General features: G+C 69.0%; 54 protein-coding genes (2 of these 54 only partly in view). 31 read left to right on the forward strand and 23 right to left on the reverse strand.

Features of this window, described 5'->3' with window-relative positions; genetic code table 11:
- From uxuA to ACWPXE_RS29015, 3 genes are all read right to left on the reverse strand, one after another.
- A protein-coding gene (gene uxuA / locus ACWPXE_RS29005) for a mannonate dehydratase (RefSeq protein WP_454020600.1) crosses the window boundary here: on the reverse strand, window positions 1–1,140 show its 5' portion. Its footprint begins 57 nt before the window's first position; 1,140 of the gene's 1,197 nt are visible here — the first part of the coding sequence; the start codon lies at window positions 1,138–1,140; its stop codon lies off the left edge, out of view.
- Between the two features lie 71 nt (window positions 1,141–1,211).
- Window positions 1,212–2,696 (reverse strand): mannitol dehydrogenase family protein, encoded by a 1,485-nt coding sequence (locus tag ACWPXE_RS29010; RefSeq protein ID WP_454020601.1) that lies wholly within the window; start codon window positions 2,694–2,696, stop codon window positions 1,212–1,214.
- 21 nt (window positions 2,697–2,717) lie between these two features.
- Window positions 2,718–3,413 (reverse strand): GntR family transcriptional regulator, encoded by a 696-nt coding sequence (locus tag ACWPXE_RS29015; RefSeq protein ID WP_454020602.1) that lies wholly within the window; start codon window positions 3,411–3,413, stop codon window positions 2,718–2,720.
- A 624-nt stretch (window positions 3,414–4,037) separates the two neighbouring features.
- Here ACWPXE_RS29015 and ACWPXE_RS29020 point away from each other — a divergent pair.
- From ACWPXE_RS29020 to ACWPXE_RS29050, 7 genes are all read left to right on the forward strand, one after another.
- Window positions 4,038–5,108: a hypothetical protein gene (locus tag ACWPXE_RS29020; RefSeq protein ID WP_454020974.1), complete on the forward strand. Its 1,071-nt coding sequence runs from the start codon at window positions 4,038–4,040 to the stop codon at window positions 5,106–5,108.
- A 451-nt stretch (window positions 5,109–5,559) separates the two neighbouring features.
- Window positions 5,560–6,396, forward strand: coding sequence for a GntR family transcriptional regulator (locus tag ACWPXE_RS29025; RefSeq protein ID WP_454020603.1), 837 nt, complete (start codon window positions 5,560–5,562; stop codon window positions 6,394–6,396).
- Window positions 6,393–7,151, forward strand: coding sequence for a 2-dehydro-3-deoxy-D-gluconate 5-dehydrogenase KduD (gene kduD / locus ACWPXE_RS29030; protein WP_454020604.1), 759 nt, complete (start codon window positions 6,393–6,395; stop codon window positions 7,149–7,151). Before ACWPXE_RS29025 ends, kduD begins: the two co-directional genes overlap by 4 nt.
- Window positions 7,152–7,199: 48 nt before the next feature.
- Window positions 7,200–7,535, forward strand: coding sequence for a cupin domain-containing protein (locus ACWPXE_RS29035; RefSeq protein ID WP_454020605.1), 336 nt, complete (start codon window positions 7,200–7,202; stop codon window positions 7,533–7,535).
- A gap of 119 nt (window positions 7,536–7,654) precedes the next feature.
- Window positions 7,655–8,644: a TRAP transporter substrate-binding protein gene (locus ACWPXE_RS29040; RefSeq protein WP_454020606.1), complete on the forward strand. Its 990-nt coding sequence runs from the start codon at window positions 7,655–7,657 to the stop codon at window positions 8,642–8,644.
- Between the two features lie 73 nt (window positions 8,645–8,717).
- Window positions 8,718–9,257 (forward strand): TRAP transporter small permease, encoded by a 540-nt coding sequence (locus ACWPXE_RS29045; protein WP_454020607.1) that lies wholly within the window; start codon window positions 8,718–8,720, stop codon window positions 9,255–9,257.
- A complete protein-coding gene (locus ACWPXE_RS29050; RefSeq protein ID WP_454020608.1) occupies window positions 9,248–10,531 on the forward strand; it encodes a TRAP transporter large permease in 1,284 nt (427 codons plus the stop codon). The genes ACWPXE_RS29045 and ACWPXE_RS29050 overlap by 10 nt, the downstream gene beginning before the upstream one ends.
- Before the next feature lie 79 nt (window positions 10,532–10,610).
- Here ACWPXE_RS29050 and mgrA read toward each other — a convergent pair whose 3' ends face one another.
- Window positions 10,611–11,651: an L-glyceraldehyde 3-phosphate reductase gene (gene mgrA, locus ACWPXE_RS29055; RefSeq protein WP_454020609.1), complete on the reverse strand. Its 1,041-nt coding sequence runs from the start codon at window positions 11,649–11,651 to the stop codon at window positions 10,611–10,613.
- A 95-nt stretch (window positions 11,652–11,746) separates the two neighbouring features.
- Window positions 11,747–12,538 (reverse strand): GntR family transcriptional regulator, encoded by a 792-nt coding sequence (locus ACWPXE_RS29060; protein WP_119510253.1) that lies wholly within the window; start codon window positions 12,536–12,538, stop codon window positions 11,747–11,749.
- A 261-nt stretch (window positions 12,539–12,799) separates the two neighbouring features.
- Here ACWPXE_RS29060 and ACWPXE_RS29065 point away from each other — a divergent pair, with 261 nt between their 5' ends.
- The 3 genes from ACWPXE_RS29065 (at window position 12,800) to ACWPXE_RS29075 (ending at window position 16,524) form a co-directional block, all read left to right on the forward strand.
- Entirely contained in the window at window positions 12,800–13,234 is a 435-nt protein-coding gene (locus ACWPXE_RS29065; RefSeq protein ID WP_014199988.1) for a methylglyoxal synthase, read from the forward strand.
- A gap of 211 nt (window positions 13,235–13,445) precedes the next feature.
- On the forward strand, window positions 13,446–14,849 hold the full coding sequence (gene uxaC / locus ACWPXE_RS29070) for a glucuronate isomerase (RefSeq protein ID WP_454020610.1): 1,404 nt from the start codon (window positions 13,446–13,448) through the stop codon (window positions 14,847–14,849).
- A gap of 151 nt (window positions 14,850–15,000) precedes the next feature.
- Window positions 15,001–16,524 (forward strand): UxaA family hydrolase, encoded by a 1,524-nt coding sequence (locus tag ACWPXE_RS29075; protein WP_454020611.1) that lies wholly within the window; start codon window positions 15,001–15,003, stop codon window positions 16,522–16,524.
- A gap of 128 nt (window positions 16,525–16,652) precedes the next feature.
- On the opposite strand, the gene gcvA (ACWPXE_RS29080) is transcribed toward ACWPXE_RS29075, so the two are convergent.
- Entirely contained in the window at window positions 16,653–17,567 is a 915-nt protein-coding gene (gene gcvA, locus ACWPXE_RS29080; protein ID WP_454020612.1) for a transcriptional regulator GcvA, read from the reverse strand.
- A 126-nt stretch (window positions 17,568–17,693) separates the two neighbouring features.
- Between gcvA (ACWPXE_RS29080) and ACWPXE_RS29085 the strand changes: the two genes are divergently transcribed.
- The 9 genes from ACWPXE_RS29085 to ACWPXE_RS29125 all read left to right on the forward strand — a co-directional run bounded on the left by ACWPXE_RS29085 (window position 17,694) and on the right by ACWPXE_RS29125 (window position 27,997).
- Complete coding sequence (locus tag ACWPXE_RS29085) at window positions 17,694–18,446, forward strand: TSUP family transporter (protein ID WP_454017934.1); 753 nt, start codon at window positions 17,694–17,696, stop codon at window positions 18,444–18,446.
- A gap of 553 nt (window positions 18,447–18,999) precedes the next feature.
- Window positions 19,000–19,971, forward strand: coding sequence for a Bug family tripartite tricarboxylate transporter substrate binding protein (locus ACWPXE_RS29090; RefSeq protein ID WP_454020613.1), 972 nt, complete (start codon window positions 19,000–19,002; stop codon window positions 19,969–19,971).
- 76 nt (window positions 19,972–20,047) lie between these two features.
- The gene (locus ACWPXE_RS29095; protein WP_454020614.1) at window positions 20,048–21,025 is read left to right on the forward strand and encodes a Bug family tripartite tricarboxylate transporter substrate binding protein; all 978 of its coding nucleotides are present in this window, start codon (window positions 20,048–20,050) and stop codon (window positions 21,023–21,025) included.
- Between the two features lie 69 nt (window positions 21,026–21,094).
- Window positions 21,095–21,583, forward strand: coding sequence for a tripartite tricarboxylate transporter TctB family protein (locus ACWPXE_RS29100; protein WP_353861895.1), 489 nt, complete (start codon window positions 21,095–21,097; stop codon window positions 21,581–21,583).
- 53 nt (window positions 21,584–21,636) lie between these two features.
- Window positions 21,637–23,181: a tripartite tricarboxylate transporter permease gene (locus tag ACWPXE_RS29105; protein ID WP_454020615.1), complete on the forward strand. Its 1,545-nt coding sequence runs from the start codon at window positions 21,637–21,639 to the stop codon at window positions 23,179–23,181.
- Between the two features lie 27 nt (window positions 23,182–23,208).
- Window positions 23,209–23,880 (forward strand): TerC family protein, encoded by a 672-nt coding sequence (locus ACWPXE_RS29110; protein ID WP_454020616.1) that lies wholly within the window; start codon window positions 23,209–23,211, stop codon window positions 23,878–23,880.
- Window positions 23,881–23,893: 13 nt separating this feature from the next.
- Window positions 23,894–24,772, forward strand: coding sequence for a universal stress protein (locus tag ACWPXE_RS29115; protein WP_454020617.1), 879 nt, complete (start codon window positions 23,894–23,896; stop codon window positions 24,770–24,772).
- A 38-nt stretch (window positions 24,773–24,810) separates the two neighbouring features.
- Window positions 24,811–25,485, forward strand: coding sequence for a response regulator transcription factor (locus ACWPXE_RS29120; protein ID WP_454020618.1), 675 nt, complete (start codon window positions 24,811–24,813; stop codon window positions 25,483–25,485).
- Window positions 25,472–27,997: a sensor histidine kinase gene (locus tag ACWPXE_RS29125; RefSeq protein ID WP_454020619.1), complete on the forward strand. Its 2,526-nt coding sequence runs from the start codon at window positions 25,472–25,474 to the stop codon at window positions 27,995–27,997. Before ACWPXE_RS29120 ends, ACWPXE_RS29125 begins: the two co-directional genes overlap by 14 nt.
- A gap of 41 nt (window positions 27,998–28,038) precedes the next feature.
- Here the strand turns inward: ACWPXE_RS29125 and ACWPXE_RS29130 are convergent, their stop codons facing one another.
- The gene (locus ACWPXE_RS29130; RefSeq protein ID WP_454020620.1) at window positions 28,039–28,587 is read right to left on the reverse strand and encodes a hypothetical protein; all 549 of its coding nucleotides are present in this window, start codon (window positions 28,585–28,587) and stop codon (window positions 28,039–28,041) included.
- A 585-nt stretch (window positions 28,588–29,172) separates the two neighbouring features.
- Between ACWPXE_RS29130 and ACWPXE_RS29135 the strand changes: the two genes are divergently transcribed.
- The 5 genes from ACWPXE_RS29135 (at window position 29,173) to ACWPXE_RS29155 (ending at window position 34,312) form a co-directional block, all read left to right on the forward strand.
- Window positions 29,173–29,580 carry a glycine-rich domain-containing protein gene (locus ACWPXE_RS29135; RefSeq protein WP_454020621.1) on the forward strand — a complete coding sequence of 136 codons (408 nt, stop codon included), beginning with the start codon at window positions 29,173–29,175 and terminating at the stop codon, window positions 29,578–29,580.
- A 159-nt stretch (window positions 29,581–29,739) separates the two neighbouring features.
- Window positions 29,740–30,795: a helix-turn-helix transcriptional regulator gene (locus ACWPXE_RS29140; RefSeq protein ID WP_454020622.1), complete on the forward strand. Its 1,056-nt coding sequence runs from the start codon at window positions 29,740–29,742 to the stop codon at window positions 30,793–30,795.
- A 213-nt stretch (window positions 30,796–31,008) separates the two neighbouring features.
- Entirely contained in the window at window positions 31,009–32,526 is a 1,518-nt protein-coding gene (locus ACWPXE_RS29145; RefSeq protein ID WP_454020623.1) for an ABC transporter substrate-binding protein, read from the forward strand.
- Window positions 32,523–33,488: an ABC transporter permease gene (locus tag ACWPXE_RS29150; RefSeq protein WP_454020624.1), complete on the forward strand. Its 966-nt coding sequence runs from the start codon at window positions 32,523–32,525 to the stop codon at window positions 33,486–33,488. Before ACWPXE_RS29145 ends, ACWPXE_RS29150 begins: the two co-directional genes overlap by 4 nt.
- A complete protein-coding gene (locus ACWPXE_RS29155) occupies window positions 33,485–34,312 on the forward strand; it encodes an ABC transporter permease (protein ID WP_454020625.1) in 828 nt (275 codons plus the stop codon). Before ACWPXE_RS29150 ends, ACWPXE_RS29155 begins: the two co-directional genes overlap by 4 nt.
- A gap of 11 nt (window positions 34,313–34,323) precedes the next feature.
- Here ACWPXE_RS29155 and ACWPXE_RS29160 read toward each other — a convergent pair whose 3' ends face one another.
- The 10 genes from ACWPXE_RS29160 to ACWPXE_RS29205 form a co-directional block, all read right to left on the reverse strand.
- Window positions 34,324–35,103, reverse strand: a complete 780-nt coding sequence (locus tag ACWPXE_RS29160; protein WP_454020626.1) for a GntR family transcriptional regulator — start codon at window positions 35,101–35,103, stop codon at window positions 34,324–34,326.
- Between the two features lie 81 nt (window positions 35,104–35,184).
- On the reverse strand, window positions 35,185–36,456 hold the full coding sequence (locus ACWPXE_RS29165) for a TRAP transporter large permease (protein ID WP_454020627.1): 1,272 nt from the start codon (window positions 36,454–36,456) through the stop codon (window positions 35,185–35,187).
- Window positions 36,457–36,485: 29 nt separating this feature from the next.
- Window positions 36,486–37,088, reverse strand: coding sequence for a TRAP transporter small permease (locus ACWPXE_RS29170; RefSeq protein ID WP_454020628.1), 603 nt, complete (start codon window positions 37,086–37,088; stop codon window positions 36,486–36,488).
- A gap of 14 nt (window positions 37,089–37,102) precedes the next feature.
- Window positions 37,103–38,491, reverse strand: coding sequence for an amidase (locus ACWPXE_RS29175; RefSeq protein ID WP_454020629.1), 1,389 nt, complete (start codon window positions 38,489–38,491; stop codon window positions 37,103–37,105).
- Entirely contained in the window at window positions 38,488–38,697 is a 210-nt protein-coding gene (locus tag ACWPXE_RS29180) for a hypothetical protein (protein WP_454020630.1), read from the reverse strand. Before ACWPXE_RS29180 ends, ACWPXE_RS29175 begins: the two co-directional genes overlap by 4 nt.
- 76 nt (window positions 38,698–38,773) lie before the next feature.
- Entirely contained in the window at window positions 38,774–39,538 is a 765-nt protein-coding gene (locus ACWPXE_RS29185) for a GntR family transcriptional regulator (protein ID WP_014200018.1), read from the reverse strand.
- Window positions 39,535–40,725, reverse strand: a complete 1,191-nt coding sequence (locus tag ACWPXE_RS29190) for a CaiB/BaiF CoA transferase family protein (RefSeq protein ID WP_454020631.1) — start codon at window positions 40,723–40,725, stop codon at window positions 39,535–39,537. Before ACWPXE_RS29190 ends, ACWPXE_RS29185 begins: the two co-directional genes overlap by 4 nt.
- Before the next feature lie 153 nt (window positions 40,726–40,878).
- The gene (locus ACWPXE_RS29195; RefSeq protein ID WP_454020632.1) at window positions 40,879–42,057 is read right to left on the reverse strand and encodes an acyl-CoA dehydrogenase family protein; all 1,179 of its coding nucleotides are present in this window, start codon (window positions 42,055–42,057) and stop codon (window positions 40,879–40,881) included.
- Between the two features lie 23 nt (window positions 42,058–42,080).
- Window positions 42,081–43,487 (reverse strand): MmgE/PrpD family protein, encoded by a 1,407-nt coding sequence (locus ACWPXE_RS29200; RefSeq protein ID WP_454020633.1) that lies wholly within the window; start codon window positions 43,485–43,487, stop codon window positions 42,081–42,083.
- Between the two features lie 80 nt (window positions 43,488–43,567).
- Window positions 43,568–44,065: a MaoC family dehydratase gene (locus ACWPXE_RS29205; RefSeq protein WP_094306085.1), complete on the reverse strand. Its 498-nt coding sequence runs from the start codon at window positions 44,063–44,065 to the stop codon at window positions 43,568–43,570.
- 135 nt (window positions 44,066–44,200) lie between these two features.
- Here ACWPXE_RS29205 and ACWPXE_RS29210 point away from each other — a divergent pair, with 135 nt between their 5' ends.
- The 3 genes from ACWPXE_RS29210 to dctP all read left to right on the forward strand — a co-directional run bounded on the left by ACWPXE_RS29210 (window position 44,201) and on the right by dctP (window position 47,514).
- On the forward strand, window positions 44,201–45,097 hold the full coding sequence (locus tag ACWPXE_RS29210; protein ID WP_454020634.1) for an HpcH/HpaI aldolase/citrate lyase family protein: 897 nt from the start codon (window positions 44,201–44,203) through the stop codon (window positions 45,095–45,097).
- Between the two features lie 53 nt (window positions 45,098–45,150).
- On the forward strand, window positions 45,151–46,353 hold the full coding sequence (locus ACWPXE_RS29215) for an MFS transporter (protein ID WP_454020635.1): 1,203 nt from the start codon (window positions 45,151–45,153) through the stop codon (window positions 46,351–46,353).
- A 129-nt stretch (window positions 46,354–46,482) separates the two neighbouring features.
- Window positions 46,483–47,514 (forward strand): TRAP transporter substrate-binding protein DctP, encoded by a 1,032-nt coding sequence (gene dctP / locus ACWPXE_RS29220; protein ID WP_376995330.1) that lies wholly within the window; start codon window positions 46,483–46,485, stop codon window positions 47,512–47,514.
- 78 nt (window positions 47,515–47,592) lie between these two features.
- Here the strand turns inward: dctP and ACWPXE_RS29225 are convergent, their stop codons facing one another.
- From ACWPXE_RS29225 to ACWPXE_RS29240, 4 genes are all read right to left on the reverse strand, one after another.
- Window positions 47,593–48,294, reverse strand: a complete 702-nt coding sequence (locus tag ACWPXE_RS29225; protein WP_454020636.1) for an SDR family oxidoreductase — start codon at window positions 48,292–48,294, stop codon at window positions 47,593–47,595.
- A gap of 139 nt (window positions 48,295–48,433) precedes the next feature.
- Window positions 48,434–48,559, reverse strand: a complete 126-nt coding sequence (locus ACWPXE_RS29230; protein WP_280526488.1) for a hypothetical protein — start codon at window positions 48,557–48,559, stop codon at window positions 48,434–48,436.
- Window positions 48,560–48,766: 207 nt separating this feature from the next.
- Window positions 48,767–49,897, reverse strand: coding sequence for a glycosyltransferase family 9 protein (locus tag ACWPXE_RS29235; RefSeq protein ID WP_454020637.1), 1,131 nt, complete (start codon window positions 49,895–49,897; stop codon window positions 48,767–48,769).
- Window positions 49,894–52,533, reverse strand: a complete 2,640-nt coding sequence (locus tag ACWPXE_RS29240; RefSeq protein WP_454020638.1) for a tetratricopeptide repeat protein — start codon at window positions 52,531–52,533, stop codon at window positions 49,894–49,896. The genes ACWPXE_RS29235 and ACWPXE_RS29240 overlap by 4 nt, the downstream gene beginning before the upstream one ends.
- Before the next feature lie 108 nt (window positions 52,534–52,641).
- Here ACWPXE_RS29240 and ACWPXE_RS29245 point away from each other — a divergent pair, with 108 nt between their 5' ends.
- Genes ACWPXE_RS29245 through ACWPXE_RS29255 form a run of 3 tightly spaced genes read left to right on the forward strand, consistent with a single transcriptional unit; the run spans window position 52,642 to window position 54,259 of the window.
- Window positions 52,642–53,367, forward strand: a complete 726-nt coding sequence (locus tag ACWPXE_RS29245) for an RNA polymerase sigma factor (RefSeq protein ID WP_454020639.1) — start codon at window positions 52,642–52,644, stop codon at window positions 53,365–53,367.
- The gene (locus ACWPXE_RS29250) at window positions 53,364–53,795 is read left to right on the forward strand and encodes a hypothetical protein (RefSeq protein WP_454020640.1); all 432 of its coding nucleotides are present in this window, start codon (window positions 53,364–53,366) and stop codon (window positions 53,793–53,795) included. The genes ACWPXE_RS29245 and ACWPXE_RS29250 overlap by 4 nt, the downstream gene beginning before the upstream one ends.
- Window positions 53,792–54,259, forward strand: coding sequence for a periplasmic heavy metal sensor (locus ACWPXE_RS29255; RefSeq protein ID WP_454020641.1), 468 nt, complete (start codon window positions 53,792–53,794; stop codon window positions 54,257–54,259). The genes ACWPXE_RS29250 and ACWPXE_RS29255 overlap by 4 nt, the downstream gene beginning before the upstream one ends.
- Before the next feature lie 4 nt (window positions 54,260–54,263).
- Here ACWPXE_RS29255 and ACWPXE_RS29260 read toward each other — a convergent pair whose 3' ends face one another.
- On the reverse strand, window positions 54,264–54,794 hold the full coding sequence (locus tag ACWPXE_RS29260) for an ankyrin repeat domain-containing protein (protein WP_454020642.1): 531 nt from the start codon (window positions 54,792–54,794) through the stop codon (window positions 54,264–54,266).
- A gap of 28 nt (window positions 54,795–54,822) precedes the next feature.
- Entirely contained in the window at window positions 54,823–55,743 is a 921-nt protein-coding gene (gcvA, locus tag ACWPXE_RS29265; RefSeq protein ID WP_454020643.1) for a transcriptional regulator GcvA, read from the reverse strand.
- A 117-nt stretch (window positions 55,744–55,860) separates the two neighbouring features.
- On the opposite strand from gcvA (ACWPXE_RS29265), the gene ACWPXE_RS29270 reads away from it, so the two are divergent.
- On the forward strand, window positions 55,861–55,880 hold the beginning of the coding sequence (locus ACWPXE_RS29270; RefSeq protein ID WP_454020644.1) for a DUF1127 domain-containing protein. Its footprint extends 193 nt past the window's final position; 20 of the gene's 213 nt are visible here — the first part of the coding sequence; the start codon lies at window positions 55,861–55,863; the stop codon falls past the right edge of the window.

The raw sequence follows: 55,880 nt of genomic DNA on the forward strand, positions 1-55,880 counted from the left end.
CAGACCGCGCAGGCGGCCGATCGCCGGGTAGCCGGGGTGGGTCTTCTTGCCCACGTCGTCCAACAGCTCGTGCCCGTGGTCGGGACGGAAGGGTATGCGCCAGTTCGGGTTGCCGGCGTCCTTGCGGCGCTTCTGCTCCTCCAGGAGCGTGGTAACGACCGACACCATGTCGACGTCGCCGCCCAGATGCTCGGCTTCCTGGAAGGAGCCGTCGGGGTCCTTCTTCACGTTGCGCAGATGAGCGAAGGTGACCTTCGGGGCGAAACGCTTGATCATCGCCGGCACGTCGTTCTTCGCCCCGGCGCCGAGCGAGCCGGTGCAGAAGGTGATGCCGTTGGCCTCGGAATCGATGACGTTGACGATGAAGTCCAGGTCGTCCTCGTTGCTGACGATGCGCGGCAGGCCCATCAGCGGACGCGGCGGGTCGTCGGGGTGGATGCACATGCGGATGCCCACCTCTTCCGCGGTCGGGATCACCTCGCGCAGGAAGCGGGCCAGCGTCTCGCGCAGCGCGCCGTGGCTCATGTCCTTGTAGCGGTCGAGCATCTTGCGCAGGCCCGGGATGTCGTAGCGGTCGAAGGCGCCCGGTAGGCCGGCCATGATGTTGGCGAGAAGCTTCTTCTTGTCGTCCTCCGACGCCTTGTCGAACCAGGCGCGGGCGCGGGCCAGGACCTCCGGCGCATGATCGTCCTCGGCGCCCGGACGCTCCAGCATGAAGACGTCGAAGGCGGCGTGCTCATGGGCGTTGAAGCGCAGCGAGGTGCCGCCGCCCGGCACTGGCGCGGCGAGGTCGGTGCGGGTCCAGTCGAGGATCGGCATGAAGTTGTAGCAGACCGTCGTCACCCCGCAGGCCGCGAGGTTGCGCAGCGACTGGCGGTAGTTGTCGAACAGCGGGGTCAGGTCGCCCTCGCCGATCTTGATGGACTCATGGACCGGCAGGCTTTCCACCACGCTCCAGCGCAGGCCGAGCGAGGGGTCGGCGGCGATCATTGCCTTGCGCTCCTCGATCTCCTCGACCGACCAGACCACGCCGTAGGGGATCTGGTGCAGCGCGGTGACGATGCCGGTGGCGCCGGTCTGACGGATGTGGTTGAGCCGGATCACATCGTCCGGGCCGAACCAACGCCAAGTCTGTTCCATGGTCTGCTCCTTGAAAAAGAGTGCTGTGCCGAGTCCGGCATGTCTCGATGGGATTTGTGGGATGGGGCGCCTCAGCCCGCCGCCGCCTCCGCGACCGATTGCACGACGGCGTGGGCGCCCTCGGCGTAGAGCCGGCGCAGCGCGTCGGTCACGGCGGCGGTGAAGCGCGGGTCGCGCGGCAGGTCGTCGCCGAAGACGGCGCTCAGCCCGAACAGGGCGGTCGCCAGACGGTCGGCGTCCGGCCCCGCCTCCGCCGCCAGCTCGGCGAGCTTGGCGGCCATGGGGTCGCGCACGTCGATGGGGCGGCCGGCCTCGTCGGTGCCGGAGACGTAGCGCATCCAGGCCGCCACCCCCAGCGCCAGCCGGTCGATGGGCGCTCCGGCGGCCAGCCGGTCGCGGATGGTGCCAAGCAGCCGCTGCGGCAGCTTCTGCGTGCCGTCCATGGCGATCTGCCAAGTGCGGTGGCGCAGGGCGGGATTGCGGAAGCGCTCGATCAGCGCATCCTTGTAATGGTCGAGGTCGGCGCCCGGCGGCATGTGCAGCGTCGGACCGGATTCCTCGTCCATCAGGCCGCGGATCAGCCGGGCGAAGGCCGGATCGGCCATGGTATCCGACACCGTCTCGTAGCCGGCGAGATAGCCGAGATAGGCGAGCGTGGAGTGGCTGCCGTTCAGCAGGCGCAGCTTCATCGTCTCATAGGGATGGACGTCGGGGACCAGCTCCGCCCCTTCCAGCTCCCAGGCCGGGCGCCCGGTGGGGAAGCGGTCCTCGATCACCCACTGGCTGAACGGCTCGGTCACCACCGGCCAGGAGTCGCGCAGGCCCAGCCCGTCCGACACGCGGTCGCGGTCGGCGTCGGTGGTGGCCGGCACGATGCGGTCCACCATGCTGTTCGGGCAGGCGACGTTCCCGGCGAACCACGTCCCCAGCGCGGGGTCGCGCAGCTCGGCGTAGCGGCGCAGCAGGCCCGCGGCGGTGTCGCCGTTGCTCGGCAGGTTGTCGCAGCTCAGCACCGTGAAGGGTTCGACCCCGGCGGCGCGGCGGCGGATCAGCGCCTCCACCAGGAAGCCGGGTACGCTGCGCGGGCTGTCCGGGTTGGCGAGGTCGTGGACGATGTCCGGATGGGCCTCGTTCAGCGCGCCGGTCGCCGGGTCGTGGCAATAGCCCTTCTCGGTCACGGTCAGGGTGACGATGCGGACGGACGGACGGGTCAGGAGGTCCAGCACCGCGGCGGGGTCCTCCGGAGCGACCAGCAGCTGGGTGACCGAGCCGATCACCCGCAGCCGCTCGCCGGCGGCGTCGCGCACCGCGACGGTGTAGAGGCCGCCCTGCGGCTCCAGCGCGTCGCGCGTGTCGGGGCTGCGCAGGCTGACCCCGGCGATGCCCCAGGGACCGAAGGACCGGGCCAGGGCGTCGTCGGTGTAGACGGCCTGATGGGCGCGGTGGAAGGCGCCGATGCCCAGATGGACGATTCCGGTGGTCAGCGCGGCACGGTCATAGCCGGGACGCTGCGCGCCATGGCGCAACGAGGGCAGCGTGTCGGGGCTCAGGCGCATGGAACACTCCGCATAAGGGCTTTACGTCTCGAAGAAGTGGCTGTTGGTTCGGGCGATCTCGTCCACCGCGGCGAAGACAGTGCGCAGATGGGCGCGCATGGCCTCCTCCGCCCCGTCGGGGTCGCGGGCGGCGACGCGGTCCACGATGCTCTGGTGCTCGCCGACGATCTTGGCCGCCCAGCCTTCGCTATGCAGCGACAGGAAACGCACGCGGTCGAGCTGCGCCTTGACGGCGACCAGCAGGTCCCACACCGCCGGACGCCCGGCGATGCGGGCCAGCTCGGCGTGGGTGGCCTCGTCCAGGGCGAAGAACTCGGAATGGCGGTCGGGCGCCATCACCGCGCGGTGCGAGGCGAGAAGCCGGGTGAGCGAGGCGACGTCCGCCGCCTCCGCCCGCTCGGCGGCCAGACGCACGGTCCGGCATTCCAGGGTTTCGCGGATGAACTGGCTGTCGGACACCGCGCCGAGTTGGATCGGCGCCACGAAGGTGCCGACCTGCGGCACGATGCGCAGGAACCCCTCGTCGGCCAGCCGACGGAAGGCCTCGCGCACCGGGGTGCGGCTGACGCCGTAGCGGGCGGCCACGCGGGTTTCTGAAATCCCCTCGCCGGGGCGGATCTCCCCCGACAGCACGGCGGCGCGCAGGGCGTCGTAGACCCCGTGCAGGCGGGGGCCGCGGATGTCGGTGGGGGCGGATGAGGTCGGCGAGTCGGTCATGGCGTCCATCGCGGCAACTTGCATACTAGTATGCCATTGCGGACGGAGGCTGGCAAGGGGGTGGCGGAGGGGCGCCATGGTGTGCTTGGCACTGTAATGGAAGAGCGACGCAACGCTAAAACCACCTCACACAAATACACCAAGCGCCCACCCGACAATAGCGCCCCAAAACAAATGAACAAGCATGTCATCACATAGATAATAATAGAAATCACGAACGCGAAGCAAATAATTTACTATATTTTAACCAATTTACTTGGACGATCGACGCCAAAAATGTTTCGGTTAGCTTATATATATGCATGCAAATCATTTGCAATGAATTCAGCATAAGGATAAAAACTTCCATTACTCTTTATTCTATGTTAAACGTGCACCGCTTGTCATTGTGATTGCGCATGAAGAATTGAAGGAGAGAAGAAGTTGATCCCGATCTCCAAATCAAGAATTGATAGAGCGGGCCGCCTTCTTGCAAATGATACTGAATTAACCGAGGAAATGATCGAGCTAGAAGACGCCTTTGACCAGTATCGCGCTGCACATCTGAACCCCCTCTCTAACACAACGTTAGAACTCCAGACGTAGCTTCAAGATTATGGAGGGAAATACTATATTGCCCAAAGGCTGAAAAGAAAGCCTCAAATTCTCCGAAAGCTTCGTCGTCTAAGCGTGCGCCTAACGCAGCTTCAGGATATTGGTGGAAGCCGAATTATAGTAGATCGGAACACTGAAGTAAACCGTCTGATTGATTTTATAACAGGACAGATCAATAAAGGGGCTGCATTCTCTTTGAAGCGCATTGCAGACTACCGCGTACGCGGGCGCGATCAAACTGGATACAGGGGAACGCATCTAATTCTTGAGCGTGATGGCTGCACCCTTGAATTACAACTGAGAAGCCGAATCCAACACTATTGGGCAGAATCCATTGAACGAAGCTCGGTTATTTATGGATACCATTTAAAAGAACAAGAAGGCAATCCTGAGGTTATCAGCTATTTCAAAAATCTGTCAGACGTTTTTTATGAAATTGAAAGTGGACGCGATCCAGGAGCCAGGGAGAAGATTGAACTCGATCGCCAAAGAGAGGTGGCTCAGCAAATTATCTACGCCTCTGACCGCAACCGAGTTTTCGACAGTTATGTGAACGAAGACGTTGTCCGCACCCTTCAAACCGTCCAAGGGAGCGAAGACGCAATCAATAATTGGATCATCGTCTTCGATTGGAAAAGCGGTGTTTTCGTTACTTGGGAAGCTGTTGGGCGCGACGCGAGAGAGGCGAATCGCAAGTATATTAGCTACGAGCGCCAATTTCCAGCAAATCAAAACTATGAAGTAGTAATGATTGGATCATCAGACATTGCTACCGTTAGAAAAACTCATAGCCATTATTTCGGAATAGAAAAATTTGATAATATTCTTGAGGATTTAGACCAGTCTATTGCCGGACTTAAATCGCGAATGGATATTGACGTAGGTTCTCGCCAGATATTAGCCCTACTCAAAAGAAAGAGATACTGGGGAAGGCGTTCCATATCCGCAAATACCCTTCGAAACCATTTTGTTCGAGGGGTAATAACTTTTGATTCATCTATACAGACCTTACGAAATCTTGACTTGATTAATATGGAAGGCGCGTTTGGACCAATCTCCCTGAATCTTAAGCGCAAAGCAGAGATTGAAGCATATCTTTGATACTCTCATCGCCAGCTGACACCTCAACCAGACCGAACATTGCTCAAATAACGTATTCCACGACAGGCAGAAAAATGTCTTATTTAAATATTCGAAATCTTCCATAGAGTTTCAAAGAATTTATATGTTGCAAACTATACATTTATTCTGCCTTAACTAAAGATTTTATAGGAAACCCAATCAGAATTAAACAGCGCCCGGGCCAAATTTGTTTTCCAATGGCTACACCATTGCCCGCTACTCTTTCATTCAAAATACTACAAATTTCTCGCCGTGCTTAACGATCACAACCTCCCCCTGCGCTGGCAAAGCCCCACCACCCCAAAAAAATGTTCGCCCCTTCCTCAAAATCGGCTTGCGCAGCACGCTGATATATTAATATGCTCTCCCTCAAGGAACAGCACGGACCGGCCCCAGATGGGGCACGGGCCGGCGCATGGGGAGGACTGCAATGGCTTCGACCTCCAGGCGCGCCCTGGACGCTCAACCGCCCGGAACCGCTGCGGAGACTGGGCCCGGCAAGGCGCCCAAAACCGTCTTGGGAACCGCGAAGGAACCGCGCCTGTCCGCCCGCGCCACGGCCACCGCGGAGATCTACCGGTCGTTGCGCGGGGACATCGTCGCCATGCGGCGCAAGCCGGGGGAGCCCATTGTGGAGAAGCACGTCGCGGAGTCCTTCGGCGTCAGCCGCACCCCGGTGCGTGAGGCCCTGCTGCGGCTGGCCGACGACGGGCTGGTCGAGATCTTCCCGCAGTCCGGCACCTTCGTCGCCCGCATCCCGGTCAACGCCCTGCCCGAAGCGGTGGTGATCCGCACCTCGCTGGAATGCACCGCGGTCCGCTACGCCGCCGTCCGTGCCGCGCGCAGTCAGATCGCAGCGCTGCGGGCCAACATCCTGCTCCAGCAGGAGACGATGGCGGCGGGCGATCTCGACGGCTTCCACGAGGCCGACGAGGCGTTCCACAGCCTGATTTCCGAGATCGCCGGCTTCCCCGGCCTGTGGAACATGGCTCAGCAGGTGAAGATGCAGGTGGACCGCTACCGCCGCCTGACCCTGCCGGAGCCCGGCCGCATCCCGCATGTGCTGGCCGAGCACGGCGGCATCGTCGACGCCATCGCGGCGCGCGACCCGGCCGAGGCGGAACGGCTGATGACGATCCATCTCGGCGCCCTGCTGGAATCCGTTCCGAACACCCAGGGGGCCAACCCCTTCTTCTTCTCCGGCGTGCAGCCGGACGACTCGTCGAAGACCCCGTCCAAGACGAAGACAGAAAGCACCCCGTCATGACCAACCCCTTCGACCTCACCGGAAAGACCGCCCTGGTCACCGGGGGCAACGGCGGCATCGGGCAGGCCATCGCGGTCGCCCTGGCGCGGGCCGGCGCCGACATCGCCGTGGCCGGGCGCACCGCGCCGGACGAGACGCGTGCGCTGGTCGAGGGGCTGGGCCGCCGTTTCGCCGCGATCCCCGCCGACCTGTCGAGCATTGCCCCGATCCCCGCACTGATGGAGGAGACGGTCGGCACGCTCGGCGGGCTGGACATCCTGGTCAACAACGCCGGGCTGATCCGCCGCGACGACCCGCTGGACTTCACCGAGGCCGACTGGGACGCCGTTCTGGACGTGAACCTGAAGTCGGTCTTCTTCCTCTGCCAGGCTTTCGGGCGCTACGCGCTGGGCAACGGGCGGAAGGGCAAGATCATCAACATCGCCTCCATGCTGTCCTTCCAGGGCGGCGTCCGCGTGCCCTCCTACGCGGCGTCGAAGAGCGGCATCGCCGGGATCACCCGGCTGCTCGCCAACGAATGGGCGGGCAAGGGCATCAACGTGAACGCCATCGCGCCGGGCTACGTCGCGACCAGCGTCACCACCGCGCTGCGCGCCGACGAGCGCCGCAACGCCGAAATTCTGGCCCGCATCCCCGCCGGACGCTGGAGCGAGCCCGCCGACATGGGCGGACCCGCGGTGTTCCTGGCCTCCGATGCGTCCGATTACGTCCACGGCACGATCCTGCCGGTGGACGGCGGCTGGCTCGCCCGCTGACCGGATCAGCGATCAGGGGCCACCTGCGAAAGTAAGGGGAAGATGAGAATGAGCACGGACGTTTTCGTGATCGACGAGGCGGTGGACTGGCAGGATCTCGGCGCCGGGGTGCGCCGCAAGATCCTGGGCCACAACGACGCCATGATGATGGTGCGCGTGGAGTTCGATACCGGCGCCATCGGGCCGCAGCACCGCCACCCGCACGTCCAGTGCGCCGTGGTCGAGAAGGGTGCTTTCGACGTCACCATCGAGGGCGTCACCCGGCGGCTGGGCACCGGCGACGGCTACATGGTGCCGTCCAACGCCCTGCACGGCGTCGTGGCGCTGGAGCCGGGCGTCCTGCTCGACATCTTCACGCCCCCGCGCGAGGACTTCCTCGCCTGAAAGACATCACCCGCTGCCCGGCGCGCGGGAACACGCGCCGGGCGGCTCCCGGACCCAACCGTCCAAACCAAAGAACCAGCCTAAAAACCGCTGTCTAAGAATCGCCAGGAGGACACGCTATGCATCTTTCGACCCGCGGTATCCGCGCCGCCCTTCTCGCCGCCTGCGCGGCCTGCACCCTGCTCGCCACCCCGGTCATGGCTCGCGATTTCCGCTCCGCGGACATCCACCCGGCCGACTACCCGACCGTCGAGGCCGTGAAGTACGTCGACAAGCTCCTGAAGGAGCGGACCGGCGGCAAGCTCGGCGTGAAGGTCTACCCGAACGGCGCGCTCGGCACCGAGAAGGACACCATCGAGCAGCTGAAGATCGGCGGGCTCGACATGATGCGCATCAACGTGGCGCCGCTGAACAACGTCGTCCCGGAGACGATGGTCACCGCCCTGCCCTTCATCTTCCGCTCCACCGAGCACATGCGCGCCGTTCTGGACGGCCCGATCGGCGATGAGATCCTCGCCGCCATGGAGAGCCAGGGCATGATCGGCCTGGCCTTCTACGACAGCGGCTCGCGCAGCATGTATTCGGCCGCCAAGCCCTACAAGACGCTGGCCGACATGAAGGGCGCCAAGATTCGCGTCCAGCAGTCCGACCTGTTCGTCGCCATGATCCAGGCGCTGGGCGCCAACGCCACGCCGATGCCCTTCGGCGAGGTCTACACCGCGCTGAAGACCGGCATCGTCGACGCGGCGGAGAACAACTACCCGTCCTACGAGTCCTCGCGCCACTTCGAGGCCGCCAAGTACTTCACCTTGACCGAGCACGCGATGGCGCCGGAAGTGCTGGTCTTCTCCAAGGTCTCGTGGGACCGCCTGTCCAAGGACGACCAAGCCGCCATCCGCAAGGCCGCCAAGGACTCCGTCCCCTACATGCGCAAGCTGTGGGACGAGCGTGAGATGAAGTCCAAGGACGTGGTCGTGAAGGCCGGCGCCCAGATCGTCGAGGTCACGAACAAGCAGGAGTTCATCGACGCGATGGCTCCCGTCTACAAGCAGTTCGCGAGCACGCCGAAGCTGGACGGCCTCGTCAAGCGCATCCAGGACACGAAGTAAGCACAGTCGAACGCGGCGCTTCCCTTCGGCACACCGAAGGGCGGCGCCGCGTCCTTTGAGGGGAGCAGGCGGCATGGAAATCGAGCTGCAAGCAATGGACCATAGCCCTCCGCGCAGCGCGGGCCTGCTCACGCGGGTGAACGCGCGTCTGGCGCGGTCGGGGATGTGCGTGGCGATGGTCGGCCTGATGGCCATCGTCTGTGTGGTGTTCTATCAGGTCTTCGGCCGCTACGTGCTGAACGACTCGCCGACCTGGGCGGAGAGCCTGGCCATCGTGCTGGTCCTCTACGTCACCCTCATCGGCGCCGCCGTCGGCGTCCGCGACGCCGGCCACATCGGCCTGGAATCCTTCCTCGTCATGCTGCCCGACGTCATCCGCCGCAAGGTCGAGATCGTCATCTACGCCCTCGTCGGCGTCTTCGGCGCCTGCATGGCCTACAACGGCTGGGTCCTCGGCACCTCCGTCGCCGCCTACTACATCCCCAACCTGCACGTCTCCGAAGCCGTCCGCTACATCCCGCTCGTCCTCTCCGGCGTCCTGATCGTGCTCTTCGCCATCGAACACGTCGTCGCCATCATCCGCGGCGAGGAGGTCGCACCATCATGGAACTGACCATTCTCGCCGTCACCTTCTTCGGCTTCCTCGTCCTGGGCATCCCGGTCGCCTTCGCCATCGGCCTGTCGGCGCTCTGCACCATCCTCTACGAGGGCCTCCCCGTCGCCGTCATCTTCCAGCAGATGATGTCCGGCATGAACGTCTTCTCCTTCCTCGCCATCCCCTTCTTCGTCTTCTCCGGCGAGCTGATGCTCCACGGCGGCGTCGCCGACAAGATCGTCGCCACCGCCAAGAACATGGTCGGCCACATCCGCGGCGGCCTCGGCATGTCCAACGTCGTCGCCTGCACGCTGTTCGGCGGCGTCGCCGGCTCCCCCGTCGCCGACGTCTCGGCCATGGGTGCGGTGATGATCCCGATGATGAAGCGCGAGGGCTACCACGCCGACTACGCCGTCAACGTCACCACCCACGCCGCCCTGGTCGGCGCGCTGATGCCGACCAGCCACAACATGATCATCTACGCCCTGGCCGCCGGCGGCAAAGCCTCCATCGGCGCGCTGATCGCCGCCGGCATCGTCCCCGCCCTGCTGCTGATGGTCTGCAACCTGGGTGCGGCCTACTACGTCGCGGTCAAGCGCGGCTACCCTGCCGGCACCTTCCCTGGCTGGGCCATCCTGGGCCGCTCCTTCGCCGCCGCGGCCCCCGGCCTGCTCATCGTCGTGATCATCCTGGCCGGCATCACGTCCGGCGTCTTCACCGCCACCGAGTCCGCCTCCATCGCGGTGATCTACGCCCTGCTGCTCACCACCTTCGTCTACCGCACGCTGACCTGGGACCACTTCCTGGCGGCCGCCGCCAAGACGGTCAAGACGACCGGCGTGGTCCTGCTGCTGATCGGCGTCTCCACGATGTTCCAGTACATCATGGGCCTCTATCAGGTGGCCGAGATCACCGGCGAGCTGATGGCCGGCATCTCGACCAACCCGCTGGTCATCTTCCTGCTGATCAACATCATCCTGTTCCTGCTCGGCACCTTCATGGACATGGCCAGCACGATCCTGATCTGCACGCCGATCTTCCTGCCCATCGCCATGCAGTACGGCATGGACCCGGTGCAGTTCGGCATCGTCATGCTGATCAACTGCGCGCTCGGCCTCAACACCCCGCCGGTCGGCACCACCCAGTTCATCGGCTGCGCCATCGGCGAGGTCTCCGTCGGGCAGGTCATGCGCTCCATCACACCCTTCTACGGCGCCCTCTTCGTCACCCTCCTCCTCGTCACCTACGTTCCCACCTTCTCACTCTGGCTCCCTCACCTCCTCATGCGCTGAGGCGATCTCCGCAGGGTCATGAAAAAAGGGCCGCGCCGGCATACCCGGCGCGGCCCTTTTCATGTCGGCTTTCGGCGGATCAGCCGGCTTCGGCGTTCGACGAGTTCTGCCAAAGGTTCAGCCCGCCATCGACGGCGTGGCGGTCGATCTCGGCGAGTTCCTCCGGCGTGAAGGCGGTGTTCTTCAGCGCGTCGAGCGAGTTGTCGAGCTGCTCGACGTTGCGGGCGCCGACCAGGGCGGAGGTCACCCGCGGGTCGCGCAGCACCCAGGCGATGGCCATCTGGGCCAGCGTCTGGCCGCGCCGCGTGGCGATGGCGTCCAGGGCGCGCACGCGCTCCAGATTCTCCGGCGACAGGAAGTGCGCCTTCAGCGTGCCGCCCTTGGCAGCGCGGGCGTCGGTGGGCTGGCCGTTCAGATACTTGGTGGTCAGCATGCCCTGGGCCAGCGGCGAGAAGGCGATGCAGCCGATCCCGGTCTCCTCCAGCGCGTCGAGCAGACCGCCCTCGATCCAACGGTTCAGCATCGAGTAGGACGGCTGGTGGATCAGGCAGGGGGTGCCGAGGTCCTTGAGGATCGCCGCCGCCCGCCGCGTCATCTCCGGCGAGTAGGAGGAGATGCCGACATAGAGCGCCTTGCCCTGCCGCACGGCGTGGTCGAGCGCGCCCATCGTCTCCTCCAGCGGGGTGCGCGGGTCGACGCGGTGCGAGTAGAAGATGTCCACATAGTCGAGCCCCATCCGCTTGAGGCTCTGATCCAGGCTGGCCGTCAGGTACTTGCGCGAGCCCCAGCTTCCATAGGGGCCGGGCCACATGTCGTAGCCGGCCTTGGTGGAGACGATCAGCTCGTCGCGGTGTGCCTTGAAGTCGGTCGCCAGGACGCGCCCGAAATTCTCCTCCGCCGAGCCCGGCGGCGGGCCGTAATTGTTGGCGAGGTCGAAATGGGTGATGCCGCGGTCGAAGGCCCGGCGCAGCACGGCGCGCCCGGTCTCGAACACGTCGGTGCCGCCGAAATTCTGCCACAGCCCCAGCGAAATGGCCGGCAGGTCGAGCCCGCTCCGCCCGCTGCGGCGGTAGGTCATGGCGGTGTAGCGGGCCGGATCGGCGCGGTAGAGCGATTGCATCGCGGTCTCCTGGCTGTCTTGCGCGGTGTTGGGAGGAACGTGACTGATATATTAGAAATCAGCCACGGTCCAAAGCCAAGAGCGCAGAGCAGCCTTCAGACCGGCTCGGCCTCGTCCTCCGAGGGGGCGGTGAAGTAGAGCGGGTTGGCCTTCTGCGCGTCGGCGATGGTGACTTGGAGATAGTCCAGATGCAGGTCGATGGCCTTCGCCGCCGCCTCCGGGTCGTTGTTGGCGATGGCCTCGATGATGACCGAATGCTCGGCGATCACGTCCGGGACGCGGCCGAGCACCGGCAGGGTCAGCAGCCGGTAACGGTCCACCTGCACCTTCACCTGCTGCGTCAGGTTCCAGAATCCCGGATAGCCGGCGGTCTCCGCCAGCAGCGCGTGGAAGGTCTCGTCGGCCTGGTGGAAGCCTTCGAAATTCTGGGCGGCCTCCATCTCGCGCTGGAGTTCCAGGTTGGCGCGCAGCTTGGCGATCTGGCTGCGGGTGGCGCGTTTGGCGGCGTAGCGGACGGTCGCCTCCTCCAGCGCCTTGCGGATGGCGATGGCTTCGGGCAGGGCGCCCAGCGGGATGCGGGAGACGAAGGTGCCCGATTGCGGAAAGATCTCGATCAGCCCCTCGTCCGCCAGACGCAGAACGGCCTCGCGCACCGGGGTGCGGCTGACGCCGTAATCCTGGGCGATCACCTTCTCGGCGACCGGCTCGCCCGGCTTGCGGCGGAGCGAGACGATCTCGTTGCGCAGGTCGCGGTAGATCGTCGCGGCCACGGTGGTGCCGCGCTGGGCCGGGCGGGCGACCGCCGCCGCCGTGCGGCGCCGGGTCCGCGTCTTGACGCCCTCAGCCTGTTCGGAATCCGCCGTCGATGTCTGCGCCGCCTTTTTCAACACCCGCTCCTGCCAGGAAGATTCAAGGGCGCCGGATCTCCGGGACACCGGCATCGAACCCGCTGGTTCACGCCGCGGACGGTCCGCCCTTCATCGCAATATACTAATACCCGGCGGGGTGGGTCAAACGCCTTCACCCCGCGCGGCGCCCCGGTTCCGCGCCAGTTTGTCCCACCGGGAAGCGCGTTGCGCCACTCGTCAGTATACTAGTATATTGAATGAAGCTCCACCGCGGAGCGCACAGCCGCAAGGACCGTCACCGTGGACCGCAAACGCATCGCCCTGGTCGCCCACGACGCCCGCAAGCCCGACCTGATCGGCTGGCTCGGCGCCAACATCCACGCGCTGGAGGGGAACGTCTTCTGGTCCACCGGCACCACCGGCCGGCTGGTCCGGGAGGCCCATCCCCAGCTGGACATCACCTCGCTGAAAAGCGGTCCGCTGGGCGGCGACCAGCAGATCGGCGCGATGATCGCGGAGGGCCGGATCGACCTTCTCGTCTTCTTCGTCGACCCGATGACCGCCCAGCCCCACGATGTGGACGTGAAGGCGCTGACCCGCCTCGCCACGCTCTACAACATCCCGATGGCCTGCAACGAGGCGACCGCCGACATGGTGATCTCCTCCCCCCTCTTCACCAGCGGGTACCGCCCGCGGGCCGTGGACTTCGCCGCCCACGATTCGCGCCGCCTCTGACCGGCCTTAATTGAACCGGCCCCTCTTGAATTGCGCGTCTTGCCGACAGAATTGTGGGCGGGACGCACAAAGTCCTTGCATCCGGAACTGATATATTAATATATTCCGACATGCGGGGCACGACCGGCGCAGCGCCACGCGCCACACCCGAACCACCCATTCAAATGGGCACCGGACCCCCGTCCGGCATCCCTCATTCCGGAGATGAACGATGCTCCACCCCGACCGCCTCTTCCCCAGCGATCCCACGCAGCGCGACATCGCGCGCCGGCTGTACGCGGAGGTGGGCCACCTGCCGATCATCAGCCCGCACGGCCACACGGACCCGTCCTGGTTCGCCAAGAACGAGGCGTTCCCGAACCCGGCGTCGCTGTTCGTGGTGCCCGACCATTACGCCTTCCGCATGCTCTACAGCCAGGGCGTGACGTTGGAGAGCCTGGGCGTGCCGCGCAAGGACGGCGGGGCGGTGGAGAGCGATCCCCGCAAGATCTGGCGCCAGCTGGCGCAGAACTGGCACCTGTTCCGCGGCACCCCGACGCGCATGTGGCTCGACCACGCCTTCGAGACGGTGTTCGGCGTGACGGAGCGGCTGAGCGGGGCCAGCGCCGACCGCATCTTCGACCAGATCGACGCCTGCCTGCAGAAGCCGGAATTCCTGCCGCGCGCCCTGTTCGAGCGCTTCAACATCGAGCTGCTGGCGACCACCGAGTCCCCGCTCGACACGCTGGAGCATCATCGCGCCATCCGCGAGAGTGGCTGGAAGGGCCGCGTCATCACCGCCTTCCGCCCGGACCCGGTCGTTGATCCGGAGTTCGAGGGCTTCCAGGCCAACGTCGAGACGTTGGGCACGCTGTCCGGTGAGAACACCGGGACCTGGGCCGGCTACCTCGCCGCCCTGCGCAACCGCCGCCAGTATTTCAAGGAGGTCGGCGGCGCCACCTCGACCGACCACGGCCACGCCACCGCGACCACCGCCGACCTGTCCGACGCCGACGCCGAGCGGCTGTTCGAGAAGGCGCTGCGCGGCACCATCACGGCGGCCGAGGCGGAGATCTTCCGCGGCCAGATGCTGACCGAGATGGCCAAGATGAGCCTGGACGACGGGCTGGTCATGCAGATCCACCCCGGCAGCTTCCGCAACCACAATCCGGGCGTCTTCGAGCGCTTCGGCCGCGACAAGGGCGCCGACATCCCGACCGGCACCGAGTATGTGCGGGCGCTGAAGCCGCTGCTCGACCGCGTCGGCAACGAGCGCGACCTGACCATCATCCTGTTTACGCTGGATGAGACCAGCTACGCCCGCGAGCTGGCGCCGCTGGCCGGCCATTACCCGGCGCTGCGCGTCGGCCCGGCCTGGTGGTTCCACGACAGCCCCGAGGGCATGCGCCGCTACCGCGAGATGATCACGGAGACGGCCGGCTTCTACAACACGGTCGGCTTCAACGACGACACGCGCGCCTTCTGCTCCATCCCGGCCCGCCACGACGTGGCCCGCCGCGTCGACTGCGCCTTCCTGGCCCGCCTCGTCGCCGAGCACCGGCTGGAGGAGGACGAGGCCGCGGAGGTGGCGGTGGATCTCGCCTACACCCTCGCCAAGAAGGCCTACAAGCTCTGACGTGAAACCCCTCTCCCCTCCGGGGAGAGGGTGGCGCCAACGGCGCCGGGTGAGGGGGTTGCGCTTTTGCCGGACGTACCGCCACGCGCATCCTCCTCCCCCTGCCCCTCTCCCCAGAGGGGGAGGGAATCTCCATGAGAGGACCACCACCATGGCATCGCTGACCATCCGCCTGCACCCCGCGGACAACGTCGTCGTTGCCGGCGCCGACCTGCCGGAGGGCACCCCCCTGCCCGACACCGGCGTCGTCACCCGGACCGCGATCCCCTCCGGCCACAAGGTCGCGGTGCAGGCCATCGCGGTCGGCGAACCGGTGCGCAAGTACAACCAGGTCATCGGCTTCGCGACCGCCCCCATCGCGCCGGGCGACCATGTCCATGTCCACAACATCGGCGTGGGCGACAGCTTCGAGCGCGATTACGCCTTCGGTGCCGACGTCCACGCCACCGACCTCGTGCCGGAGGCGGAGCGCGCCACCTTCCAGGGCATCGTCCGCCCGGATGGGCGCGTGGCGACCCGCAATTACATCGGCATCCTGACCACGGTGAACTGCTCGGCCACCGCCGCGCGGATGATCGCCGACCAGTTCCGCGGCGACGCGCTGGCCGCCTACCCCAACATCGACGGGGTGGTCGCGCTGACCCATTCCTACGGCTGCGGCATGGGCTCGCAGGGCGACGCCATCGACGCGCTGCGCCGGACCATCGCCGGCTACGCCCGCCACCCGAACTTCGCCGCCGTGCTCGTGCTCGGCCTCGGCTGCGAGGTGAACCAGATCGACAAGCTGGTCGAAGTCGAGGGGCTGACCGTCGGCGACACCCTGCAGACTCTGGCGATCCAGGAGAGCGGCGGCACCGCCGCCACCGTGCGGGCGAGCGTGGAGCGCATCCGCGCCCTGCTGCCCCGCGTCAACGACGTGACGCGCGAGACCGTGCCGGCCAGCCATCTGATCCTGGCGCTGCAATGCGGCGGCTCGGACGGCTATTCGGGCATCACCGCCAACCCGGCGCTGGGCCACGCCGTCGATCTGCTGATCCGCAACGGCGGCACCGCGGTGCTGAGCGAGACGCCGGAGGTCTATGGCGCCGAGCATCTGCTGACCCGCCGCGCCGTCAGCCCGGCGGTCGGCGAGACGCTGGTCGAGCGCATCCGCTGGTGGGAGGACTACACCAGCCGCAGCGGCGGCGAGATGAACAACAACCCGTCGCCCGGCAACAAGAAAGGCGGTCTGACCACCATCCTGGAGAAGTCGCTGGGCGCGGTCGCCAAGGCCGGCACGACCAACCTTGTCGAGGTGGTGCGCTACGCCGAGCCGATCACCGGGCCGGGCCTCGTCTTCATGGACACGCCGGGCTACGACCCGGTGTCGGCCACCGGGCAGGTGGCGGGTGGAGCCAACGTGCTGTGCTTCACCACCGGGCGCGGCTCCGTCTTCGGTTGCAAGCCGACGCCCTCGCTGAAGCTCGCCACCAACACGCCGCTGTTCCGCAAGATGCCCGACGACATGGACATCGACTGCGGCCCCATCGCCACCGGCGACGCCACCATCGAGGAGGTCGGGCGGGCGATCTTCCAGCTCATCCTCGACACCGCGTCGGGCCGGAAGACCAAGAGCGAGGAGCTGGGCTTCGGCTCCGACGAGTTCACGCCCTGGCAGATGGGCGCCGTCATGTGAGCGAAAGGGCTTGCGCACTCAGTGATATACTAGTATAAGTGTTTTCGTTCGGTTATCCTTTGAAACCCAATCGGCAGGCCGCGCCGTGCGCGTGGTCCCGCCGAGTGACGTTTCTCCAAAGTGCGACTTCAGACCGCCGGGGCACGCTCCGGCGGTCTTTTCTTTTCGGGGTCTGACGATCCAACGGCGGTGCGCAGCCAGTCCCGGAAGACGGTGAAGCCCGGCTCCCGGTGCCGCGCCGGGCGCGAGACCAGATACCACGCCCGCCCCATCGGCACGGCCAGCGCGAAAGGCGTGACCAGCCGGCCCGCCGCCAGATCGTCGGCGATGTAGAGCCGCGCCCCCAGCGCCACCCCCACCCCGTCCGCCGCCGCCTGCAAGGTCATGGCGTAGCTGCTGAAGGACAGCCCCTTCACGGCCGGCGGCGCCAGCCCCGCCGAGGCAAACCAGTGCGGCCAGTCGTCCGCCCAGTGCGACACCGACAGCAGCGTCGCCGACAGCAGATCCTCCGGACGGCGCAGCGTCCGCGCCAGAGCCGGCGCGCAGACCGGCAGCATGTCGGCGGTGAACAGCTCCTCCACCTCGTAGCCCGGCCAGTGCCCGTCGCCCAGCAGCAGGGCGCAGGTCCAATCCTCGCGGATCGGCGCGCCGGCGCCGCCGGTGGCGATGCGCACCTCCACGTCGGGGTGGCTCTCGTGGAAGGCCGACAGGCGCGGGATCAGCCAGCGCACCGCGAAGGTGGCACCCACCCCCAAGGTCAGCACCGGGCCATCGCGCATGGCGGCGACCCGCTCGACGCTCTCCGCGATCGTGTCGAAGGCGCCGGTCAGGCCGGGCTGCAGCGCCCGCCCGCGGTCGGTCAGCTCCAGCGCGTTGGCCCGCCGCTCGAACAGCGGGAAGCCCATCCGCTCCTCCAGCAGGCGCACCATGCGGCTCACCGCGGCCTGCGAGACGTTCAGCTCGCTCGCCGCCCCGGTGAAACTGCCGTGGCGGGCCGCGGCCTCGAACGCCCGCAAGGCGTTCAGCGATGGCAGGCGCCGCATCCGATCCCCTCCTCCCATGCACCCCAACATTTCCTGGGGGTCAGCATCAGACAATCCCGTTTGCGGCGCAAGCGCGTCAGGGGCATCATGCGGTCCACAGCCAAAGAAAACTTTCGGACGAGCGGGATGCTGACGGTTCCCCTGACACTCGGACTCGGCCTTGCGGCGCTGGTGACCTCGTTCCTGTCGGGCCTGTTCGGCATGGCCGGCGGCATGGTGCTGATGGGGTTGCTGCTGGTGCTGCTGCCGGTGTCCTCGGCCATGCTGCTGCACGGGATCACGCAGATGACCGCCAACGGCTGGCGGGCGTGGCTGTGGCGGCGGCACGTGCAATGGGGGATCGTGGCCCGGTTCCTGTTGGGCGGGGCGGTTGCGGTCGCTGTCTTCACCCTGATCCGCTACGTGCCCGGCAAGGCGGAATCGCTGATCGTGCTGGGGCTTTCGCCCTTCATGGCGATGGCCGTCCCGTCGCACTGGTCGCCGAACGTGTCGCGGCGCGGCCACAGCACATTGGCCGGCGTCCTGTGCATGGGCGTGCAGCTGATCGCCGGCATCTCGGGGCCGCTGCTCGACGTCTTCTTCGTGAAGTCCAGCCTGTCGCGGCAGAGCGTCGTCGCGACCAAGGCGACGATGCAGGTCTTCGGCCATCTGTTCAAGACGGTCTATTTCGGCTCCCTCGTCGCGGCGTCGGAGGCGGAGGCGCTGGACATCACGGTGACGCTCGTCTGCATCGGCATGGCCGTACTGGGGACGAACCTGTCGCGCCGCGTGCTTGACGCCATGAGCGACGCCCAGTTCCGCACCTGGAGCCAGCGTCTCGTCGCCCTGACCGGCACCGTCTATCTCGGCCAGGGGCTGTTCCTGCTGGTGGTGGGGTAGGTTCCGAGGGGTTCTTGCCCCCACCCTGGCCCTCCCCGCTGACGCAGGGGAGGGAGCTGAAAATCCCCTCCCCTGCGAAGCTCTCGCGCAAACCTATGGTTTGCGCTGACGGGCAGGCGGACCTTCGGTCCGCCGAGAGCGGGGAGGGTTGGGGAAGGGGCAAAGTGCTCCTCCCCATCACCCCGGCGGGGGGAAAACCGCCACGAACCGGTCTCCGCCTCTTCCGGGTGGAGCGCCGAAATTTTGCATGGCCGGCTGGTGGCTGACAGGTTCATGACAGGTTCGCCTGTTAAACAGTTGGAACAACCAACCACCGTTCCCGGAACCTCCACCATGGCGACCGAATCCGCAGCCCGAAAGCCGGCGGAACCCACGGCGAAGACCGCATCGGCGGACGAGCGAACCCCGCTCTTTTATGGCGCCGCCTGCGGCGCGGGGGCCGGCGGCTCCGTCCTCCTCTATGAGGCGCGCCCGCAGAGGTCCACCGCCAAGGCACCGTAAGGCGCAGCAAGCGCCGTCCAAAAAGCAAAAAAGTCCACTCGGAGGAAACACCATGAGCCTCGGCAACCCCGCCAAGGGGATGCTGGCGGCGGCCGTGCTGGCCGCTGCCGCCCTGTTCGCCGCTCCCGCGTCCGCGGAGATCAAGAATCTGGAGATCATCGCCCCCGCCAACGCCGGCGGCGGCTATGACCAGCACGCGCGCGCCATGCAGCAGGTCCTTCAGGACCACAAGCTGGCCTCCAGCGTCCAGGTGGTCAACATTCCGGGAGCCGGCGGCACCATCGGCCTCAGCCAGTTCGTCACCGCCAAGAAGCGCAACCCCGGCCTGATGATCTCCGGCCTCGGCATGATCGGGGCGATCCTGATCAACAAGTCGCCGGTGTCGCTCGATCAGGTGACCCCGCTGGCCCGCCTGACCGGCGAGTACCAGCCCATCGTCGTGGCTGCGGATTCTCCGCTGAAGACGCTCGACGACTTGGTCCAGAAGTTCAAGGCCGATCCCGGCTCGGTCTCCTGGGGCGGCTTCGCCGTCGGCAGCCCCGACCACATCCTCTACGGCCTGCTGGTCAAGGCGATCGGCGGCGACGTGTCCAAGATGAACTACATCGCCGCCGGAGCGGGCGGCGAGATGATGGCCTCGGTGCTCGGCGGGCACATCACCGTGGCGACCGGCGGCTACAACGAGATGGCCTCGCAGCTCCAGGCCGGAAAGCTGCGCGCCCTGGCGATCTCCGCCCCGCAGCGCCTTCCCGGCATCGACGTCCCGACCTTCAAGGAGCAGGGCGTGGATGTCGAGCTGGTGAACTGGCGCGCCGTCATGGCGCCGGGCAACCTGAAGGCGTCGGAGAAGCAGGTCCTGGACGACGCGGTCGGCGCCATGGTCCGCACCGACGAGTGGAAGCGCATCGCCGAGGAGCGCGGCTGGATCGACCTCTACCTGCCGCCCGACCAGTTCGCCGCCTTCGTCAAGGACGAGCGGACGCGGATCGAAGGCGTCCTGACCGAGTTGGGCCTCGTCAAGTGACGGTTGGCCGGCGGCAGGCCGCCGGGTTTCAAAACAAAGCACCCCAAAACAAGACACAGCCATGGAGCGAAGCGTCATGACCATCCGCATGCCGGGCGCCGTGAAGGGCGTCCTGACCGCCGCCGTCCTCGCCACGGCCACCCTCGCCGCCGCCCCGGCGATGGCCGAGATCAAGGGGCTGGAGATCATCGCCCCGGCGAGCCCCGGCGGCGGCTGGGACCAGCACGCCCGCACGCTCCAGCAGGTTCTCCAAGACCAGAAGCTGGCCTCCAACATCCAGGTCGTGAACATCCCCGGCGCCGGCGGCACGGTCGGCCTCGCCCAGTTCGTCACCGCCAAGAAGCGCTCGCCGACGATCCTGGTCGGCGGCCAGATCATGCTGGGCGCCATCGTCACCAACAAGTCGGCGGTGACGCTCGATCAGGTGACCCCGCTGGCCCGGCTGACCGGTGAATACACGGCCATCGTCGTTCCCCCGGATTCGCCCATCAAGACCTTCGACGACCTGATCAAGAAGTTCAAGGCGGACCCCGGCTCGGTGTCCTGGGGCGGCGGCTCGGCGGGCGGCAGCGACCAGATCCTGGCCGGGCTGATCGCCAAGGCGGTCGGCGTCGATCCCAACAAGGTCAACTACGTCGCCACCGCGGGCGGCGGCGAGCTGCTGGCCTCGGCGCTCGGCGGCCATGTGACGCTCGGCATGGGCGGCTACAGCGAGTTCGCCCCGCAGTTCCAGGCGGGCAAGCTGCGCGCCATCGCCGTCTCCGCCCCGCAGCGCCTGCCGGGCTCCGACACGCCGACCCTCAAGGAGCAGGGTGTCGACCTGGAGTTCGTGAACTGGCGCGGCGTCTTCGCCCAGGCTTCCGCCAAGCCGGCCGAGCTGAAGGAACTGCAGGAGGCCGTCGCCAAGGCCGTCGCCAGCGACGAGTGGAAGCAGGCCGTGAAGCAGCGCGGCTGGATCGACCTCTACCAGCCCTCCGCCGAGTTCGCCTCCTTCCTGAAGCAGGAGCGCGCGCAGATCGAGGGCACGCTGAAGGACATCGGCCTCGTGAAGTGAGGACCGAACCGGGTGGGCGCGGTCGCCGCGCCCACCGGTCCGCAAAAAACAGTCTGGGAGGATGAAGCGATGACCACCGGTCGAAGCATGCGCGCCGGAGAGGCGGTGCTGGGCGGCGGGCTGATCGCCCTTGGGGGCTTGATCGCGGTCGAGACCATGCTGACCCCGAGCGTCGGCCGGGCGGTGGTCGGCCCCGCCCTGTTCCCCTACCTGATCTCGGGCGGCCTCGTCCTGGTCGGCCTGTCCCTGCTGCGCGAAGCCTTCGCCGGGGCCGTTGCCCACGCCGAGGGGCTGGAACTGGACCTGTGGGCGGTGGCGCTGGTCGCGGCGGGGCTGGCCGTCCAGTTCCTGCTGCTTGACACGCTGGGCTGGATACCCTCCACCACCATTCTGTTCGCTGCGGTCTCCCGCGCCTTCGGCGGCCGGCGGCTGATGGTCAATCTCGCCATCGGGCTGGCGCTCGCCGCCTTCACCTTCGTGGCCTTCAATTACGGGCTCGGCCTGAACCTGCCCGAGGGCAGCATCGTCGAACGGCTCACCTCCCCCGACGCCGAATAAGGACGCCGGACAAGCCCCGCATCGCGCCCCCGCTTCGGGAAGGAAACTGCACTATGGACACCCTTGCCGCCCTGGGCCACGGCTTCCTCGTGGCGCTGACGCCGTACAATCTGCTGTGGTCGGCGATCGGCGTGACGGTGGGCACCGCGGTCGGCGTGCTGCCCGGCATCGGCCCGGCGCTGACCGTGGCCCTGCTGCTGCCGGTCACCTACGGGCTGGAGCCGACCTCCGCCTTCATCATGTTCGCCGGCATCTACTACGGCGCCATGTACGGCGGCTCGACGACCTCGATCCTTCTGAACGCGCCGGGCGAGTCCGGCAGCATCGTCACCGCCATCGACGGCCACGCCATGGCCCGCCAGGGCCGCGGCGCCCAGGCGCTGGCGACCGCCGCCATCGGCTCCTTCATCGCCGGCACCATCGCCACCGCGGCGCTGACCTTCGTCGCCCCGCTGATGGTCAAGATGGCGCTGCTGTTCGGCCCGGCCGAGTATTTCGCGCTGATGGTGCTGGCGCTGACCACCGTCACAGCCGTGCTGGGCAGCTCGTTGGCCCGCGGTCTGGCGAGCCTGTTCCTCGGGCTGGCGCTGGGCCTTGTCGGCATCGACATGCAGACCGGCCAAGCGCGGCTGGCCTTCGGCGTGCCGGAGCTGCTCGACGGCATCGACACGGTGGTGGTCGCGGTCGGCCTGTTCGCGGTCGGCGAGACGCTCTACGTCGCCTCCCGCCACCGCTTCGAGACGGAGGAGATCTACGCGCTCAAGGGCTCCAAATGGATGAGCCGCGAGGACTGGGCGCGCTCGTGGAAGCCATGGCTGCGCGGCACGCTGCTGGGCTTCCCCATCGGCACCCTGCCGGCAGGCGGCAGCGAGATCCCGACCTTCCTGTCCTATCTGATCGAGAAGCGTCTGGCGAAGAAGCCGGAGGAGTTCGGCAAGGGCGCCATCGAGGCCGTCGCCGGACCGGAGGCCGCCAACAACGCGTCGGCCGCCGGCGTGCTCGCGCCGCTGCTCTCGCTCGGCCTGCCGACCTCGGCGACCGCCGCCATCATGCTCGCCGCCTTCCAGCAATACGGCCTGCAGCCCGGCCCGACGCTGTTCGACAACAACCCCGAGCTGGTCTGGGGCATGATCGCCAGCCTCTACATCGGCAACGTGCTTCTGCTGGTGCTGAACCTGCCGCTGGTCGGCTTCTGGGTGAAGCTGCTGCTGATCCCGCGGCACTGGCTGTACGCCGGCATCCTGGTCTTCTCGTCGCTTGGCGCCTACACGCTGAACAACAACGTCATCGATCTGGTCATCCTGTGGGTGATCGGGCTGGCCGGCTTCGGCATGCGCGTGCTGAACGTGCCGGTGGCGCCCTGCGTGGTCGGGCTGATCCTGGGTCCGCTGGCCGAACAGCAGTTCCGCCGCGCGCTGGCGATCAGCCAGGGCGACCCGTCGGTCTTCCTGACCCACCCGATTTCGGCGGTCCTGCTGATCATCGCGGCCCTGCTGGTGATCGGCCCGATGGTCCTGCGCTACCGGAGCAACGGGGCGGGCAAGAGCGCGGGCAAGGGCGGCAGCGCCTCGCCGTCCGGCAGCCATCCCGCGACGTAAGACCGCCATCCCGCGAAGGACTTTTCCATGGAAAGCGTCGATCTCTGGTCGCAGCTCGCCGCCCTCGGGCAGGTGGTCGCCATCGACCTCGTTCTGGCCGGCGACAACGCCATCGTCGTCGGCATGGCCGCCGCCGCGGTGCCGCTGGCGCAGCGCCGCAAGGTGATCTTCTGGGGCATCGGTGCGGCCATCGTCCTGCGCATCTTCTTCGCGCTGATCACCACGCAGCTTCTCGCCATCATCGGGCTGACCCTGGCCGGCGGCGTGCTGCTGCTGTGGGTCTGCTGGAAGATGTACCGCGAGCTGCGCTCCCACGGGACGGACGAGGTGGCGCCCGACGAGGCGATGGACGCCCCCGACACGCCGGTGGGCGTGTCCGGAAGCGCCGCCGCCGGTGCCGCGGTCGGCGGCGTCACGGTGGGCGCGGCGATCTGGCAGATCGTCGTGGCGGACGTGTCGATGTCGCTCGACAACGTGCTGGCCGTGGCCGGCGCCGCCAAGGACCACCCCACCATCCTGGTCATCGGCCTGCTGCTGTCCGTCGTGCTGATGGGGGCCGCGGCCAACATGATCGCGCATGTGCTGCACAAGCACCGCTGGGTCGGCTGGGTCGGTCTCGTCATCATCACCTATGTGGCGCTCGACATGATCTGGCGCGGCAGCAACGAAGTCCTCATGCACACCTCCCGGCTATCGTGACGGAGCGCTTCCGATGATCAAGAAGGTACTGGTTCCCCTGACCGGGCGGCCGTTGGACCGCCGCGCCATCGCCACGGCCTTTCTGCTCGCCACCCGCTTCCGCGCCCATGTGGAAGGGTTGAGCGTCATGCCGCAGGTCGAAATCCGCACCTCCGTGGAAAGCGCCGCGATTCCCAAGGCGCTGGTCGAGCAACTCATCCGCATCGGGCAGGAGGATCAGGCGCGGGTGATCGACTCCGCCCACGACCTGTTCGAGGAATTCCGCAGCCGCTTCGGCGCCGCGGAGGCGGACAGCCTGACCGGCGGCGGCGAGGGCGCGGACGGCCTGTCCGCCTCCTGGCAGCAGGCGACCGGCCCGCTGGCCGAGACCTTGGCGGAGGAGGCGCGGCTCGCCGATCTGGTGGTGATCGCCCAGACCTCCGACAGGACCAACGCCATGGGTCCGGCCATCGAGGCCACCCTGTTCGGCTCCGGCCGCCCCCTGCTGCTGGCCCCGGCGGCCGAACCGGCCTCGGTCGGGTCCGCGGTCGCTGTGGCCTGGGACGGCGGGGCCGCGGCCTCGCGGGCGGTCGCGGCGGCGCTGCCGCTTCTGCAACGGGCCGGCAAGGCGGTCATCCTGTCGGCGGAGGTCGCCGATCCCGGACGCACCGCCGACCCCGACCGCCTGTCGGCCTACCTTGCCCTGCACGGTGTCGCGGCGACCATCCGCAAGGTCACGGCGTCGGGTCGCGCGGTCGGGCGGGCCTTGCAGGAGACGGCGGCGGAGGCCGGTTGCGACCTGCTGGTGATGGGCGCCTACGGCCACAGCCGTGTGCGTGAGCGGGTATGGGGCGGCGTGACGCTCGACGTGCTGCGCGAGCCGCCCGCCATTCCCATCTTCATGGCGCACTGATTTGTGCATTACGGTGCCCCGGCACCGGGAGACGGACCATGCGCATACTCGTCGTCGAGGACACCGAGGATCTGGCCGACGCCATCGTCCACCGGCTGCGCAAGCTGGGCTACGCCGTCGACTGGGCGCCGACCGGGGACGAGGCGGAGGAGTTGCTGCGCCAGGAGGCGTACCAGCTCGTCCTGCTCGACATCATGCTGCCGGGGGTGGACGGACAGACGCTGCTGAACCGCCTGCGCCAGCGCCGCGACGCCACGCCGGTCCTGGTGATGACCGCCCGCTCGCAGGTGAATGTGCGGGTCGACCTGCTCGATCTGGGGGCCGACGACTTCATCGTGAAGCCCTTCGACCTGCGGGAACTGGAGGCCCGCTGCCGCGCCCTGCTGCGCCGCTCGCACGGACTCGCCTCCTCGCGCACGCAGTTCGGCAATCTGGTCTTCGACGCCGCCGCCAAGAAGGTGCTGGTCGACGCCCGCCCCGTCGATCTGGGCGGCCGCGAATTCCGCCTTTTGGAGCTGTTTCTCAGCAACCTGAACACCGTCCTGTCCAAGGAGGACCTGATGGACCGGCTGTTCAGCCTCGACCAGCCCACCGCGCTGAACGCCATCGAGTTGTATGTCTCCCGCCTCCGGCGCAAGCTGGAGGGCGCGTCGGTGGAGATCCGGACGGTTCGGGGGCTGGGGTATGTGGCGGAAGTGTGTGCCGAAGGCTGAAGGATTCTCGCTGCGGCGGCGGCTGTTCATCCGGCTGCTCGGCGTGCTGGCCGTCCTGACCGCCGGGCTGTTCCTGTTCGTCAGCGCCTACGCCCAGCGCGCCGCCGACGCCGCCTTCGACCGGCTGCTGATGGCGTCGGCCCTGTCGATCTCCGACACGGTGCGGGTGGAGGACGGGCGCTTTTCCGTCGACCTGCCCTATTCCTCGCTGGGCATCCTGGCCCAGGCCCGGCGCGACCGCGTGTTCTACCGGATCACCGCGCCGGACGGCGAGCTGGTCACCGGCTACCACGACCTGCCGGTGGCGCCCGCCAAGGCCGCGGTCGCCGGCGCTGCCGGCAGCGACTCCACCACCCGTTTCGAGAACGCCAGCTTCCGCGGCATGCCGGTGCGCGTCGCCGTCCTGAAGCGCTTCGCCACGCAGCCGGACCTCGGCGGCTGGGTCACCATAGCCGTCGCCCAGACGCGGGAGGAGCGCGGGGCGCTGGCCCGCGACATCCTGGCGAACGCCTTCCTTCCCATCGCCTTCACCGTCGTCGCGGCGGGCGGGCTGATCTGGTTCGGGGTGCGGCAGGCGCTGGCCCCCCTGGGCTCGCTGGAGCGGATGATCCGCGAGCGGCAGCCCCACGACTTCTCCCCCATCGCCATGCCGCCGCCGCAGGAGGTCTCCCAGCTCGTCCAGGCGATCAACCAGCTCATGGCACGTCTCCAATCCAATCTCGACACCATGCAGACCTTCCTGGCCGACGCCGCCCACCAGATCCGCACACCGCTGGCCAGCCTGCGCCTGCAGGCCGAACTCGCCATCGACGAGGACGATCCCGATGCCCTCCACCGCATCGCCCAGCGCGTGCACCGCAACGCGGTGGAGGCCAGCCAGCTCACCAGCCAACTCCTCAACCACGCCATGGTGATCCACCGCAGCGAGGCGCTGAAGCCCGAGGATGTCGATCTCGGCGCCCTGCTGGAGCAGGTGTTCCAGCGCGCCCGCGCGGTGGCCGGCGACACGGCGATCCGCCTGGACATCGACCGCGCGGCGGAACCCGCCACCGTCCCCGGCGACGCCATCAGCCTGCGCGAGGCGCTGACCAACCTGCTCGACAACGCGGTGAAGTACGCCGGCCCGTCCGGCCCCATCGACCTGACGCTGACCCCCCGGCCAAACGGGCGCGGTCTGCGCGTGGAGATCGCCGACCGCGGCCCCGGCGTGCCGGACGCCGAGAAGCGCCGCGTGCTGGAGCGGTTCGGGCGCGGCAGCTCCGCCGCCGGGGTGGCGGGCAGCGGGCTGGGCCTCGCCATCGTCACCTCGGTGGTCGAGGCGCACGGAGCGGATTTGTCCCTGCTCGACCGCCCCGGCGGCGGGCTGATCGCGCGCATCGACTTCCCAGAGGCGGGCGGCGGAATCACCACGGCGGGGGGAGGGGCCACGCGGGCCCTGCTGCCCCTTCTGGTCCTCGTCGCCCTGCTCTGGGCGCCTTGGATGCAGGCCGCGCAGGCGGCGCAACTGCTCACCTACCCCGCCCCCGGCGGCGAGCGGGAGCGGCTGCGCATCCATTCCGCCACCGACCGGCAGGCCATCGAGCCGCTGGTCCTCGATTTCCAGCAGCTCCACCCCGACGTCACCGTCGAATACAAGGACATGGACACCGCCGACCTCTACGCCGAGGCGGTGGCCGTGCCGGCCAAGGGGGCCGCGGCGGAGACTCCCGACCTGCTCATCAGCTCGGCCTCCGACCTGCAGGTGAAGCTGGTCAACGACGGTCACACCCAGCCCCACCGCTCCGCCCTGACCGACGCTCTGCCGGACTGGGCAAACTGGCGGGACGAAGCTTTCGGCTTCACCTTCGAGCCGGCGGTGATCGCCTACAACCGCGACCTTCTGCCGGACGCCCAGGTGCCGCGCACGCGCCCGGCGCTGATCCGGCTGCTGCGCGACGACCCGGCGCGCTTCGGCCGGCGCGTCGCCACTTACGACACGGCCACCAGCGGCATCGGCTATCTGCTGGCTTCCCACGACGCCCTGCTGTTCGGCCAGTACTGGCAGCTCGTCGCGATGATGGGCAACGCCCAGGCGCGGCTGGCCTGCTGCTCCGGCGAGATCCTCGACATGGTGGAGCGGGGCGAGGTGCTGATCGCCTACAACGTCCTCGGCTCCTACGCGCGGGCGCGGGCGGCGGCGGGGGCGCCCATCGGCATCGTGGTGCCGGAGGACTACACGCTGGTCATCTCCCGCGTCGCGGTGATTCCCCGGACGGCGCCCCGGCCGCAGCTCGCCGGCCGGTTCATCGACTATCTGCTGTCGCCGCGCGGGCAGGAGGTGGTGGCCGACCGCTCCGCCCTCTACGCCATCTCCTCCGGCATCAAGCGGGAGGCGTCGGCGTCGGGCCTGCGCTCCAGCACGGCGGCGCCGCTGCACCCTATCGCCCTCAGCCCGGCCCTGCTGGTGTTCCTCGACCGGCTGAAGCGGGAGCGGTTCCTGCAGCAATGGCAGTCGGCGATCCTGCTGCCCTGAGTCCTTGAGAGGATCCGCAACCCGCTCTCCTGTGCGACGCCTCAGCCATTCCAGCCTTCCGGCGGCGACGGCGCCCGCAGGGCCATGCCCATGCCGTGCAGCCGCGTCCGGCGCTTGTCAACCGGCAGGGCCGCCAGCCCGAGCAGCACCGTCGTCGCGGAATCGAGACCGCCCGGCGGACCGAGCGCCCCGGTGCCCAGGGCCTCGGCGATCGCATCCGACCGCCCCGCGTCCGGGCTTTCGGCGGCGGCCAGCAGACGCTCCGCGGCGGCGGTCCGGTCCGGCACCACCCCACGCCCACCCGCTTTCTTCAGGAGGGCCTTCACCCGCTGACGGTCGTTGCGGTCCTGGAAATGGCCGTGCCGCTGCATCAACCGCACCGCCTCGACCATGTAGTCGGCGAAGCTCCTCAGGTCCCGGCCCACCCGATGCGGAGGCTGTTCCTGCGCCGTCGCCACCGCTTGATGCAGCCAGCCGCTGGCCCGTGAGGCCCGGGTGATCGCATCCGCGGGGAGCGGCGGCGCAACCGCGGCGAAGAGGTCCGCAAGGATCAGAGCGTCCTCGGCCCCGTCGAGAACCGGACGTCGCAAAGCCTCTGCGAGCAGTCCGTTGAGCCATGGTGAAGAAAAAGGATGTGCTCGCCGGTCCTGCATCCGGAACCCCATGACAATGACATGGATTTGCAACCTCACGCAGAAGATACCAACTCTTCCGCGGATAGCAACGGAAACGATTCTATCAAGTGAGATGTTTCACAAGAATCGGCTATCACCACAGCGGAAATGAACGCGTATGTATTCCACCTTGGGAAACTATCATCGACAGATTCAATACAAATACGCGATATTTCCTTGAGCGCTTGCACAACCGCTACTATGATACACTCGGGTATGCAGGAGGGGCGCATGGCGGGCCTGTTGCAGGAGCGTACGGGACGCGCGGCGCACGCGAACGCAGCCTTGGCGGCTTGCCCACGGCATCAGCCGGATCAAGCCGAACGGTGCCACGCACAGGCATCGGCCGGCGGGACACCGCCGGTCAGGACACCTCTCGCCTGAAGCCTGCCGGATGCCACCGCGGGCAACGTTTTCCCACAAGGCACGGGCCGGCGTCATCGGGCGGAGGTCTTCGAGGACCGAAGTGAACCTCATTCCCTTCTGAAAGGACCATTGAGAATGAACGACAACAGCGAACGCGTCTCGCCCGTGCAGCCGGCGAACCTCGACCTCTCCTTCATCAACAAGCGGCTCGAGATGGCCGGCTACACGTCGGATCAGGCCGCGGCGTCGGTCGAGGCCTACCGCCAGTTCCTCGTCGTGGTCGCGGCGAAGCCGAACCTGATCCTGGTCCCGACGAAGGCGGCCGACGCGGCTTGGCACGAGCACATCCTGTTCATGGACCGTTACGAGGCGGACATGATGCGTCTTGTGGGCGCCCGGGTTCACCATCACCCGGACGCTCCCGACGCCGCCGCTTGGCAGAAGGCTGTCGCCAACACCCAGGACGCCTTCCGGACGACGCTCGGCGTGGAGCTGGGAACGGAGGAACTCGCCGGCTGCTACCTCACGGTCGAGGCGGCCTGAGCGTCATACCATCGTATTGACCGTTGCATGATGCGGTTGTTTTGCTGCTAAATTCATACGATTGGCAGCGCGCTCCGCGAACGCTCCCCTGACCGGCGGCCCAGGCCACGGTCAGGGGCGCATCCCGTCACCCCTGGCAGCGAAAGGGAGGAAGGATTGATGTCCGATCTGGTCCACGACCTCTCCAGCCGCGCCCGGGACATGAACGCCGCGCTCACCGTCTTCGACAAGAGCGACACGCTGCTGGCAACCAACGACAAGCAGAAGACGATCTATCCCTTCATCGACTTCTCACGCTCGGTGACGTTCCGCGACATCGTGTGGGAATGCGTGAAGCACAAGAAGTTCAGCTCGGACACCATCTATTCCGATCCGGCGCGATGGATCGGCTATGCCGAGGATCTCCGCCGGTTCAACCGGTTCTGGCAGTCCTTCACGCTCCATTCCGACGGGCGGGTCATCCAGATCACCTACGAGCGGTTGGACGACACGGACGGCTGGTGGTACCAGATCCGGCGCGACGTCACCAGCAACGTCCAGGACAGCGTCCGGGGCGGCTTCGACAGCCTGATCTCCCTCAACGGCGGCAGCGTCCTGCCGCCGTCGGGCCAGCCCACCTTCGTCGTCCGGCTTCTCGACGCCCTGCCCTACCCGGCGGCGCTTCTGACGCCGCGCTGCCAAGTCATCGACGGCAACCAGTCCTTCGCCTCCATCGTGGCGCGGGGAGACGGGCTGTCCCTGGTCGGCGGCCGGCTGATCATCCCGGACGCACCCACCGAACAGGCGGAACTGTCGAAGCGGGCCGCCGGCTTCTTCCGCCGCCGCACCCGTACGCCGATCACGTTGCGCGTGTCGCGCCTGGACCAGCCGTCGCCCTATTTCGCCACCCTGTCGGAGCCGCCGGCCCAAAGCGTCGGAAGCGGCGGCCCGATGACCGGCATCCTCCTCCTGACTCTCGTCGATCCGGATATCCTGCCCGCCGTGTCGGCGCGCGCCGTCGCCGAGCTTCTCCAGATCACCGGATCGGAAGCCGAGATCGCGCTGGCACTGTGCTCCGGCCGGAGCGTCGACGAGATCGCCGAGGATCGCGGGGTGGAGCGGCGCACCGTCTACAATCAGGTTTCGTCCATCCTGGGCAAGACCGGCCTGCGCAACCAAGCGGGAATCGTGCGGCAGGTGACGACGATCTGCTGGCATTTCGGGTCGCGCGTCTGATCGAATCCGGGTATGCTGCCCGATGCATCGCCGGCCGCGCGAATACCTGGATATGGACGCACTCTTGTGCATACATATGGCGGACGTCCGGTGCAGTTCCGGTTCCGCTCTGGCCGGAGCACAGTGCCAGCGCGATCTCGGCTTCCGATCCGGTGATCTGGAGAAGCTCGGCGACGGCGCGCGCCGACACGGCGGGCAGGATATCCGGCCATCGTGACCGGTGTCGCGGGTGCCGTGTTTCCGGCAGCGGCGGGAACCTTGCGGGCCAGCCTTTCCGACGATCTGACGACCATCGATCCGTTCGCCTTTCCCGGCTTGGTCTCATCCGGTGTCCTGCGGCAGGTCTATGAGGGCTTCACCGCCGTCGACGCCGCCGGCAACGCCGTTCCGGCGCTGGCCACCCGTTGGGAGACGCCGGACGGCGGGCGGACGTGGCGCTTTACCCTGCGCCCGGACGTGCGGTTCCATTCGGGACGCCCATTCACCGCCGCCGACATCCTGTGGACCTGGGAACACCATCTGACGCGCACGCCCCAGCCCGGCTACAGCGCCTTCTACCTGCGCGGCATCGAGGGGGCCGCGGCGTTGCAGCAGGGGACCGCCGCCTCGCTGTCCGGCGTCGCCATTCCCGACCCTCACACACTCGTCGTGCGGCTGGCCGAACCCGACGCGCTGTTCCCGCTCTACCCGTTCCTGTTCGTCGACCGCGGCATGGAGGACGAATTCGGGCCGGCTTGGCACGAGCGGGCGTCCGGCGGCACCGGGCCGTTCCGCCTCACGTCCTGGCGGCGCGGCGAATCCGTGCGTCTGGAGGCCCACGCCGATTATTGGGGCGGTGCTCCGGCCGTGGAGGCGGTGTCCCTGGCGGTGTTGCCCGACACCAACACGCTGCTGGCGCGCTACGACGCCGGAGAGCTGGACATCGCGCCGCTTCCCGACAACGCGGTGCGCACGGTGGTCCGTCAGCCGCGCTACGACGGGCAGATCGCGGCCTTCTCCCGCGCGCAGGTGCGCTATCTTGCCCTGAACCAGGATCTGTACCCGCCCTTCCGCGACCGGCGGGTGCGCGAGGCGTTCCGTTACGCGCTGGACCGGGTCGCCACGGTGAACGGGCTCCATGCCGGGCGGGCGCTGCTGACGAACGGCTTCGTCACGCCCGGCCTGGGCGGCTACCACCCCGACGCGGTGCCGTTGACCCCGACCGATCCGAACCGGGCCAAGGCGCTTCTGGCGGAGTCCGGCCACGCCGGGGGGCGCGGATTGCCGCCGCTCCAGATCGCCGGTGGTCCCAACGTGCGCGAGGAGGCCACCTATTTCGCCGCCCAGCTCACCGCGGCGCTGGGCATTCCGGTCGGCGTGCGCATCCAGGAGCGCGCGGCCTTCGTGGCGGCGATCAACGAGGGGCGCGAGGCGCTGTTCATCAACGGCTGGACGGCGGATTTCCCCGATCCCATGGACCAGCTCGCCACCCAATGGCACAGCGCCAGCCCGACGAACCGCGTCCGTTGGCACAACCCGGATTTCGACCGGCTCATGGAGCGGGCGCGCGGCCTCGCCGACCCCGACGCCCGCAACGCGCTCTACCGGGACGCCGAAGCCCTGCTCCGGGAGCAGGCCGTGGCGGTGCCTCTTCCCGTGCCGCAGTTCGTAGCTCTGGTGCGGCCCGGCGTGACCGGGGTGGTCATCCGGCCGGACGGCACGACGGATTACCATTCCGCCCGGTTGCCATGACGGCACGCCGCCTCGGCCGCTATGGCCTGTCCTGGCGACTGGCTCGGCGACTGGCTTGGCGAATGGCCCGGCGCCTGCCGGCGCTTCTTCTTCTGGCCGGAGCCGCCGTGCTGGCGAGCTTCCTGGCCTCCCACGCGCTTCCCGGCGATCCGGTCCTGCTTATGGTCGACGGTCGGGCCGCCGACCCGGAGATGATCCGCCGGCTGCGGGAAGACGCCGGGCTGGATCAGCCGATCGCCGTTCAATTCCTGTCCTACACGCTGGCCCTGCTGCGCGGCGACCTCGGCCAATCGCTGCGCTATGGCGGCGTTCCGGTGACGGCGCTGCTGGGCGAAGCCTTGCCGGTGACGTTGGGGCTGATGGCGGGTGCGGCGGTGCTGGCCCTGCCCCTCGGACTCCTGCTGGGCCTCGCCGCGGCGGATGTCCGGCGGGCGTGGCCGGGCACGGCCCTCACCATCGGGTCGGTGATGGCCCTGTCGGTGCCGCCGCTGGCGCTGGCGACGTGGCTGATGCTGGCGGGGTCCGGTACGGCGCCCTGGGCCGTGGCGGCGCTCGCCCTGCCGGCGGTGGCGATGATCGCCCGCCTGACACGGACCCAGGTGATGGAGGTGCTGGGACGCGACTTCATCCGCACCGCGCAGGCCAAGGGGCTGGGACGAACCGCCGTTCTGCTGCGCCACGCCCTGCCGAACGCTCTGGTGCCGCTGGCGGCGGCGGCCGGATCGGTGGCCGGGACGATCCTCACCACCACGGCGGCGGTGGAGACCGTCTTCGCCCTGCCGGGGGTGGGGCGGCTGACCGTCCAGGCGGTGCTGGCCCGCGACCACACGGTCGCCGGAGCCACCGTTCTGGTCTTCGTCCTGATGCAGATCGCCATCAGCCTGACCGCCGAGCTGCTGATCGGTCTCGCCGATCCGCGACTCCGCAACAATAGGTTGCGCGGCGATGGGAAGCCGTCATGATCGCCGTGCGTTCCTGCGCCGGACGCGCCGGCCTGCTGCTCGCGGCGGCGCTGGCGGTGCTTCTGGCCCTGGCCGCCCTTCTGCTGCCGCTCGACCCGTCCGCCATGGATCTCGGGCAGGCTTGGGCGGAACCATCCGCCGCCCACCCGCTGGGGTGCGACGGGCTGGGCCGCGACGTCGCCGCCCGGCTGATCGCCGGGACGGGAACCTCCGCCGCCATCGCCGGGCTGGCGCTCGCCCTGGCGGTGGGGCTGGGCGTCGCCTCGGGCGGGGTGGCGGGCTGGGTCGGCGGGCGCACCGACGCCGTGGTCCTGCGGCTGGCCGACCTGCTGCAAGGCTTTCCCGAGCTGTCGCTCGCCATCGTCGCCGCCGCGCTGCTGGGTCCGGGCACCGAGGCCATGGTGCTGACGCTCGCCCTGGCGGCATGGCCCTCGCAGGTCCGCTGGTGCCGGGCGCTGGCCCTGTCCAACCGGACCGCCGAGCATGTGCGGGCCTCCGCCGCCCTCGGCGCGGGACCGCTGCACACGGTCCGCCGCCATCTGTTGCCGGCGGTCGCCGGGCCGGTCGCCATCCGCGCCGCCCTCTCCATCGGTCCCGTCATGGTGGCGGAGGCGACGCTGAGCGGGCTCGGTCTGGGCATCCAGGAGCCGGCGGTGTCGCTGGGCACCCTGATCCGCGACGGGCTGGCCGACCTGCGCGACGCCCCCCACCTGATCGCCGCGACCACGGTCACCGTCGCCGCCATCGCGCTGGCCATCAATCTGCTGGCCGAGGGGCTGCGCGAAGGCCTCGACCCGCGGGGGGAACCGTTCCGCCGGCCGTGAGGCCGTGTCTCTCAGCGCCGCTGCAGCGACATAGTGTAGCGGAAACCGGCGCCCGGATGGGTGTTGACCGCGATCTCCACCAGACGCCCGTCCTCGGTGAAATAGCGCCGGGTGATGACGAGGATCGGCGATTGCGGCGGGACATGCAGGCGCGAGGCGACGTTCAGGCTGGCCGGGGCGGCCTCGATGTCCTGCATCACCTCGGCGATGCGGACTCCGTAACGTTGCTCCAGCACCGTGTAGATGGCGTACTGCACCACCTCCAGGTTGCGCACCACGTCGGAGAAGGCGGCGTCGATGTAGACCTCGACGTAGGAGAAGGGCTCCGACGTCTCGCGGGTGCGGCGCAGGGCGCTGACGCGGAACCACTGCGTCTCGGGGCGGCAGCCCAGCCGGCCCGCCAGTTCCTCCTCCACGATGATGCGGTCCACCGAGAGGATTTCCAGCCGGGTCGAGGTGGCGTACTGCACCAGCTCGTCCAGGGAACTGATGGAGTTGACAAAGCGCCCGTCGGCGCGGCGCGCCGCCAGGACCGACCCCGATCCCTGGCGGCGCAGGATGTAGCCCATCTCCTGAAGCCGGCGCAGCGCCTCGCGCACCGTGTGGCGGCTGACGGCGAAGCGGCTGCACAGCTCCTGCTCGGTCGGCAGGCGGTCGCCGACGGCGTAGGCGCCGGCGTCGATCTCCTCCAGCAAGGTGCGGACGATCTCCTGGTAGAGCGGGGTCTCCCCCCGCTCCGCCACGCCGTCCGTGCCGCTGTTTTCCTTCAGGCTGTCCGCTTCGTCCGACATCGCATCCCTCATGATGCCGGAAGATGGACGAGGCGGGGCGCCGATGCAACCGGTGTACGAGGATGTTCCGCGCGGGACGGCTTACGTGAGCAGGACCAGCGACAGGGCCGGGAAGGCGTTGATGGCGAGCAGCGCCACCACCCGCATCCCGTAGAAGGGCAGCACCCCCTTCACGATGGCGTGGAGCGGCATCTTGGTGATGCGGCTCATCACGAACAGGTTCAGCCCGACCGGCGGCGTCAGGGTCGCCACCTCGACCAGAGCGGTCATGATGACGGCGAAATGGATCGGGTTCACCCCCACCGCCTGCGCCATCGGGAACAGGATCGGCGCCAGCAGCACGATCATCGACACGCCGTCCAGGAACATGCCGATGACGAGCAGGAGCAGGTTGACGGCCAGCAGGAACTCGAAGGGGGAGACCTGCGCCTCCTTGAGCATCGCGGTCAGCTCGGCGGACAGGCCGAGGCGGGTCAGCACCGCGGTCAGCAGGCCGGAGCCGAGCAGCACGCCGTAGATCATCACCGTCTGGAGCACCGACTCCCGCGCCGTCTCCCACACAGCGGCGAGGTTGGCGGTGCGGTAGACGACCGTCACCAGGACCACCGCGTAGATGGCGGCGAGCGCCGACACCTCGGTCGGGGTGAACCAGCCCATGTAGATCGTGCCGATGATGAGCACCGGCATCATCAGCGCCCCGGCGGCACCCGGCAGGCGCTGGCCGAAGCCCTTCCAGTCCGGACGCTCCCCGACATGGCCGTAGCCCTTGAGCCGGCTGACGATCAGCGTGGTGAGGCCGAGCAGGAACGCCTCGAACAGACCGGGCACGATGCCGGCGATGAACAGGTCGGTGATCGGCAGACCGACGATGGAACCGATCAGGATGAAGGTCAGCGACGGCGGGATCATCAGACCCAGCGTGCCGCAGACCGCCACCAGCGAGGCGGCGAAGCGGGGCGGGTAGCCCTCCTTCGGCATCAGCTTCACCGCCGCCGGGCCGAGCGCCACGGCGCAGGCCACCGACGAGCCGTTGACCGCCGCGAAGAACACGCTGGACATGGCCAGCGCCAGGGCGATGCCGCCGCGGAAGTAGCGGATGATCGTCCCGACCAGCTCCAGGATGACCAGCGCGAGGTTGCCGCGCGACATCAGGTTGCCGGCGAAGATGAAGAACGGGATGCAGACCAGCGCGTATTTGTCCACGGAATCCCAGGCCATCTGCGCGACCAGGACGACCGGGATGTTGAAGTTGAAGGTCAGCAGGCCGACCGCGATGACGCCCAGCGCCAGCGCGATGTGCACGCCCGCCGCCACGAAGAACAGCAGGCTGACGACGGCGATGATGGTGGTCATGGTGTTTCCTCCCCTTTTTCGGCCGTCGTTCAGAGATTCTCGCCCTCGACGGGCGGATCGGGGTCATGGCCGCGCAGCAGCAGGATGATGTTGCCGACGAAGGCGAAGCCGTAGAGCACCCCGCCCAGCGGCAGCACCAGCCGGACCATCCACAGCGGCAGGTCGAGGTTGGATTCGGTGAACATGCCGATCGCCTGGAGATGCGCGACCTCCTGGAATCCGGCGATCACCAGCAGCACGCTGAAGGCCAGCCCGATCAGGCTGTTCAGCCAGGCGAAGGCCAGCCGCACCCGGTGCGGCATCATGTTCAGCAGCAGGTCCATGCGGATGTAGTGACCGTGCCGCGTGCCGACGCCCAGCGACAGCAGGACGCTCCACACCACCAGGAAGCGGACCAACTCCTCCGCCCACCAGTGGCTTTCCGACAGGAGGGAGCGGCTGGACGCCTCGTAGAACATGAAGCCGATGGCCGCCATCATCAGGATCGTGGCGATGTTCAGGAGGATGCGGTCCTCGATGAAGCTCCACCAGCTCGGCAGGCCGCGGCCCGGCGGCAAGGCGTTGTCCACCGCATGGGTCTGGGGAGGCGCCGCGGGGGGTGCCGCAGAAGTCAATGTATCGGTTCCCGGCATGGGTGGAACTCCCTTCACGAGAAGACCTGTGTCTGGGGGACGCGGCTCAGCCAGCCGGTGGCGCGCTCGTAGGCGTCGGCGATGCGCAGCAGCGTGGCTTCCGCCTGCGGGCGGGCGATGAGCTGCATGGCGATCGGCATCCCGTCCGGATCGAAGCCCGCGGGCGTAACGAGCGCCGGCAGGCCGAGGTAGGAGACCGGGCGGGTCAGCGCCGCCACTCCGGCGACCACCGCGGCCATCGCCGGCCCGGCGCCCACGTCGGTCTGGGCAGCGGTCGGCACGCGGCCGCGCAGGGCGGGAACGAACAGCGCGTCGCATTGCGCGAAGGGGCCGTCGATCATCGCCCGGAGATGAAGCGCGCGGAGCTGCTTCGCCTGGAGGTAGGAGGCCGCCGGCACCATCAGCCCCTGCAGAAGCCGCGCGCGGACCTGCGGGCCGTAGTCCTGCGGACGCTCGCGCAGCCAGGGCGCATGGACGGCCGCCGCCTCCGGCGTGAAAACGAGGTTGGCGAGGTCGCCGTAGGGCTCGTGATCGGGGATGTCCACGTCCACGACGCGGGCGCCGGCGCGCTCCAGCACCGCCCGCGCCCGCTCCAGCGCGGCGGCGACGGCGGGGTCCAGGCCGTCGTAGTAGAATTGGCGCGGGATGCCCAGCCGCAGCCCCTCCACCCCTTGCCCGATGCCGTCGGCGGCGTCCGTCCGCCCGGTGATGACCGAGAACAGCGTCGCCGCGTCCTCGGCGCTGCGGGCCAGCGGCCCGACGCAGTCCAGGCTTTCCGACAGCGGCATCACGCCGTCCATCGGCGTCGCCCCCTGCGTCGGCTTCAGCCCGACCACGCCGCACAGCGCCGCCGGAAGCCGCACCGACCCGCCGGTGTCCGACCCCAGCGAGCCGAAGGCCAGCCGCCCCGCCACCGCCGCCCCGGAGCCGGAGGAGGAGCCGCCGGCGACGCGGTCCGGGTCCCAGGGGTTGCGGCAGCGCCCGAGATGGGCGTTGTGCCCGGTCGGCCCCATGGCGAACTCGGCCATGTGCAGCGTGCCGAGCGTCACCGCCCCCGCCGCGTCCAGCCGCTCCAGCACCGTGGCCGTCCGCTCCGGGCGGAAGCCGCCGCGGATCGTCGGGGAGCCGCAGGTGCAGCGCTTGCCGGCGCGATAGAACATGTCCTTGTGGGCCAGCGGCACGCCGTGCAGCGGCCCGCGCAGCCGCCCGGCCCGCGCCTCCACGTCGGCGGCGCGGGCGGCGGCCAGCGCCTCCTCCGGCTCGACCGACAGGAAGGCGTTGAGCGTTGGATTCAGCCGGGCGATGCGGTCCAGGCAGGCGTCGGCCAAGGCTTCCGCCCGCAGCGCGCCGTCGCGGACCGCCTTTGCGGCGTCCGTCAGGGTCAGCGATGTGGGATCGGTCATGCCCGCTCCCCGGCAATCAACGCGGCATGGGCGCCCAGCGGCACGTCGAACAGCGAGCCGCCGGGATGCGCCGCCGCCAGCAGGCCCGGCACGGCGGCCAGCAGGCACCCGCACAGGGCGGCGTCGGCATCGTCCAGGGCCACCCCCTGAATCCTGGCCAGGGTCCGCGCGCAAGCCGCGGCGTCCCCGATGAGGTTTTCCGTCATTCCTTCCCTCCCTTCCGGTGCTGTCCCCGCGCGGCTCTTCCGGCCGTTCGCCGCAGGCAGGGCCTTGATGGCCCCCTTACCCGGATCGTTGCAGCGTCATTTCATAGCGGTATCGTCCGGCCGCGTGGCTGCTGACCGCCACCTCCAGCGCGTTTCCTTCGGCATCCAGATAATGGCGGATCACCACCAGGATCGGTGTGCCAACCTCCACCGACAGGCGGGACGCCAAGTTGGCGTCCGCCGAGGTGGCCTCGATCGACTGCACGACCTCCTCGATGCGCAGGCCGTAGCGGCTTTCCAGCACCGCGTAAACGGCGACCGGAAAGGTGCCGATGGCCTGGGCCACGTCGTCGAAGGCAGCGGGCAGGAACACCTCGGTGTAGCAGAGCGGCGTCCGCTCCCCCGGCTGGCGGCGCAGCGCCACCACCCGGACCCACGGCGTGTCCGGCTGGGAGCGCAAAAGCTCCGCCGTCCGTCCCTCCACCAGGATCTTCTCCACCGCCAGCACCTCCAGCCGGGTGGAGGAGGCGTACTGCCCGATCTCCGCGAGGCTGGACAGCGTGTTGTGGAACCGCCCGTCGGGCCGGGCGGCGGTCACCACCGATCCCGAGCCCTGGCGGCGCGCGATCAGGCCGAGATCCTGGAGCCGGCGCAGCGCCTCCCGCACCGTGTAGCGGCTGGCGGAAAAGCGCAGGCACAGCTCCTGCTCGGTCGGCAGCCGTTCGCCCACCCCGACCCGCCCGTCCGAGATGTCGGCGCGCAGCGCGTCCAGGATCTCCTGGAAGCGCGGCCCCTCCGCGGCGGACGGGCGGACGGAGGCCGGGCGAACGGCGGCCTTCACAGCGCCCCCTGCTCGCGCAGCGCGGCGATCCGCTCCGGCCCGATGCCGATGCGGCCCAGCACGTCCTCGGTGTCGGCGCCCAGCGCCGGGGCGGTGCGGGTGGGCAGCGTCTCGCCGCCGATGCGCACCGGCCCGGTCAGCATCCGCACGCCGTGGGACCCGTCCGGGTAGGCGAAATCGGCCACCCGGTCGCTGTCGCGGACGAAGGGGTTCTCCAGCGATTGCGCGATGTCGAGGACCGGGGCGGCGGGAACCGCGCCGCCGAGGATCTCCACCCACTCCGCCGTGTCGCGCTGGCCGAGCACCTCGTCCAGCAGGACGGTGAGCTGCTCGCGGTTGGCGAGCCGGTCCTTGAAGCTGCGGAAGCGCGGGTCGTCCCCCCATTCCGGCTTGCCGATCTTGTCGCAGAAGACCGGCCAGAACTTCTCCTTGTTGCACATGACGAACAGCCAGCCGTCGCGCGTCCGGTAGAGCTGCGAAGGGGTGAGGGAGGGATGCGCGGAACGCGGCTCCCGCCCCTGGTTGTGGCCGCCGTTGAGGTACCAGGTGGCGAGGTAGGTCATGTTGTGCAGCGCCGTGTCGAACAGGCTGACGTCCACGTCCGAGCCCTTGCCGCTCGCCCGCGCCCCGACCACGCCGGAGACGAGGCCGAAGGCGGTCATCAGGCCGGTCATCATGTCGACCACCGACATGCCGAAGCGGGCGGGCGGGCCATCCGGCTCACCGGTCACCGACAGGTACCCGGCCTCCGCCTGCATCAGATAGTCGTAGCCCGGCCAGGCCCGCCGCGGCCCCGTGCGCCCGTAGGCGGACAGGTGGGCGCAGACGATCTTCGGGTTGACCGCCTTCAGATGCTCGTAGGTCAGGCCCAGCTTGTCGGGCAGGTCGCCGCGCAGGTTGTCCAGCACGGCGTCGGCGTGGCGCACCAGCTCGTGCAGCACCGCCATGCCCTCGGGGTGCTTCAGGTTGAGGGTGATGCTGCGCTTGTTGCGGTTGAAGGACTGGTAGAAATGGCTGTTGCCGGGACCGAAGAAATGGGGGCCGACATGCCGGCCGACCTCGCCGCCTTCGGCGGGATTCTCGACCTTGATGACTTCGGCCCCGAGATCGGCCAGCAGCATGGTGCCGAACGGGCCGGCGCCGTATTGCTCCACGGCGATGACGGTGACGCCTTCGAGGGGTAGCACGCGGTGTCTCCCTGATGGGGTGTGCGGGGTGTATGGGGAGTGGTTGCGCTGGAGCCCCCACCCAACCCTCCCCCGCTTCGCAGGGGAGGGCTTTCTCCTCCCCCTGCGAAGCGGGGGGAGGCCGGGAGGGGGGCCCGACGCGACCACCCACCCTCACACCGGATTCTGCTCGATCAGCCGCTTGGCGATGATGATGCGCTGGATCTCGTTGGTGCCCTCGCCGATGCACAGCAGGGGGGCGTCACGGTAGAGCCGTTCCACCACGAACTCCTTGGAGTAGCCGTAGCCACCGTGGATGCGCATGGCGTCCAGGGAGTTCTCCACCGCCGCTTCGGAGGCGAAGAGCTTGGCCATGCCGGCCTCGTAGTCGCAGCGCTCGCCGCGGTCGAGCGCCTTGGCCGCCTGCTGCACGAGCAGCCGTGCCGCGGAGACGCGGGTCGCCATGTCGGCCAGCTTCATCGCCACGGCCTGATGCTCGTGGATCGGCTTGCCGAAGGTCTTGCGCTGCTGGCTGTACTTGACGGATTCGTCCAGCGCCGCCTGGGCGACACCGACGCCGCGCGACGCCACGTTGACGCGGCCCAGCTCCAGGCCGGAGATGGCGCAGGCCATGCCGCGGCCCTCGACTCCGCCGATCAGCCGGTCGGCCGGGACGCGGTAGTCCTCGAAGACCAGCTCGGCGGAATCGATGCCCTTGTAGCCCAGCTTCTCCAGCTTGCGGCTGACCTTGAAGCCCGGCCCCTTCTCGGCCAGGAACATCGTCATGCCCTTGTGGCGGGGCTGCGCCGTCGGGTCGGTCTTGACCAGCAGGGCGAAGCAGCTTCCCTGGATTCCGTTGGTGATCCAGGTCTTGGAGCCGTTGATGACGTAGTCGTCGCCGTCGCGCTTGGCCACCGTGCGGATGGCCTGGAGGTCGGTGCCGCAGTCCGGCTCGGTCAAAGCGAGGCCGCCGCGCAGCTCGCCGGTGGCGAAGCGCGGCAGGAAGGCGGCCTTCTGCTCCTCCGTCCCCGTCTTGGTGACGATGAAGGCCATGATCAGGTGCGAATTGATGATGCCGGACAGCGACATCCAGACCGACGAGATGCGCTCGATCATCTTGGCGTAGGTGGAGGGGCGCAGGCCCAGCCCGCCATACTCCTCGGGGATCGTCGCCCCGAACAGGCCCAGCTCCTTCATCCGCTCGACGATCTCGTCGGGGTAGGCGTCGTCATGCTCCAGCTTCAGGGCGACCGGCCGGACATGGCGGTCGAGGAAGCGGTCCACGCTGTCGAGGATCAGGCGGTCCTGCTCGTCGCGTTCCGCGTCGGTCATGCTGGTGTTGGTGTCGCTCATGGCGTGTTTCCCGGAATGAATGGTCAGCGGACGGACGGCGACAGGACGGACAAGGAGTCCGCCGCGCGCGGGCTGGCGTCGAGGCCGAGGACGGCGTCGGCGATGCGCGCCGCGGCGGTCTCGTTCACGGTCATGGCGGCGTTGCCGCGGTACTTGTCCACGATCTCGGCGTTGGACAGCGGGCGGTCGGCGGCGCCGCGGTTGATGTGCTCGCGGTGACGGAGTTCCCGCCCGTCGTCGAGCGTGATGACCAGCTCGCCCGAATAGGCCTTCGGGAAGGGCGAGTCCGGGTCGTGGCGGTAGGACACCTTCGACGCGATGTCGAGGATCGCCGCGTCGCCCAGCGCGTCGTTCTCCAGCTCCGCCAGGGTCAGGCGCCCGCGCACCAGCGCGGCGGCGACCAGGAAGGGCACGCTGAACTGCGCGTCGTAGGAGTTGGAGGGGCGCTTCTTGTTGGCCTCCGGCTCACAGACGGTCTTGACGACCTGCTCGGGCACCAGCGCCTCGATGCGGCGGATGCGCGCGATGTCGAGGCCGTCACGGCGCAGCTCCAGGGCGGCGTCCACGCAGGCGTGGGTGAAGTGGCAGGCCGGATAGGGCTTGATCGCCGTCGCCATCAGCTCCCACGTCTCGCCAAGGCCGGCGGTGGCGATGCCCAACTCGGCACGCCCGGCCTCCTTGCCGAGATAGGCGTTGAACAGGCCGAAGCGGCCCTCGTAGGGACGGGTGACGCCGGTGAAGCCCTCGCGAGCCAGCGCCGCCGCGGTGATGCCCGCCGCCGCCGCCCAGCCGGGATGCAGGCGCTTGTTCCAGGCGCCGTCCTCCAGGAACTCCAGGCTGCCGCTCGCCATCGACAGGGCGATGCCCTGGGCGGCGGCGAGCTGCGCGCGGGTCAGGCCGAGCAGCCGGCCGGCGGCCAGCGCGCAGCCGAACACGCCGATCATGCCCGTCGGGTGGAAGCCCACCTGATGGAAGCCGCCGCGCGCCACCGCGCCGAGCCGGGCCGCCACCTCGACGCCCAGCACATAGGCGCTGACCACGGAACGGCCGTCCGCCCCGGTCATCGCCGCCGCCGACAGAACGGCGGGCATCACGCTGGCGGTCGGGTGGATGACGCCGCCGATGTGGGTGTCGTCGTAGTCGAGACCGTGGCAGAGCAGCCCGTTGACCGTCGCCGCGTCGCGGGCGGGCAGCGAGGCGGGCATGCCGATCACCGGCACCGGCCCCTCCCCCGCCAGCCCGCGCAGCGCGGTCAGCGTCTTGTGGGCGAAGTCGTAGCGCGTCGAGGCGAGCGCGATGCCCACGGCGTCCAGCATGTGGTGCGGCGCGCGGACGCGGACCTCCGCCGGAATGGCGTCGTCGGGGGTGTCGGCGACGAAGGCCGCCAGCGTGTTGGCGATGGAATTGGTGGTCGGATCGGTGGCGGGCATGGTTCCTCCCTTTTGTTCTTCTCGGGCCATCGGGTCGTTCCGGGTTGTCCGGATCAGTCGCCCCGGATCAATCGCCCAGATCAATCGCCGATGCCGTGGCCCCGCTTGGGGACGAGGCTGGCCCGCTCGAAGGTCACGAAGACCGTGCCGTCGGCCTTGTAGCCCTCGGTGTAGGTGGTCACGATGCCCTGGGTCGGGCGCTTCTTGGATTCGCGCACGTCCAGCACCTTGGAGCGCGCGTAGATCGTGTCACCGGGGAAGACCGGGGCGACCAGCTTGATCTCCTTCCAGCCGAGATTGGCGACGGACTTGTAGGAGACGTCGTCCACCGTCATGCCCAGCACCATGGCCAGGGTCAGGCCGCTGTTGACCAGCGGCTTGCCGAACTCCGACTTCTCGGCGAAGGCGTGGTCGCAGTGCATGGGGTGGCGGTTCATCGTCAGCAGGCTGAACTGGATGTTGTCCGCTTCGGTGATGGTCCGGCCGGGGCGGTGCTCGTAGACATCGCCGACGGTGAAATCCTCGAGGTAGCGGCCAAGGTCGGCGACGATGGTCCGCGGTTCCTGAACATCGGGCATGGGCGGGCGTCTCTTGTCTGCGGATCGGAGGGATGAGTGCGGGGCGCCGATCATTTCAAGGTGACATGTTCAGCGCGTGTGATAGCATGTTGTACGTACAAATAACACGCCCCCTCACCCTTGGAAAGCGTTTTCATGTCCAACAATCCGCAGAACGCAGCAACGGCGCCGGATTCGCCGGTCCGCCGCTCCTACCTGTTCGTTCCCGGCGCCCGCCCGGACCGTTTCGCCAAGGCCCTGGGGGCCGGCGCCGACGCGGTCATCATCGATCTGGAGGATGCGGTGGCCCCCGGCGACAAGGACAGCGCCCGCGCCGCCGTCTGTTCCTTCCTGCGGGAACACACCGGCGCGGGCGGGCCGACGGTTTTCGTTCGAACCAATTCGGTGCGCAGCCGCACCGGCCTGCTCGACATCCTCGCTTTGACCGATCTTCCAAACGACGCCGCGCCGCGCTGGGCGGGCATCCTGCTGCCGAAGGTGGACGGGGCCGAGGACGTCCGGCTGGCCGCCGGGCTTCTCGACGAGCGCAACCTCCCCGGCGCGCTCGGCGCGCTGATCGAGAGCGCCGACGGGCTGGAGAACGTGATGGCGATCGCCGCGGCCTCCCCCCGCCTGTCCTTCCTGATGTTCGGCGGGGCCGACCTGTCGGCGGAGCTGCGCGTGCCGCTGGCCTGGGAGCCGCTGGTCCAGGCCCGCACCCGGATCGTCCACGCCGCCGCCCGCTTCGGGCTGGACGCGCTGGACATGCCGTGGATCGCGCTGGACGACGAGGAGGGCTACCGCCAGGAACTGGCGCGCAGCGTCCTGCACGGCTTCACCGCGCGCTCGGCCATCCATCCCAAGCAGATCACCGCCATCCACGACGCCTACACTCCGTCGCCGGAGGCGGTCCTCCGAGCCGGGCGGGTCCTGGCCGCCTTCGAGGCGGCGGGCGGCGGGGTCTGCGTGCTGGACGGCAGGCTGGTCGAGCGGCCTCTGGTGCTGGGGTCCCATCGAATCCTGGCATTGGCCCGCCGCGCCGGAATGCTGTAGCCAGGGATTGCCCGTTCATGCGCCCCGCGCCACCGCCACTTGTCCGGACTCCCATGACCACGCAAGAAACCCCGCCCGCCCCCTTTCCCCTGCTGCTGGCGGAGGTGACCAGCGTCCAGACCGTCGCCACCCTGTCGGTCCTGACGCTGGCAACGGTCGCCCCGCTGGCCGCCGCCTCGCTGGGGGTGGGGTCGGAGGCGGTCGGCTACCAGATCAGCGTCATCTACAGCGCCGCCGCCCTGGTGTCGGCCTTCGCCGGTCTGGTCGTCCGCCGCTGGGGCGCCGGGACGGTGGGCGTCCTGGCGCTGGCTTTGGGGCTGATCGGTTGCCTGGGCCTCGCCACCGGGTCCCTGTGGGTCGCGGCGCTGGCGTCGGTGCTGCTTGGCATCGGCTACGGGCTGGTGAACCCCTCCTCCTCCCATCTGCTGAACCGCTTCACCCCGCCGGCGCGGCGCAATCTGGTCTTCTCGCTGAAGCAGACCGGCGTGCCGCTGGCCGGCGTGCTGGCCGGGCTGACCCTGCCGGGAATCGGCGAGATCGCCGGCTGGCGCGGAGCGGCGCTGGCGGTGGCCGGCATGTTCGCGCTGCTGCTGGCCCTCTTCGCACCGGGCCGCCGGGTGTGGGACGACGACCGCAGCCCCGGCCTGCCGATCCGCGGCAATTTGATGGAGGGGCCGCGGCTGGTCTGGCGGGTGCCGGCGCTGCGCGGCTTCGCGCTGATGGGCTTCTTCTTCTCGGCGATCCAGCTGTCGCTGATGGCCTTCACGGTGAGCATGCTGGTGCACGACCTGCACTGGTCCATCGTGTCCGCCGGGCTGGCGGTGTCGGTGATGCAGGCGGCGGGGGCGGCGGCGCGCATCGGCTGGGGGCTGCTGGCCGACCGGCTGCGCTCCGGCGTGGCGGTGCTGGGCGGGATCGGCGTGCTGTCCGCCAGCGCCGCATTGGCCACCGCCGGCCTGGGACCGAACTGGCCGGTGCCCGCGGTGATCGGCGTGCTGACGGTGTTCGGCATCGCCGCCATCGGCTGGAACGGCGTGTTCCTGGCGGAGGTGGCGCGGGTCGCGCCGAAGGGAACGGCCAGCACGGCGACGGGCGGTGCCCTGATGTTCACCTTCTCCGGTGTGGTCGTCGGGCCGGCGCTGTTCGCCACCCTGTTCAACACAGTCGGCAGCTACGGCGAGACCTTCGCCCTGATGATGGCCTTCCCGCTGGCCGGGGCGGCGGCCGTCCTGTTCTGGTCGCGCCGCAAAAGCTGACGGCGGGGCTCACCACCCATCGCAGCGAGTTGTCCGTACAATAATGTTGGCATACCGCACTGTTTTCCCCTATGATCGTTCGGACAAGCGGGCCAGAAGCGTCCGAACGCAGTCATGGGAGGGAAGCCAATGTTCAATCCGTCACTCTTCAGGCCATTCTGGGCGAAGACGCTGCTGGTCGGAATGACCGTGGCCGGGCTGGCCGCCGGGACGCCGGGGCAGGCCCGCGCGCAGGCGGCGCCGGTCGAGATGGTGATGACGGACGAGATCGCGACGTCCCACTGGACCGCCAAGATGATGGACGAGTATGCGGCCCTCATCGAGGAGCGCTCGAAGGGCCGCATCAAGCCGAAGGTCTTCCATTCCGGCACGCTCTACAAGGACAAGGACGCCGTCGCCGCCCTCGGGTCGGGCGCCGTGCACATGGTCTGGCCGGTCAGCGTGCAACTTGAGAGCATCGCCCCGCAGTATGGCGTGGTGAACCTGCCCTTCGCCGTCACCGACGCCGCGATGTCCAAGCCGGAAACCGCGCAGGAGGTCTCCAAGCTGCTGTCCGGGCTGGTGTCCGACAAGGGCATCCGCGTCATGGGGCTGATGCGCACCGCCGACCTGATCTTCCTGTTCAAGGACAAGGAAGTCGACTCCGTCGGCGACCTGAAGGGCAGCAAGATCCGCCTGACCGGCGGCCGCGTCCTGCAGCTTCTGATGCGCGACTTCGGGGCCAGCCCGGTGTCGATGCCCGCCTCTGAAATGGCGGCGGCGCTGATGCAGGGGGCCATCGACGGCATCTACACCTCCGCCGGCGGCTGGGAGATGGTCGGCACCAACGCCGCCAAGGTCGCCTCGCTGGTGCCGGGCATGAGCCTGCTCACCTACTCGGTCCTGGTCGACGACAAGTGGATGAAGGGCCTGCCCGACGACCTGCGCCAGGTGGTGGAGACGACCACCAACGAGATCATCGCCAAGCAATGGCAGCGCGCCATCGACGCCGACAAGAAGACCATGGACCAGATGATCGCCCAGGGCGGTCGTCTGGCCGTGGCTCCCGAGGCGGAGCAGGCGAAGTTCCGCGAGATCGCGAACAAGGTCAACCAGGACTATGTCCGGCGCTACCCTGAGGTCTGGAAGCAGTATCAGGCCATCGTCGGCAACAAGAGCTGAGGCGATCCCCCTCGCTTCACCTCGCGGTGCGGGCGGCGTTCCGGAAGGGGCGCCATCCGCACCGTTTTTTTTGTGTGCTCAGACCGACCGCATGAGGCCGCCGTCCACCCGGATGTTCTGTCCGGTGATGTAGCCGGCCCCGTCGGAGGCGAGGAAGGCGACGGTCGCCGCGATCTCCTCGCTCTTGCCGTAGCGGGCCATCGGCACGCCCTGGCGCCGCTCCTCGGTCGCCGGAAGGCTGTCGATCCAGCCGGGCAGCACGTTGTTCATCCGCACATTGTCGGCGGCGTACTGGTCGGCGAACAGCTTGGTGAAGGAGGCCAGCCCGGCCCGCGCGACGGCGGAGGTCGGGAACATCGGGCTCGGCTCGAAGGCCCAGGCGGTCGAGATGTTGATGATCGTCCCGCCCTTCTGCCCGACCATGACCGGTGTCACCAGCCGGACCGCCCGGACGACGTTCAGGAAATAGACCTCGATCCCCTTGTGCCAGTCCTCGTCGGTCAACTCCAGCAGCGCCTTGCGCGGGCCGTGGCCGGCGCTGTTCACCAGCGCGTCGATGCGCCCCCAACGCTCCATCGTCCGGCTCACCAGACGCTCCAGATCCTCGGCGGACTGGTTCGAGCCGGTCACGCCGATCCCGCCCAGTTCCTCCGCCAGAGCCTCTCCCTTACCGGAGGAGGACAGCACCGCGACCTTGAATCCGTCCGCCGCGAGGCGCCGCGCCGCCGCGGCCCCCATACCGCTGCCGCCCGCGGTGATGATGGCAACCTTATCGCCCATGATTCGTCATCCCTCTCCTGCCGGAACGGTTCGTCCGTTCCTTCTCTCCTCCTGTATCGCACCGGACGCAGGACGGGGCCAAGGGAAGCGTGCGCGTGCCTTCGGGCGCCGATAAGGACAGCGCCGGATTCAAGGCCGGTCAGAGGGCGAGCAGGAAAGCCAGCGAGGCGATCGGAGCCGCCGTGACGAAGCCGACGGCGACGAAACGCTCGACCGGGCTCCAGGACGCCCAATCCCGCTGAAGCGAGGACAAGAACGACTTCATGATCCCTCACGGACCGACTGATGTTGCAATGCATATAAGATACGGTTTTGGGGGCCGTTCGTGCCAGGGGCGTGGCTTCCGTATCGCGAAATATCGGGGAGTGATGCAAGTCCGCCACAGGCTGGAAAGCGGCACTCCGAAAGGGCTCTGCCGGGCCGGGGCCGTCAAGGGTTGCCCATCGGCCACAGGGACCGATGGGCGGACGGGTCAGGGCGACGCGCCGCCGCTCCCGCCGAACAGGGCGAGGATGCGCGCCGCCGCCAGCTCCGGCAGAATCGAGGCGATGCAGTGCGCTTCGGCCGCCGTGCAGCTTTCCGGCGGACAGGGCGGAAGCGCCGCCGCAGGCCGCAGCACCAGCGCCCGCGCGCACCAGGGGCGGAAGCGATCCGGCGCGTGGAAATGGTTGGGGTCCCCGCCCTCCGGATGGCAGGAGAAGACGGCGACCGGCACCCCCACGGCGGCCCCGAGATGGGCCGGGCCGGAATCCATGGCGATCAGCCCCGCCATCCGCTCGATCACCGCCGCCGCCAAGCGCAGCCCGGTCCGCCCGGTCAGGTCGATAACCCGCCCCGGCAGGGCTGCGGCGATCCGCTCCGCCGCCACCCGCTCCAGCTCCGTGCCGAGAACCGCCACCCGAGCGCCGAGCGCAATCGCCACCACGGCGACCACCGCGGCCAGCCGCTCCGGCGGGTATTCGCGGCGCGAGGCGGCGGCCCCCGGCGCCACGGCGATGATCCGTTCCCCCGCCGCACCGGCCAGCCGACAGGCGGCCTCCGCCCGGTCCTCCGCGGTCAGGTGCAGTTCCACCCCGTCGCCGTCCGGTTCACCGCCGGCGAAGCGCAGCAGGGCGAGGTTCTGCTCCACCTCGTGGCGGCCGGGCGGGGGCGTCAGCCGGTGGGTGTAGGCGCGGTCGAAGCCGATGTTGCCCGAGGCCTTCCAGGGCGTGACCGTCTCGGAGAATCCGACAACGGTGCGGGCACGGCTGTTCGCGGCGAGCGCCGTGGCGCCGTGGCGGTCGAAATCGTAGCGGGGGACCAGCGTCAGGTCGAAGCCGGCGCGGAACGCCTCCGCGAAGGCCGCCGCACCGCCGGGCGTGACGCCGCGCAGATCGATGCCGCCCCCCGGCTTCGGATGGGGAGCCACCACCGCGTCGACATGCGGGTAGGTCTCGGCGAGGTCGGTCACCGCCGGGCGCACCGCCAGCACGATGCGCGCCTGTGGCGCCGAGGCTCGCAGCCCGCGCAGGAAGGGCGTGGCGAGCACGAAGTCGCCCGCCTCGTCCAGCTTCACCACCAGGATGCGCCGGGCGGACGAAAGGTCGAAGACGGCGTCCGTCATGCCGCGCTCATGTCGATGCGGGCAGGCGGCAGAACGGCGCACCAGCGCCTCCACGCCATGCGGTAACCGGCCTCGACCGCCCGGACGTACCCCGTCTCATCCATCAGGGGGGAGCGCGCCATCCGCTCGCGCAAGCCCGCGCGCTGCGCCGCCAGGAAGGCGCGGTCCGTGGCCAGCCGGACGGCGAGCGCCACGTAGTCGTCCTCGCGCTCCACCACCAACGCGCCCAGCCCGACGCTGCCCAGCATCGTGGCGCCCCAGCGCGAGATCATCGCCTCCCCCGCGATGGACAACACCGGCACCCCCATCCACAGCGCGTCGCAGGTCGTCGTGCCGCCGTTGGCGAAGACGGGGTCCAGCGCGCAATCGAGCAACCGATAATCCTCGTAGGGGTCGGGGGCGGTCCCGCGCAGCAGCAGCCGCGATTCCTCAACCCCATGGGCGGCGAAGGCGTCCAGCACCCGCCGCGCCACCCCGCCGCCGGACAGTCCCCGCCACTTCAGCATCAGCCGCGCCTCCGGCACCGCCGTCAGCACCCGGCCCCACAGCGCCAGCGTCGAGGCGTTCAGCTTCGTCAGGTTGTTGAAGGAGCCGAAGGTGAACACCCCCGCCGTCTCCACCGGCGGGCGGGCGGGCGGTGTCGCGGCGGACTCCGCTGGGCGGTAGCACAGCACGCTTCCCGGCAGGCGGATCAGCTTCTCGGTGTGCAGGGCGTCCGCGCTCGCCGCAGCGAAGCGGTGGTCGGAGAACTGGTAGTCCATCGCCGTCAGCCCTGTCGTGTTCGGGTAGAGCGGCAGGCTGACCTGGACCGGCGCCGGGCGGCGGATGAACAGCGGCATGCGGTTGCGCGACATGTGCCCGCCGCAGTCCACCAGCACGTCGATCCCGTCCTCCCGGATCAGCCGCTCCAGCTCGCCGTCCGGCAGGGCCGCGACGTCGCGCCAGCGGTCGGACAGCGCGGCGAAGCGGGCGGTCGCGGCGTCCTTCGGAAGGTCGGCGTAATAGCAGGTCACCTCCACCGCCGACCGGTCGTGGCCTTCGACCAGCGGCAGCAGGAAGTGATAGCCCGGCCCCGGGTAGCGCTGGAAATCCGGCGACAGATAGCCGACGCGCAGGCGGCGCTCCGGGTCGGGGTCCACCGCGGCGAAGCGCGGGACGGCGGGCGGCAGCGGCATCACGGCGCGCTCGAACCGCCGGTGCTCGTCGAACACCGCGCCGAGGTCGGCCTCTTCGGCGAAGCACAGGCAGAACAGCAGGTTGGAGCGCACCTCCGCATCCCCCTGCGCGCGGTCCAGCGCGGCGCGCAGAGCGGCCACCGCCTCGCCATGGCGGCCAAGCGCCATCAGCGCGACGCCCAGGTTGGAGCTGGCCAGCGCCTCCCGCTCCGCCGTGCGCAGGACCAGCGCCCGCCGCAGCAGGGTGAGTGCGTCGTCGAAGGCGCCCGCGTCGATGGCGTGGGAGCCGAGGTTGGTCCAGCCAGCCGCCCCGTCGGGCTGCAAGGCCAGCGCGCGCCGGAACCACGCCCGCGCCTCCTCGGGACGCCTTGCCCGGTGCTGGACGGCCCCGGCGTTGAGGGCATGGCCGGCCTCCTCCGGGTCGGCGCGGACAGCGCGGCGGGCGGCCGCCGCGGCCTCCTCTTCCCTTCCCAAGGCCGACAGCGCCATGCCAAGCCCGGTCAGCGCCGTCGCGGAGTCCGGGGCCAGCGCCAGGGCGTGGCGGTAGCAACGCGGCGCCGCTGCGGGATGCCCCCGCTCCTGCCAGAGGTTGCCGAGCACCAGCAGGGCGTCAGGGGCCGGAGCCAGCGCCGCCGCGCGCTCCAACCACACCGCCCCCTCCCGCCAGGGTCCTGTCGCGGCCAGCGCCGCGCCCAGGATCTTCGCGCCTTCGCCGTGGCCCGGTTCCAGCGCCATCAGCCGGCGACCGGCCTCCGCCGCGCCCGACAGGTCGCCCAGCGCATGGCACAGGCCGGTCACCTGCTCCCGCGCCTGGACGAGCAGCGGCGCCAGAGCCACGGCGCGGCGGAAGGCGGCAAGCGCATCGCGCGGGCGCCCGGCGTCGCGCAGCGCGGCGCCCTGGTTGTAGAGCGCCAGCACCTCGCCGGGGACGAGCGCCGACGCCCGCCCGTACCAGTCCGCCGCCGGACCGGGCCGCCCCAGATCGTACAGCGCGTCGGCCAGCGCGTTGGCGGCCTCCCCATCCTCCGGCGCCAACGCCAGCAGGCGACGGAAGGCCCGCGCCGCTGCCTCCGTCCGCCCCAGTTTGGCGTGGGCGGCGGCCTCCAACCGGTGATGATCGAGGGTCAGCGGGTCGAGGCGGGCGGCGTGGCCGTAGGCATCCGCGGCATCCGCCCAGCGCCCCACCGCCTCCAGCACGCGGCCCAGGTTGAGGCGGAAGACCGGCTGGGCGCCGTCCTTCGCCACGGCCTTGCGGATCAGCACGACCCCCGATTCCGGATCGCCGGTCTGCGCCGTCAGCAGGCCCAGCAGATGCAGCGCGTCGCTCTGGTCCGGCATCTGGCGCAGCACCCGCTCGTAGAGGGGCCGCGCCTCCGCCAGCCGTCCGTTCTGGTGATGGACGACGGCCTGCGCCAGCGTCTTCTGGAGCGTGGCGGGGGATGAATCGCGGCTGGCGCTCATGACGGTCCGTGTGTTTGGCCCGCTGACGGGATTTGGGGGACAGTGCTTCGGGACGCGCAGTGTAGCGCGCCCACGCGGCCGCGGGTACGAATGCCTTGACGCCGCCCCTTGACGCCGTCGGGGTCGACCGGCCGCAAATTTTCGCTCCCGACCGCGCAGGAGGTCCCAAGCGCCCGCGTATCACCACCAACAGGGTTCCTGGAGCCGGCCGGACGGCCCCAGATTCAGGCCAGGACCCGGGAAGGAGCAGAGGATGGCCGCGTGGCGGTGATCGACGAGGATGACGACGAATCGCTGATGGCTGAAACGGCCGTGGGGAACCGGGCGGCCTTCGACCGGCTGACCCGCCGTCACCTGCGCCGGAGCCTCGCGCTCGCCCACCGGGTGGTCGGCAACGCGAGCGACGCGGAGGAGGTCGTGCAGGACGCCTTCCTGCAGATCTGGACGCACGCCGACCGCTGGCGCGGTGACGGCACCCGCTTCTCCACGTGGCTTTACCGCATCGTCGTCAACCGCTCGATCGACTACCGACGCCGCAGGAGTTTCCAGCCGCTCGACGACGCGGTGGAGGTGGCCGACCCGGCCATCGGCGCCGACGGGCTGCTGGCGGAACGCCAGCTCGGTGCGGCGGTGGACGCGGCGATCGCCGCCTTGCCGGAACGGCAGCGGGCGGCGCTCAGCCTGTGCTACTACCATGAGATGAGCTGCGCGGAAGCATCGGAGGTTCTGAAGGTCTCGGTTTCGGCCATGGAAAGCCTGCTGGTCCGGGCGCGGCGTATGGTCCGCACCCGTCTCAACTCCCTGATCCGTCAGAAGGACGGCGACGAGAAATGACACTCAAAGAGTTTAAGCGCTTCGCCGACCTCTACGGCGGCGACATCGACCGCTGGCCCGCGACGGACGGCGTCGATGCCCTGACCCTTCTTGAAGACTCCGCCGAGGCGCGGGCCATCCTGGCCGACGCCGCGGTGCTGGACACCCTGCTCGACCGCGCCGCTCCGGCGGTGGACGAGGACAGCGTGCGGCGGGTGATGGACGGCATCGCCGCGCGGCTCGACGCGCCGCCGGTGGAGCGCCTCCCCGCCCCCTGGACCCTGTCGGCACCGCCCATCCGCTTCTGGCCGGCCGCGGGATTTCTCGCGGTCATGGGGATGACGGGATTCCTCGCCGCTGCCCAGGGAGTCCTGCCGGTGCACCCCCCCCAGGCGAACGGTTACGCGGAGGTGGTGGTGAACAGCAGCTATCTGGGGGCGATCCGATGAGCCGTCCCATCGCCGGTCCAGCCGCCCCGCGCCGTTGGCCCTGGTACCTGCTGGTCGGCTCGCTCGGCATGAACATGCTGTTGGGCGGCATCCTGGCCGCGCAGGCGCTGCACCTCATGCCTCCACCGCCGCCGCCCGATCCCGGCCAGGGAATCGCACGCTTCGTCGAACGCGCGGAGCGTGCGCTGTCGCCTGCCGACGCGGCGATCCTGCGGCGCGGCTACGAGGCGGAGCGCACGTCGATCGAGCGCATGCATCAGAACATGGAGGCGATGCGCCGACAGCTTCACGACAGCATGCAGGCCCCCGCCTTCGAGCCGGAAAGCCTGCGGCGCGCGCTCGAACAGGCCCACGCCGCCGAGGCTGACCTGCGCGGCCGTCTGGACAACCGGGCGATCGAGGTGCTCAGCCAATTGTCGCCCGAGGGACGCCGCAAGCTGCTGGAGATGGGACCACCCCGTTGAACCGTCAGGCCGCCTCCCCGCCGGGCGCCAGCCGGGCGGCGGCGTTCGCGGCCCCCATGGCGAGTGCCGCCTCGCGGGCGGTCAGACCGCGGGCGTCCCGCGCGTCGGGGTCGGCGCCGCGGGCCAGCAGAAAGTCCACCATGTCCACCCGGTCGAACATGGCGGCGGTCATCAAAGCCGTCCGCCCGTCCGGCCCGCAGCCGTCCACCGCGGCCCCCTCCTCCAGCAGAACGCGCAGCACCACGCCGTCCCCCTTGAAGGCGGCGGCGGCCAGCGGCGTCTGTCCGCGGTCGTTCGCCAGTTCCGGATCGGCGCCGTGACGCATCAGGTTGCGGGCCAACTCGGCATGGCCATGATAGCTGGCCAGCATCAGCAGGCTGTCGCCCTTGTCGTTGCGCAGGTTGGCCGGCAGGCCCATCTCCAGCAGCTCCGTCAGTTCGGCGGTGCCGCCGGATCGCGCCCAATGGAACAGCTTGCCGGCGAAGGCGATGGTGTCCTCGTCGAGTTCCCTGCGCGGCTCCCCCTGCGCTCCCATGGCGGCGCCCCCCGGTCCAGATTTCCGCTCAAACCGGGGAAACAGCCGCCGCAGCACTTTGTTGCGCCCTCTCGTCGCGCGCCTCCTCCAGCAGCCAGCCGCGGAAGACGGCGACGGCGGGGCGGTCCTGCATGCCCTCCGGACAGACGAACCAGTAGCTGCCGGACGACGCCTCGATCTCCGGAAAGGGCAGAACGAGCCGGCCCGCCGCCACATCCTCGGCGCACAGCATACGGTCGGCAACGGTGGCGCCCATCCCGGCGGCGGCGGCCTGCATCGCCGGGTCCATGGCGTCGAACACCGCGCCCTGGCGCAGCGCCTCGAAGAAGGGCAGCCCCGCCGCGGCCAGCCAGGCCCGCCAGTCCTGCCCCTCCGAACAGCCGTGCAGCAGCGGGATGGCGCCGAGGTCCATCGGCACCCGCAACCGCTCCGCCAGGGCCGGCGGGCAGACCACGGTCAGGCGCTCCGGCAGCACCTCCACGGCGGAGAAGCCCGGCGGCACCTCCCGGCAATAGGGGATGGCGGCGTCAAATTCCTGCGGGTCGAACTCCAGCCCGCTGCTCCAGGCGACGGTCACCCGCACCTGCACGTCGGGGTGCCGCGCCTGGAAACGGACCAGCCGCGGCATCAGCCAGCGGATGCCGAAGGAGAAGGCCACCTTGATCCGCAGGTCCCTTCCCCGCGCGGCCAGCCGCGCCGCCGTCCCGGCGATGCGGTCGAAGGACTCCGACAGCACGGGCAGCAGGGCACGCCCGTCGTCGGTCAGTTCGACCCGGCGGGTCAGCCGCCGGAACAGCGGCACGCCCAGCCACTCCTCCAGCCCCATGATCTGCCGGCTGACCGCGCCCTGCGTCACGCACAGCTCGTCCGCCGCTTTGGAGAAGCTCTCGTGGCGGGCCGCCGCCTCGAAGGCGCGCAGGGCGTGAAGGGGCGGCAGGGCACGCCGCATGGAAGGCTCCATGGATGACTTTTGCTCATCCATCTTATGAGAAAGCATGGTTTGTCGTCCACAAACCGACGCGCGATTTTCGGGCTTCGAGGAATGACCGACCGGCGGGAGGGCCGCATGACGAGCATGAGCGGAAC

This window comes from Azospirillum sp. Marseille-Q6669, from assembly GCF_965111635.1.

Bases quoted from the DNA above. Each gene is read 5' to 3' on its own strand.
- ACWPXE_RS29010 (WP_454020601.1), bottom strand. From the start codon at position 2,696: ATGCGCCTGAGCCCCGACACGCTGCCCTCGTTGCGCCATGGCGCGCAG.
- ACWPXE_RS29015 (WP_454020602.1), bottom strand. From the start codon at position 3,413: ATGACCGACTCGCCGACCTCATCCGCCCCCACCGACATCCGCGGCCCC.
- ACWPXE_RS29025 (WP_454020603.1), top strand. From the start codon at position 5,560: ATGGCTTCGACCTCCAGGCGCGCCCTGGACGCTCAACCGCCCGGAACC.
- kduD (WP_454020604.1), top strand. From the start codon at position 6,393: ATGACCAACCCCTTCGACCTCACCGGAAAGACCGCCCTGGTCACCGGG.
- ACWPXE_RS29035 (WP_454020605.1), top strand. From the start codon at position 7,200: ATGAGCACGGACGTTTTCGTGATCGACGAGGCGGTGGACTGGCAGGAT.
- ACWPXE_RS29040 (WP_454020606.1), top strand. From the start codon at position 7,655: ATGCATCTTTCGACCCGCGGTATCCGCGCCGCCCTTCTCGCCGCCTGC.
- ACWPXE_RS29045 (WP_454020607.1), top strand. From the start codon at position 8,718: ATGGAAATCGAGCTGCAAGCAATGGACCATAGCCCTCCGCGCAGCGCG.
- ACWPXE_RS29050 (WP_454020608.1), top strand. From the start codon at position 9,248: ATGGAACTGACCATTCTCGCCGTCACCTTCTTCGGCTTCCTCGTCCTG.
- mgrA (WP_454020609.1), bottom strand. From the start codon at position 11,651: ATGCAATCGCTCTACCGCGCCGATCCGGCCCGCTACACCGCCATGACC.
- uxaC (WP_454020610.1), top strand. From the start codon at position 13,446: ATGCTCCACCCCGACCGCCTCTTCCCCAGCGATCCCACGCAGCGCGAC.
- ACWPXE_RS29075 (WP_454020611.1), top strand. From the start codon at position 15,001: ATGGCATCGCTGACCATCCGCCTGCACCCCGCGGACAACGTCGTCGTT.
- gcvA (WP_454020612.1), bottom strand. From the start codon at position 17,567: ATGCGGCGCCTGCCATCGCTGAACGCCTTGCGGGCGTTCGAGGCCGCG.
- ACWPXE_RS29085 (WP_454017934.1), top strand. From the start codon at position 17,694: ATGCTGACGGTTCCCCTGACACTCGGACTCGGCCTTGCGGCGCTGGTG.
- ACWPXE_RS29090 (WP_454020613.1), top strand. From the start codon at position 19,000: ATGAGCCTCGGCAACCCCGCCAAGGGGATGCTGGCGGCGGCCGTGCTG.
- ACWPXE_RS29095 (WP_454020614.1), top strand. From the start codon at position 20,048: ATGACCATCCGCATGCCGGGCGCCGTGAAGGGCGTCCTGACCGCCGCC.
- ACWPXE_RS29100 (WP_353861895.1), top strand. From the start codon at position 21,095: ATGACCACCGGTCGAAGCATGCGCGCCGGAGAGGCGGTGCTGGGCGGC.
- ACWPXE_RS29105 (WP_454020615.1), top strand. From the start codon at position 21,637: ATGGACACCCTTGCCGCCCTGGGCCACGGCTTCCTCGTGGCGCTGACG.
- ACWPXE_RS29110 (WP_454020616.1), top strand. From the start codon at position 23,209: ATGGAAAGCGTCGATCTCTGGTCGCAGCTCGCCGCCCTCGGGCAGGTG.
- ACWPXE_RS29115 (WP_454020617.1), top strand. From the start codon at position 23,894: ATGATCAAGAAGGTACTGGTTCCCCTGACCGGGCGGCCGTTGGACCGC.
- ACWPXE_RS29120 (WP_454020618.1), top strand. From the start codon at position 24,811: ATGCGCATACTCGTCGTCGAGGACACCGAGGATCTGGCCGACGCCATC.
- ACWPXE_RS29135 (WP_454020621.1), top strand. From the start codon at position 29,173: ATGAACGACAACAGCGAACGCGTCTCGCCCGTGCAGCCGGCGAACCTC.
- ACWPXE_RS29140 (WP_454020622.1), top strand. From the start codon at position 29,740: ATGTCCGATCTGGTCCACGACCTCTCCAGCCGCGCCCGGGACATGAAC.
- ACWPXE_RS29150 (WP_454020624.1), top strand. From the start codon at position 32,523: ATGACGGCACGCCGCCTCGGCCGCTATGGCCTGTCCTGGCGACTGGCT.
- ACWPXE_RS29155 (WP_454020625.1), top strand. From the start codon at position 33,485: ATGATCGCCGTGCGTTCCTGCGCCGGACGCGCCGGCCTGCTGCTCGCG.
- ACWPXE_RS29160 (WP_454020626.1), bottom strand. From the start codon at position 35,103: ATGTCGGACGAAGCGGACAGCCTGAAGGAAAACAGCGGCACGGACGGC.
- ACWPXE_RS29165 (WP_454020627.1), bottom strand. From the start codon at position 36,456: ATGACCACCATCATCGCCGTCGTCAGCCTGCTGTTCTTCGTGGCGGCG.
- ACWPXE_RS29170 (WP_454020628.1), bottom strand. From the start codon at position 37,088: ATGCCGGGAACCGATACATTGACTTCTGCGGCACCCCCCGCGGCGCCT.
- ACWPXE_RS29175 (WP_454020629.1), bottom strand. From the start codon at position 38,491: ATGACCGATCCCACATCGCTGACCCTGACGGACGCCGCAAAGGCGGTC.
- ACWPXE_RS29180 (WP_454020630.1), bottom strand. From the start codon at position 38,697: ATGACGGAAAACCTCATCGGGGACGCCGCGGCTTGCGCGCGGACCCTG.
- ACWPXE_RS29195 (WP_454020632.1), bottom strand. From the start codon at position 42,057: ATGAGCGACACCAACACCAGCATGACCGACGCGGAACGCGACGAGCAG.
- ACWPXE_RS29200 (WP_454020633.1), bottom strand. From the start codon at position 43,487: ATGCCCGCCACCGATCCGACCACCAATTCCATCGCCAACACGCTGGCG.
- ACWPXE_RS29205 (WP_094306085.1), bottom strand. From the start codon at position 44,065: ATGCCCGATGTTCAGGAACCGCGGACCATCGTCGCCGACCTTGGCCGC.
- ACWPXE_RS29210 (WP_454020634.1), top strand. From the start codon at position 44,201: ATGTCCAACAATCCGCAGAACGCAGCAACGGCGCCGGATTCGCCGGTC.
- ACWPXE_RS29215 (WP_454020635.1), top strand. From the start codon at position 45,151: ATGACCACGCAAGAAACCCCGCCCGCCCCCTTTCCCCTGCTGCTGGCG.
- dctP (WP_376995330.1), top strand. From the start codon at position 46,483: ATGTTCAATCCGTCACTCTTCAGGCCATTCTGGGCGAAGACGCTGCTG.
- ACWPXE_RS29225 (WP_454020636.1), bottom strand. From the start codon at position 48,294: ATGGGCGATAAGGTTGCCATCATCACCGCGGGCGGCAGCGGTATGGGG.
- ACWPXE_RS29230 (WP_280526488.1), bottom strand. From the start codon at position 48,559: ATGAAGTCGTTCTTGTCCTCGCTTCAGCGGGATTGGGCGTCCTGGAGC.
- ACWPXE_RS29235 (WP_454020637.1), bottom strand. From the start codon at position 49,897: ATGACGGACGCCGTCTTCGACCTTTCGTCCGCCCGGCGCATCCTGGTG.
- ACWPXE_RS29240 (WP_454020638.1), bottom strand. From the start codon at position 52,533: ATGAGCGCCAGCCGCGATTCATCCCCCGCCACGCTCCAGAAGACGCTG.
- ACWPXE_RS29250 (WP_454020640.1), top strand. From the start codon at position 53,364: ATGACACTCAAAGAGTTTAAGCGCTTCGCCGACCTCTACGGCGGCGAC.
- ACWPXE_RS29255 (WP_454020641.1), top strand. From the start codon at position 53,792: ATGAGCCGTCCCATCGCCGGTCCAGCCGCCCCGCGCCGTTGGCCCTGG.
- ACWPXE_RS29260 (WP_454020642.1), bottom strand. From the start codon at position 54,794: ATGGGAGCGCAGGGGGAGCCGCGCAGGGAACTCGACGAGGACACCATC.
- gcvA (WP_454020643.1), bottom strand. From the start codon at position 55,743: ATGCGGCGTGCCCTGCCGCCCCTTCACGCCCTGCGCGCCTTCGAGGCG.